Below are 57671 nucleotides of genomic sequence, written 5' to 3' on the forward strand. Positions count from 1 at the left end.
AGGGGCGGATGAGGGTGCGGGCGAAGCCTCGTGTGGCCAACATAGCAAGTGGCTACGCCCCGTACCCTCACCCCAACCCCTCTCCCGAGGGGAGAGGGGCTTGGATGCTTGCTAATTTCCCGTTGGCAAGTTTTCAAGCCACACGAAGCCAATTGCGTGTCCTCACGCGTCGCTTTTTCCGTCACGCATCGGCCGCAACAAACCCGCCGGTCTGCCGCGCCCATAGCCGGGCGTACAGGCCGCCGTGCGCGATCAGTTCCGCATGCGTGCCTGTCTCGACGATGCGCCCACCATCCATCACCACCAGGCGATCCATGCGCGCGATGGTGGAGAGCCGATGCGCGATCGCAATGACGGTCTTGTCACTCATCAACGCATCCAGGCTGTCCTGGATGGCCGCTTCCACTTCCGAATCCAGCGCCGAGGTAGCTTCGTCCAGGATCAGGATCGGCGCGTCTTTCAGCAGCACGCGTGCGATGGCGATGCGCTGGCGCTGGCCACCCGACAACTTGACCCCGCGTTCGCCCACATGTGCATCGAAACCGCGGCGGCCTTCGCCATCCACCAGCGTGTCGATAAAGCCATCCGCACGCGCCTTGTGCACTGCGTCCAGCAGTTGCGCTTCGGTGGCCTGCGGGCGGCCGTACAGCAGATTGTCGCGAATGGAACGGTGCAGCAGCGAGGTGTCCTGCGTGACCAGGCCGATCTGCCCGCGCAGGCTTTCCTGCGTGACCTGGGCGATGTCCTGGCCATCGATCAGGATGCGCCCCTGCTCCAGGTCGTACAGGCGCAGCAGCACGTTGACCAATGTCGACTTGCCTGCACCGGAGGGCCCCACCAGACCGATCTTTTCGCCGGCGCGCACCTGCAGATCGAGCCCGGCGATCACACCGCCGCGCTTGCCGTAATGGAAGTGGATCTGGTCGAAATGCACCGCGCCCTGCGTCACCTGCATCGGTAGCGCGGTGGGCTGGTCCTGCACCGTCAGTGGCTGGGCGATGGTCTGCATGCCGTCCTGCACGCTACCGATGTCTTCGAAAATGCCGTTCACCGTCCACATGATCCAGCCGGACATGTTGTGGATGCGGATCACCAGCCCGGTGGCCAGCGTAATGGCGCCCACGCTGATCTGGCCGCGGCTCCACAGCCACAACGCCAGCCCGCAGGTGCCCACGATCAGGAAGCCGTTGGCGACGGCGATGGCGGTGTCCATTGCGGTGGTCACGCGCGTTTGCAGGCGATGCTTGACCGCCAGCTCGTCGATCGCATCGCGCACGTAGGCCTCTTCGCGGCGCGCATGCGAAAACAGCTTGAGCGTGGCGATATTGGTGTAGCCATCCACGATGCGCCCGGTGGCCTTGGAGCGCGCGTCCGATGCCACCCACGCACGCGCCTTCATGCGCGGCACGAAGAACGCCATCAGCCCCACATACGCCACCAGCCAACACAGCAGCGGCACCATCAACCACGGGTCGGCCTGCGCGAACAACCACAGTGCGCTGCCGGTATAGACCACGATGTACCAGAGTGCATCGACCATCTGCACCGCCGATTCGCGCAGCGAGGTGCCCGTCTGCATCACGCGGTTGGCGATACGCCCGGCAAAATCGTTGTGGAAAAAGCCCAGGCTCTGGCGCACCACGTAGTTGTGCATCAGCCAGCGCGAACGGTTGCTGAGGCCAGGCACGATGGCCTGATTGACCAGCAGGTTATGCAGCCCCGTGAAGAACGGCCGCGCCACCAGCGTGATCGCCGCCATCCACACCAGCTCGCCAGCATGGCGACGGAAGAACTCCGGCCCCGGCTGCTCGGCCAGCATGTCGACGATGCGACCGAGGAAGTCGAACATCGCCACTTCCACCAGCGCCAGCAGCAGGCCGGCGATCAGCGTGGCCAGCAGGATCGGCCACAAAGGCCGCAGATAATGCAGGTAAAAGCGCCACACGCTGCGTGGCGGCATCTCCCGCTCGATGGGCGGGAAAATATCGATCAGGGACTCGAACCAGCGGAACATTGCGCAGACTTCGGAAAAACCGGGGCCTCAGGCTAGCCGATCGGGCGTCAAGCCGCAGTGGCGCTGCTCGATAAGCGCCGCCTGATCAGCCCGTACAACGCGTAAACGCCACCGTGGCGCGCGAAAAAATTTCCAGGTTCTCCTCAGATGCCGGGCGCACACGCCTCACTCGCGCACGCGCGCCAGCAAACGATTGACCTCTGCCAGATCGAAATGACCGGGCTCGAACCGCCCGCCCAACGTCGCCAGTTCCTGCACATGCTGCGGGTGGTCCGGGTCGGCGATGATCTGCACCAGCGTCTGATAGCCGTCAATGCCGTCACTGCGCTCTGGCGGGCAGGCATTGGCCCCGTCCACGCAGCGCGCCACACGCAGGCCGGCATCCGGCGGCAACAGCGCTTCCACCTGCACGCGATGCTGCCAGCCATGGCCGGCGCCGTAGAAATACTCGAAGCGTTCCAGTTCGCCCACTGCGCTTTCCAGGGTGACGCGGCCGGCATGTTTGAGCCGTGGACGCTCCGGCACATCCAGCCCGAATTCGCCATAACGCCCACCGCCCAGGTCGAACTCGTAGGGGTGCGCGCCATTCCAGCCCATCACCGGCTGCAATACGCGATGCAGCGTGGCCAGGCGCACCGCGCCCGACACCAGCAGGCGCCGCCAGATCAGCGGCGCACTGCCGGTCACTGCCACATGCAGTTGAAACACAGGTACAGGTGGCTGCACCGGCTGCTGTGTGGCTTTCTCTTTTGCTTTGCTCATCGTGTCGTGTTTGCTGCTGTCTGCCCCAAGTATGGCGTGCCGGGCCGACGAATGCAGGCGCGGTCTAGGCACCGCGCCGCACGCGCAGGCCGAACAGCAGGTCGTACAGGATCGGGATCAAGCCCAGCGTCACCAGCGTGCCCAACGCCAACCCACCGATCATGGTGATCGCCATCCCGGTCCACAGCGGGCCGGCGAACAGCATCAGCGGTACCAGGCCGACGATGCAGGTGAGCTTGGTCATGACGATCGGACGCAGACGTTTGACCGCGGCAGCAACCACTGCCTCGCGGCGTGGCAGGCCATCGGCAAGTTCGGCCTCGATGCGTTCCAACAGCAACACCGCGTTGTTGACGATGATGCCGGCCAGCGCCAGCAAGCCGAACGTCGCCATGAAGCCAAACGGATAGCCCGTGATCACCAGCGCCAGCGCCGCGCCGATCAACACGAATGGCACCGCCGACAGCACGATGAACAATTTGCGGAACGAGTTGAACTGCCACACGAACAGCAACAGGATCGCACCCAGCGCATGCGGCATGTAGTGCAGCAAGGCTTGATTGGCTTCGGCTGAATCCTCCAGTTCACCGCCAATCTCCACGCGGTAGCCTGGCGGCAACTTGAGCGCAGCGATGGGCGCCGCCAGCCGCTCGACGATCTCGGTCGCGGTCAATTGCGGATTGCGCGCAGTCACCGTGATGGCACGACTGAGGTTGCGCCGCTGGATCGCCGACGGCTCGCTGTCGCGCAGCACGGTGGCGATTGCCGCTAGCGGCACCGGCGCGCCGCCTGCTTGCGGATACACCAGCGTATCGGCCGGATTGCCGTTGGCGGCGCGCTCATGTGCGCTGCCACGTACGACCACCGGCACATCGGTGCCATCGTCGCGGATCAACGTGGCGTCCACGCCGCTGTAGCGCGCCTGCAATGCCCGCGCCACGTCTTCGCTGCTCACACCGGCGCGCCGCGCTTTGAGCTGGTCGACCTGCACCACATAGCGCGGAATGCGGGCTTGCCAATCGTCCTGCACATCCACGGTGCCCGGCACTGCCCGCAACGCCTTGGCAATGGCAGCCGCGCTGCTGCGCAACACGGCCTCGTCCGGGCCCACCACGCGGTACACTGCCATGCCGGCTTCGGTCGCGCCTAGCGAAAAGCGTTTGGGCTCGGCACGCAGCGCGGGGAAATGGCTGCGCACATGCGCGCGCACTCGTGCGATCACCGCATCGATGTCGGTGCCGGGCCGCACGCTGACCGTGAAGTACGCCTGGTTGGCGGCCGGCAGCGGCGGGTTCAGGCCCAACACGATGCGCGGCCCGCCATCGGCGACATAGCCGATGCTGTCCACCACTTCGGGGTTGGCGCGGCGGTCGCCCAACCAGCGGCTGAGGTCGCTCACCGTGCGCAGGGTTTCGCGTGCATCGCTGCCCGCTTGCAAGGTTACCGGCATCTGGAACTGCAGGCGATCAGACTTGGGCAGGAAATCGTACGGAATCGACACCAGCACGGTGATCGCCACCGCCAGCATCGCCGCCATGGCACCGATGAAGAGCGCCTTGTGCTGCAGCACACGTTCGATGACGCGCCGGTAGCCACGATAGAACTGCGATTCCGCTGCGTCGCTGTCCTTGGCGGCATGCACCTTGGCGAAATACATGCACAGCAGCGGCGTCACCGTGATGCTCAGCAACCACGACCCAAGCAGCGTCACGCCCAACACGGTGGCCAGCGAGCGCAGATATTCGTTGGTGCTGGTCTGGCCGAAAAAGAATGGCGAGAACGCCAGCACGATGACCAACGACGAGGTCAGCAATGGGGTTGCCAACGTCCGGCCTGCATCGATACAAGCCTGGCGACGTTCCTCGCCGGCCACCAGACGGCGCTCGATGTCTTCGGCAATGACGATGCCGTTGTCCACCAATAAGCCCAGCGCGAGAATAATGGCGGCAATCGAGACCGTCTGCAGCTCCACGTCCAGCACGCGCATGACGATCAGCGAGGCGAAGATGGTCAACGGCACGATCGCGCCGACGATCAAGCCGGTGCGCCAGCCCAGAAACAGCATCACCACCGCCATGACGATGACAATGGTCTCGCCCATGACGTGATGCATCTTGCCCATCTCACGCTCGACCACATCGGCCTGGAAGCTCACTACGTGCTGGGTAAAGCCGACAGGCAGTTGGCGCGCGGTGTCGTCGAGCTTGGCGCGCAGCGCCTTGCCGAAGTCGGCGATATTGCTGCCAGGTTGCATCGACACCGAGACCACCACCGCCGGCTGGCCCTGGTAAACGGCCGCGCTTTGCGGCGGGTCGGCCGGCATCACCTGCACCTGTGCCAACTCGCCCAGGGTTACCTCACGCGCGCCGCCGGCAGATGCGCCCGGCACTCTCAGCAGCACGCTGCGCAACTGTTCGGGCGTGCGAATTTCGCCGGTGGTGGCCACGGTCAGCGCCAATCCAGACACTGCCACTTGCCCACCGGAGCCCACCACATTCTGCGCGCGCAATTGCGCCATCACGCTGGACGGGGTCAGGCCGCTCGCCAGCAGGCGCGCGCGATCAAACGACAAGTACACGCGCTCATCCTGCAGGCCGAACAACTTCACCTGCTCCACGCCGGGCAAGCCATATAACTGCTCGCGCATGCGCCGCAGCGGGCCGCGCATTTCGCTCATCGAAAAGCCTGGCGCGGTGACTGCAATCGAGGCCACCGACACGCGCCCGAAGTCGTCGTCGACGAACGGACCAAGCGTACCGGCAGGCAATTGCGCACCGGCCTCTGCGGCCTTGGCGCGCACACGCTGCCAGAGCGCCGGCAAATCCTGCACATCGTCGTAGGCGGTCAACTGCACGATCGCGCTGCCCGGGCGCACCGTAGTGACGATGCGCTTGATACCTGCCAGCTCACGCAGCTGCTCTTCAACGGGGCGCGCCAGCAGGTTCTCCACCTGCGCGCTGGGCATGCCGGGATAGGCCACCGACACCAGCATGTCGCGCACGGTCACCGACGGCTCTTCCTGCGAGGGGAAGCCGAGGAACGCCACGATGCCGCCGATCAGAATCATCGCTGCCGCAAACAACGTCAGCCGGCTCGAACGCATCGCCATGTGTGTCAGCTTCATGGCGCGCGACCTCCGCTCAGCTGCGTCTGTGCCTGCAGTGGGGTCACCGGCTGGCCGCTGACCAGAAAGCCCACCCCGGCGCTGACCACCTGCTCGCCTGCACGCAGCCCGCGCAGAATCTGGACGCGCTCACCGACAATCGTCCCCAGGTCGACTGCACGTTCGATCACGGCCCGCTTTGCCGGCTGGTACACGAACACACTGGCCTGTTGCCGATTGAGCCGCGGCACGACCGCCGACAACGGCACGCTGGGCGTAGAAGCAGCGCGCGTAGGCAGGGTCAGCAGCACACTGTCGCCGCTGCGCAGTGCCGTCGTTGCGGCGACCGGCTCGAACAACGCCTGCACCGTTGCGGCATTGTCCACGCGGCTGGAAAGACTGCGCAGACGCAGCGCGACCGGCGCCGCGCCAGCATCAACTATGCGAGCGTGGACGGGTTGCCCGGGCACCAGGTCGGCGACGGCAGCTGTCGGCAGCGTGGCGACCAGTTGCACATGGCCCTGCCCTTCCACCTGCAGCACCGTCTGCCCCGCTGCCACATCCGCCTGCGGCTGTTGCAGGCGCGCCACCACGCTGCCATCGTACGGCGCGCGCAACTCGCCCAGACGCCTACCGCGGCGGGCCATGGCCAGATCGGCCCTGGCCACCTGCAGTTGTGCGGTAGCGGCATCAGCCGCCGCGCGCGCGGCCGTCAAGGTCGCATTGGAACTTGCACCATCATCGAACATCGCCTGTTGCTGGCGCGATTGCAGTTGCCGTTCGCCAGACTGCGCCAGCGCCGCACGCACATTTGCGTCGGCCTGCTGTTCGCGCAGGCGCAGCGGTTCATCGTCCAGGCGCGCCAGCACTTGCCCGCGCGTCACGCGGTCGCCCACATCCACCAATACCGCAGAAAGACGGCCCGCTCCTTCGAACGCCAACTCGGCGCGCTGTTCCTGGCGCACCAGCGCCGGCACCTGCAGGGGGCTGTCGCTGCCGGCGCCAAAGCGCTCCAGCTTCACCGCGCGCGGCGTCTCGGTGGCGGGCGCATCCGGCCCACTGCAGGCGGCCAATCCCAGCAGCAACGTGCCGCACACCAGGCCGCGATAAAACATCGTCATCATTCGATCCCCCGGTCTGTTCCGCTCAGCGGCTGTAGGTCAGTGCAAAGGTGCCGCCGACCACAGCGCGGCGTGCCACCAGCGGGCTGTCTTCGGCGTTGTCCAGGTAGCGCGTGCCGGTGACGCCCAGCGTGGTGGCCCAGTGGTCGCCCAGCGAATGCGTCCAACTGCCACCGACTGCGGCGGCGTAGACGCCGGATCCCGCGTTGAAAGCCTCAAAACGCGTACGCCCGGCCTGCGCATCGGTGACGCCGAAATAGGCCTGATTGAAGCGGCGGTCGCCGCCATGCACGTCCAGATCCAGAGTGACCGTGTCGCTGGCGCGATGCAGCAGGGTGAACTCCACTCCGGCGCGATAGCGGTTACGGCGCGCCGCATCCTTGAGCGCGAATTCCGCCTCCGCGTTGACGTTCATGTAGGGCGTCACTTGCTGCATCACCAGCGTGCGTGCGGTCACCGACCCAGGCACATCGCCCATGCCAGCCAGCAGGCGCGAGCCCGGCCGCCAGTTGCTGTCGCTTTGCAGCCGGCCCAGGTCGTAATACAGCGATTGCGAGATGTAGAAGCCAGACTTGCTCTGGTATTGCAGGCCAGCACCGCGCGCCGTATCGAAGAACAGCACACCGCGTTGCACCACCAGCACCGGGTTGGATTGCACGCGTGCGCGTTCGGCACCGGCATATTCTGGCGTGGCAACTGCTGCGGCGCCCGCAGTGATTTCAGTCCGCTCTCCCAGCAGGCGCGAGCTCCCGGTCAAGTCGGTTTGTGCATGCGCGATGCACGGAATGGCGCTCATGCACGCAAGGACGCCGGCGCGAACAGCATGGTTGCCACGCAGGCGATTGAAGGACAGTACATTCATCGAAAGTCTCCAGCAGACGTCAGGAAGAGGTAGGCAGGCGCACGCCGTAGAACGCCTGAAACAGGGCAATGCGGCTCAGCACGCGTTGACGTGCGGTGTCCAGGTAATCGAGTTCGGCTTGGGCGATGCGCGAGCGCTCGGCCAGCAGCGTGCTGCGGTCTTCCAGGCCGGCATCCACGCGCTTGTGCATGCGAGCAAGACGCAGTTGCTCGCGTTCGACCTGCTCGCGCGCGAGCGGCTCGGCCTGCGACAAGGTCGCGTGCGCGTCGAGCGCATTAGCGACCTCACGAAACGCAGACTCGATCGACTGCTCGTAGGCGACCACATCGGCGCGTTTACGCACCTGCGCCAGATCCAGATTGGCGCGATTACGGCCACCGTCGAACAACGGCAGATTCAGTTGCGGCATAAAGCTCCACAACCCGTGGCCTGCAGAAAACAAGCCGCTCAATCCGTCGCTGGCGGTGCCCACGCTGGTGCTCAAGGTGATCGACGGAAAAAACGCCGCACGCGCCGCGCCGATATCGGCATTGGCCGCGCGCAGTTCCAGCTCGGCTTGCTGGATATCCGGGCGTTGCAGCAAGAGTGACGAATCGAGTGCGCGCCATGCGCTCGCAGGCGCATCTGCGGCGATCAAACCCTGCAGATCGCCGGGTACCGGCGTGCTGTCATAGCCGGCCAGCAACCGCAGTGCACGCACCGCCGCAGCATGGTTATCGTTGCCCTGCAAGGCCGCCACATGGGCCTGATCGGCCTGACGGCGCTGCGCATCGCGCTCGTCGCGCGCAATCAGCCCCACCTGATATTGACGCTCGGCAATGGCCAGGAGCGCAGTGCTGTCGGCATCCAGCGATTGCAGTTGCTGCAGCGCCTGCGCAGCCGTGCGCTCGGCGGTGTAGGCACGCAGCACCTCGGCAATCAGGGCACCACGCGCTGCATCGCGGCCGTAGGTGCTGGCCAGGTAACGCTGCCGCGCAGCCTCGGACATCGCCTGCAGCTTGCCGAAGAAATCCACTTCGAAATTGCCGATTCCCGCGTTGGCAATCACCAGATCCTGCTGGTAACGCGCATCCAGCGCAGGATTGTCGAAATGTTGCCGTAGCTGCTGCGCGCCGACGGCGATCGTGGGCAGACGCGACGCCTGGGCGATGCCGTACTGTGCGCGCGCCTGCTCCACTTGCAGTGCAGCGCGGCGGAAATCGCCGTTGTGCGCCAAGGCACGTTCGACTAGGGGCCGCAGGTCGCGGTCTGGCGCGAAGGCCTGCAGGAATGCGCGCTCCTGCGCGTTCAAACTCACGGCAGCCGTGGCATTGGCGTCGGGCTGATCGGGCGCGGATGCAGGCTGTGGGCTGCCGAACGTGGCCGGCACGCTCACCACCGGCCGCTGATAGGTCGGCGTCAGCGAGCAACCAGCCGACAGCACAGCACTGGCGGCAACCAGGCAAACGCAAGGCCAACGGCGCGGAATAATTTGTGGAATCATGATGTCGGAGCACAGAGCCAATCTCGACCGACATCCTCGACCTGTAGCGTCCAGGTTGTTTTCGGGAATTATCCAGATTTGATCGAGACGACAGGGCAGCACGCCATGACAGGCAAAAAGGTTCTGCTGGTGGAAGACGACGCCGATAGCGCCAGCATTTTGGAGGCCTATCTCCGCCGCGATGGCTTCGATGTGGCAGTGGCCGGCGATGGTGAACGCGCCATCCAGCTGCATCGGCAATGGGCACCGGATCTGGTGCTGCTGGATGTGATGCTGCCCAAGCTCAGCGGCATCGAGGTGCTGTCGGCGATTCGCCGCGCCGGCGACACGCCGGTGATCATGGTCACCGCCATTGGCGATGAACCGGAGAAGCTCGGCGCACTGCGCTACGGCGCCGACGATTACGTGGTCAAGCCGTACAGCCCCAAGGAAGTGGTGGCGCGCGTGCATGCCGTACTGCGCCGAAGCGTGGCCGTGCGCGCGCCGGGCGAGCCCCTGCAGCACGGTCGGCTGAGCGTGGATCCGGCCGCCGTGGTTGCCAGCGTGCAAGGCGAGAACGGCGACAGCGTGGCGCTGGATCTGACACCGACCGAATTCAATCTGCTCGCGCTGTTGCTCAAGACGCCATTCAAGGCCTTTACGCGCAGCGAACTGCTCGACGCCTGCCTGCCCGACAGCGATGCGCTGGAACGGGTGGTGGATTCGCATATCCACAACCTGCGCCGCAAACTTGAAGTGCATGGCATCACCGGCGTCCTGGTCACCGTGCGCGCAGTGGGATACCGCTTTCAATGAATGCCCTGCGGCGATTTCATGCGTGGCGTAGCCAGGCGCCGCTGTGGTGGTGGGTGGGGCTGCGCATGAGCGCGCTGGCGGTGCTGACCATGATGGTCATCGCCTTCGGCATGTGGTGCTATTTCAATCTTCGCTATAGCCTGATCCTGAGCACCGTGCCGGCTGAGCCGCGCGCGGAAATCGCCCAGCTGATCGAGCAACCCAGGGCCAACCAGGCGCGCTTGTGGGAGCTGTTCCAGCGCTATTACGACATCGAAAATTTCCTGCCCGGGCTGGCCAATCCGGACTGGTGGATGCTGGGCGCCATGATGACCATCTCGGTCCCGGTCATCCTGTTCTGCGGCCTGCTCGCATCGCGGCCGCTGTCGCGGCAATTTTCGCAGGTGGCTTCCGCAGCGCACCGGGTCAGCGACGGCGACTTCGGCGCGCGCGCGCAGGTGGTGACTGGCGCACCGGACGAGCTCACCGCCTTGGCCGACGACTTCAACACCATGAGCGGCAGGCTGCAGCAGTACGAGCGCGAATTGCGCGACTCCAGCGCGATGCTCGCGCATGAATTGCGCACCCCGCTCAATGCCGCAATGGGGCGCGTGCAAGGCATGCTGGATGACGTCTTTCCGCGCGAACCCGAGCAACTTCGGCTGGTGCATCGCCAGCTGGAGCAGATCAATCGGCTGATCGGGGATTTGCACCTGGTATCGCTGGCGCGTGCCGGCCAACTGGTGCTGGAGCCGGAAAGCGTCGACCTGCACGAGCTCGTCGCCGAGCGCATCGAGTGGGCGGGGCCCGTGCTGCGCGAGGCGCAAATGGCCATCCACTACCCCAAGCATCCGCCCCTCCGCCTGCGTGCCGACCGGCATCGGCTGGGCCAGGTGTTGTCGATCCTGATCGACAACGCAGTGCGCTACGCCGCAGCCGGCAAGGTGCTGGAGATAGAGGTGCGCCGCGAAGGCTCCGGCGTGGAGCTCACCTTGGGCGACCGTGGCCCCGGGGTAGAGCCTGCGCAATTACCGCATCTGCTGGATCGCTTCTGGCGCGCCGACAGCTCGCGCGCCCGGCATTCCGGTGGCAGCGGCCTAGGCCTGGCGATCGCATCAGCCATCTGCCAGGCGCACGATGGCCGCCTGGTCGTCAGCAACCGCGCCGGCGGTGGCCTGCTGGCCAGCGTGCAGTTGCCGCTGAGGCGTTGACGCGCCCCCCAGCGCGCGCACCCCTGCAGTTGCCTGCCACAGCAGACAACTGCGCGCCCTCACCGCGATTGCAGGCTCGGCACCGCGTCGCTCACGTGGGCGTGGCGGCGCATGATCCAGTTGAACAGCGGCGTGGCCATCAAGGTGGACAGGATCGCCATCAGCACCAGCACCGAGAACAGGCCTTGTTCGATCACCCCGGCCTGCAGGCCGATGTTGATGATGATCAGCTCCATCAGGCCACGCGCGTTCATCAGCGAACCGATCGCCATCGCGTCGCGGTTGTTTTCGCCGGTGGCACGCGCTGCGGCCCAGCAGGCCACGCCCTTGCCGATGAACGAGGCCGCCAGGATCGCCACGCCGGCCAGCATGATCTGCGGCTGCATCAGCACGCTGAGCTGGGTCTTGAGCCCCGAGTAAGTGAAGAACAGCGGCAGCAGCAACACCACCACGAACGGCTGCATCATCGCGCGCAGCTTTTCGGTCAACGCCCCCTTGGGCAGGCAGGCGCCGAGCAGGAAGCCGCCGAACACCGCATGGATACCGATCGCATCCATCGCCCAGGCGCTGAGGCAGAACAGCATCAGGATGACCGCCAACACGCCGTTGCCGAGCGGCTGATCGGGCACCACGTAATCAGACAACCGGCGCAGCAGGTGGCGACCGACAAAGAGCATGAACAACGCATAGGCCACGCCACCACCGATGGCCAGATAGGCGCTGCCCCAGCTGCCGCCGAAGCTGGCCAGGACCACGGCAAGAATGCACCACGCCGCCGCATCGTCGAACGCACCTGCAGTGAGTGCCAGCGTGCCCAACGGGCTATTGGTGAGGCCGCGCTCGTGGATGATGCGTGCCAGCATCGGGAAGGCGGTGATGGCGATGGCGGCGCCCAGGAATAGCGAAGCCTCCATCAGTTTGGCCTTTTCGGAGAACAGGCCTTGCACGTTGATCAACCACGGGCACAGCGCGAACGCCAACGCAAACGGCACCGCGATACCGGCCAACGACACGCTCATGGCACTGCGATAGCGCGCCTTGAAGTGGTCGCCACGAAAGTCGGTGCCGACCAGGAACATGTACAGGCCCACGCCGAACTGCGCGAACACGTACAGCACGTCCATGGTCTGCTTGGGAAACAGCGCCGCCTGCAGATCCGGCAGCACCAGTCCGAACAGCGACGGCCCCAGCATCACGCCGGCAATCATCTCGCCCACCACCTGCGGCTGACCTATGCGCTTGGCCAGCAGACCCACCACGCGGCACGCCAGCAGGATCGCGGCGGCCTGCAAAAAGAAATACACCGACATTTGCGGAGTGGTCATGCGTGGACGGCGTCCCTGAGAGTTGCGCGGATCATAGCGAGCCAGGCCGGTGGGCGATAGCGCCGACGGGCTACGCGCGCAGATGACCTGCAAGCAGTTGCGTTCGTTACGCGACAGGCGGGCGCAACTGCGAGATCCCATTCCGGTGGCGGTCGATGGGCCGCCACCGGTCGTTCAAAGGCCGCGCTCCGTGGCGGCTGGTCAGCCACGCGACGCAGATTGAGTTCGGCCGAAATCAGGCGGCCGCGTGTCTGCTTGCGCCGCGGTCCGGCGCCCCGGCAGGGCCACCGGTGCGCGTCAGCTCACTCCGGCGCGACTGCCGCCGCTGCCACCGGCGTCAACACCAGATCCTGGAAATCGAAACTGAAATCGGTCAATGGCGATATGGCCTCCATGCGCATCTCACGCACCTTGCCGTCGGGGGTCAGCGCAAAGTTGACGAACGCATCGGCATTCAAGGAGCGGTCGTCCCAGCGCACGATGAAGCTGTCGTGCTGCCAATGCTCCAGCGTGCCCACCAGTTGCGCGGTCTTGGCGAACTGCAGGCGCAGCCGCTTACCCTCTTGGCGGATCACCACCTCGCCGTACCAGGGGTCGCGATAGGTCGCGGCGTACCCACTCAGCGGTAACGACGGCGCCGAGCGCTTGGCACGCGCCTGCTCATGGTGTTTCCAGCTGGTATCGGCTTCGGCATCTGCCTTTTCCACGGCCTTGGCGTAGGCGGCGGTCCAGTCGGTGGTGGGCAGCTGCGAGAACGCATCCAGCACCTGCAGCGTCACCGCGTTGAATGCCGCGCCCACTTCTTGATTGGTCAGCACCACCACGCCGAGTTTTTGCTCCGGCACCAGGGTCAGCCGCGACACCATGCCGGGCCAGCCGCCGGTATGCCACACCAGCCGATGGCCGCGGTAATCGCTGAGGCTCCAACCCTCGCCGTAGCCGGCAAAGTTGGGGCGCGCCGCGGCCAGCTCGGGCACCGCCGGCTCCGGCACACTGATCGGCGTGATCATCGACCACATCTCGCGCTGCCGCTTGGCACTGAACAAGGGGGTGCCATCGGCCAGCGTGCCGCCGGCCAGTTGCACGTTCATCCACAACGCCATGTCGTGCGCACTGGAATACACCCCGCCGGCGCCGGAATTGTTGGACCAGGTCAGCGGCGCCACCGTGCGCAGCTTGCTGAAGTCGTACTTGGCATGGCCAACGGCGGCAGCATCGCCGGGTTGCAGGTGATCGGCATTGAAGCGTGTGCCGGCCATGCCCACCGGCGTAAAAATGCGTTGCTGCAAAAACGCCGCATAGCTCTGCCCGGACACCTGCTCGATCACCTTCTGGGCGACCGCGTACAAGATGTTGTCGTAAGCATAGCGGTCGCGGAAGCCGCCCTTGAGCGGCACCTTGGCCAGCCGCTGCACCACTTCTTCGGTGGTGTAACTGGTGGTGGGCCAGTACAGCAGATCGCCTGCGCCCAGGCTCAAACCGCTGCGGTGCGCGAGCAGGTCGCGCACGCGCATTTCGTTGGTCACATATGGGTCGGACATGCGGAACCACGGCAGGTGCTCGATGACCTTGTCGTCCAGCGAGAGTTTGCCCTCATCGGCCAGGATCGACAGCGATGCGGCGGTGAAGGCCTTGGTGTTGGAAGCAATGGCGAACAGCGTATTGGCCTGCACCGGCGCCGGCTTGCCCAGCTCGCGCACACCGTAGCCGCGCTCCAGCACGATCTGACCATCCTTGACGATGGCTACGGCAATGCCGGGCACATCGAACTGCTTGCGCACCCGCTCCATCTGCGCGTCGAACTGCTGCATGCCGGCCGGCAATGCAGCCGTCTCAGCGGCCAAGGTGACACCACTCGCTGTCATGCCAGCCATCGCTCCCACCATCATCCAGGTCATCGGCTTGCTGTGCTGCTCTGTGCTCATCAATCAATGCTCCACGCCGGCGATTTCCAACGACAACGGCGTCGCTGCCACCACCACACCGTTCGCATCGGCATACAGCCAGTGCCCGGGGACGAACGCGACGCCGGCAAAATTCACCGGCACGTCCACATCGCCCAGGTCGCGGCGCTCGGTGCGGCGTGGGCACGCCGCCAACGCCAGCACGCCCAACGGCAAGCCCGCCAGGATCTCCACGTCGCGCACGCACCCGTGGATCAGCACGCCGGCCCAGCCATTGGCCACCGCCTGTGCGCCGATCTGGTCACCGAACAAAGCATGCCGCAAGGAGCCTTGCCCATCGACCACCAGCACGCGCCCGTCGCCAGGCGTGGAGGCCAGCTCGCGTATGCGCGAGTTGTCCTCGACACAGCGCACCGTGGCGATCGGTCCGGAAAAGGTGGTGCGCCCACCAAAGTGCCGAAACAGCGGCTCGGCAACCGCCACCTCGGGAAAGCGGTCGCAAAGATCGGGGGTGGTCCAGGTCATGACAACGCTCCGGCAAGGGGAGCCCGATGGTAGCCGGCTGCCAGCGACAGAGCATCCTCAGGCACTGGTTGCACGACGCAAGGTATCCGCTGTCGCCAGCGTCTTGCGGCGGCGTCGGTATCATCGGTCACTTGCAGCGATCGCAGTTCCGGTATATCGCGGCATCCCCCCTCGCCACTGCGGAGCCCGCCATGACCGATCTGTTCGCTGCAGCGCCCCTTGCCCTGGAAGGCATCCATGTCGGCATTGGCGGTTGGGTGTACGCACCGTGGCGCGCCGGCATGTTCTACCCCGAGGGTCTGGTGCAGCGCCGGGAGCTGGAATACGCCAGCCGCCATGTCACCGCCATCGAAATCAACGGCACGTACCACGGTGCGCAGAAACCGGCGACCTACGCGAAGTGGCGCGACGAGGTGCCACCGGGCTTTGTGTTCTCGGCCAAGGCGCCGCGGCGTATCACCCAATCACGCACGCTGGCTGGCACCGGCGCGCAGGTGGAGGACTTCATCGGTGGCATTGCCGAGCTGGGCGACACACTTGGGCCGCTGGTCTGGCAATTCGAGCAAGGCCATCGCCTGCAGCCCGACGACCTGGAGGAGTTCCTGTCGCTGTTGCCCAAGCGCGCCGGCAGCCGCGCGCTACGGCACGTGCTGGAGATCCGCGACCACGACGCCGTGGATGCCGCGCTCATCGCGCGGGTGCGCCAACATGGCGTGGCCACGGTGTTCACTGATTCTGACGAGCACCCTTCGTTTGCCGACCTTTCCACGGATTTTGTGTATGCGCGGCTGATGCGCAGCCAGGCACGCTTGCACACAGGTTATCCGGCACCGGCGCTGGCCCGCTGGGCCGAGCGCATCCAGGCCTGGCGCCGTGGCGAAGACCCGGCCGATCTTCCGCATGTCGGCGATGCACCGGCACTGGCCACTGCGCGCGAGGTGTTCGTGTTCTTCATCAGCGCCGCCAAGGAGCGCAACCCGGCTGCGGCGATGGCGCTGCTGCAGGCGCTGGGACGCTAGCGGCGCGCGACGCGCTGCAGTGCAGCTCAGGCGTTACGGGTGCGGTTGGTGTGCCAGCGGCCGGCCCGCTACACGCGCGGCAACGGCAACGGCCACTGTGCACGAGATGCTCTTCTCTTTCATCAGCCCGCCTGAGCAACGCAACCCGGAGGCGATGATGGTCCTTCTGCGCGCAATGGACCGCTTGCGGGGCGTGAGGCGCTGCGGTGCAGCTCAGGCATTACCGGTGCGCGGTCGCTGTACCAGCGGCCGGCCCGCTACACGCGCGGCAACGGCCACTGTGCGCGAGATGCGCTGGTCTTTCATCAGCTCGCCTGAGTAACGCAACTTGGCGGCGGTGATGGCCCTTCCGCAGGTAGTGGACCATTAGCGGAGCGCGAGGCACTACCGCGCAGGTCAGGCGCAACGGTTGCGTCCGGTGTGCCAGCGGCTGGCGCGCTACCGCTGTGGCGGCGGCTACACATGCGATAGCTCCAGAGAAACCCGATGACGCTTCTGCAGTACCGCGCACAACGACTTGGGGCCGAAGACACATGCCGCTACAGGCTTGGCCTTGACTCAGCCTGCGCCGCCTGTGGAGACAACCCGACGTCCGCTTTCGTAGTCCTGCGCGCACCGCTTTGGAGCCAACAACACGTAGGCCAGCCCAGCGGTTTCGGCGACAATGGCGCATGCCCATGACCGACCTGCGCAAAGCGCAACTGCAAATCCATTTCTGCGTGCTGCTCTGGGGCATCACCGCAATCCTCGGCAAGCTGATCACGCTGCAGGCGCTGCCGCTCGTGTGGTGGCGGATGCTGATCGTGGTGGTGGCGTTGTTGCTGCTGCCGCGCGTGTGGCGCGGGCTGCGCGCGATGTCGGCGCCGGTGATGCTGGGCTATTGCGGCATCGGCGTGCTGGTGGCGCTGCACTGGCTGACCTTCTACGGCGCGATCAAGTTGGCGAACGCTTCGGTGGCGGCCACCTGTATCGCATTGGCGCCGGTGTTCACCGCGGTGATCGAGCCCTGGGTGGCGCAGCGCCCGTTCCGGCCGCGCGAGCTGCTGTTCGGGCTGGCGGTGTTGCCGGGCGTGGCGCTGGTGGTCGGTGGCGTGCCCGATGGCATGCGTGCCGGCGTGGTGGTCGGCGCGGTCTCGGCGGTGTTCGTTGGCCTGTTCGGCTCGCTCAACAAACGCATGGTGGCGCACGCCGACCCGCTCACCGTCACCGCCCTGGAACTGGGTGCTGGCACGCTGGCCCTGACGGTGCTGGCGCCTGCCTTGCCATTGGTGCTGCCAGCCCTGCATGGCGACCTGCTGGTGCTGCCCAGCCTGCACGATGGCATGTTGCTGCTCGGCCTCGCCCTGGCCTGCACGCTGCTGCCGTTTGCCTTGGCGCTGGTCGCGCTGCGGCACCTCAGCGCCTACTCAGTGCAGCTGGTGACCAACCTGGAGCCGGTCTACGCGATCGTGCTGGCGATCGTGTTGCTGGGCGAACAACGCGAACTGACGCCGCTGTTTTACCTAGGCGTGGCGATCATCCTGGGCGCGGTCTTCCTGCATCCGGTGCTGGAGCGGCGCCGCAAGGTGGTACATCCCGAATTGCTCGGCACCGCCGAGGCGAAGAACATCGTCGATTGATCGGCCACGCCGAACGGCCATGGTTTTCGTAGGAGCGCGCTTGCGCGAGGGGCTTGACCGGGAACGCCCCATCGCGCGCAAGCGCGCTCCTACGGACACCGAATCTTCTCGGGGCGTTTACGCGGCCCTGGTCGTCGCATGCGACAGAATCAATGCGTACGCAGGCCATGCACTCGCTATGGCACCGCAATCTAAAGCATCGAACACCCAGCTGTTGTAGGAGCGCGCTTGCGCGCGAGGAGCTTGACCGGGAACGCCCCATCGCGCGCAAGCGCGCTCCTACGGGCACCAATCCTTCTGAGTGTCTGCGCCGCCAAGTCATCGCAGTACCAATTCGCACGACAGGCTCAGCACGCGCTGCGCACCAGCGTCCTGATGCGTCAGACACCCGGCTGTGGTAGGAGCGCGCTTGCGCGCGAGGGCTTTACCGGTAACGCACCATCGCGCGCAAGCGCGCTCCCACGATGAGCATTCCAGATGATGCATCGGGAAGCGTCCAAGCGACGATCAAACTGCGCCAAGCAGCAACCGCTCCAACACGCTGCCAAGCCACACTCACCAATCAGTACGCTGCGGCAATAACCCCTGCAATTCCTGGTCGGTGAGATTGCGCCACTGGCCGGGCTTGAGCGCGGCCAGCTTGATGTTGTCGATGCGCACGCGGCGCAGTTGGGTCACGCGGAAACCGAACGCCGCGGCCATCAGGCGGATCTGCCGGTTCAAGCCCTGCTCCAGCACGATGCGGAAGCCGAACTTGGCGATGCGCGCGGTACGGCACGGCAAGGTGGTTTCGTCATGCAGGCGCACGCCGCGGGCCATGCCACGCAGGAATTCGTCGGTGACCGGTTTGTTGACCGCGACCAGGTATTCCTTCTGATGCCGATTTTCCGCGCGCAGGATCTCGTTGACGATGTTGCCGTTGCTGGTCATCAGGATCAGCCCTTCGGAGTCCTTGTCCAGCCGGCCGATCGGGAAGATGCGCTGCTCGTGGCCCACGAACTCCACGATGTTGCCTTTCACCGAACTCTCGGTGGTGCTGGTGATGCCCACCGGCTTGTTGAGTGCGATGTACACGTGGCGCCGGGTACCAGGCTTTTTGGCCTCGCGCACGCGCAGGGGCTGGCCGTCCACCAGCACGGTGTCGTCTTCGCCGACCACCGCGCCGGTGCCGGCGATCACGCCATTGACGGTGACGCGGCGTTCGCCGATCAGGCGGTCCGCCTCGCGGCGGGAGCAGAAGCCGGTTTCGGCGATATGTTTGTTGAGTCGGGTCGTCATCGGCGGATTATCGGCGATTGCGGCGCCGCGCGGGCTATTGCGTGCGTCAGGGCCGCTCAGGAGGCAGCCAGGCTGGGCAGCGGCACATGCAGCAGGTCATCCAGCGGGCATGGCCTGTGCAGGCTAAACCCTTGCACCTGGCCGACCCCGGCTTCGCGCAGGCCGGCGATGTCGGCCTCCGATTCCACGCCCTCGGCCACCACCTCGATCCCCAGCGCCAGGCCTACCTGCGCGATCGAATGCACGGTGGCGCGGTCCACGGCGTCATGTGCGTAGTTGCGCACGAAGCCGCAGTCGATCTTGAGCACGTCCACCGTAAATTGCTTGAGATAACCGAACGAAGCCAGGCCGCTGCCGAAATCATCCAGCGCCACATGGCAGCCGCGCGCGCGCACGCTCTGCACGAACCGCTGCGCGTGCTCCAGATCGCCAATCACCGCGGTTTCGGTGATTTCCAGGCACAGCTTGGCCACCAGCGCCGGGTAGCGTTCGAACAAGGCGCAGACAAAATCCAGGAAGTCGCGTTGCGCGATCGACTGCGCGGACAGGTTCACATGGCACAGGTCCAGGCTCGCCACATGCGCTGGATTGGCCGACAGCTGCACACAAAGGGTTTCCAGCACGTGCGCATCCACCATGCGGCCCAGGCCGTAACGTTCCACCGCCGGCAGGAATTCGCCAGGGCTGAGCACGCGGCCGTCGCGCGTGCGCATGCGCACCAGCACTTCGTATTGCACACGCCCCGGGTCGCTGAGCACCTGGATCTTCTGCGCGTACAGCAGCAGCCGGTCTTCGGCGATGGCCTGTTGCACCGCGCTGATCCAGCCGCCGTCGTGGCGCCGCCGCGCCATCGCCAGATCGGTCTCGCCGAAACTGCGGATGCGGTTGCGGCCTTCTTCCTTGGCCGCATGGCAGGCCAGATCGGCCGCGGTCATCAGCAGGTTGACGTCGTCGGCCCCCTGGCGGATCTCCACCACGCCGAAACTGCAGCTGGGGGTCAGCGGCCGGCCGCCCTGGTGGCTCCACGGCTGGCCAAGCACGCCATGCATCCGCTCCAGCAGCGTGTGCGCATGCGCCAGGTCGGTGTTGGCCAGCAGGATCGCGAACTCGTCGCCGCCCAACCGCCCCAGCCAGTCGCCGGGGCGCAGCTGCATGGTGATCACGTCGGCGAAGTGGCACAGGAACTTGTCGCCCACCGCATGCCCGAAGGTGTCGTTGACCAGTTTGAAGTGATCCAGGTCCACGAAGCACAGCGCGTGGCACAGCTGCGGTGACTGCGGCGGGTCGATCAGGCGTTGCAGGCGGCGCTCGATCTCGCGGCGATTGATCAGCCCGGTGAGCGCGTCATGGCGCGCGTGATAGGCCACTTCGTCGGCCAGTTCGTGCGCCTGCGAGACATCCTCGATTACCGCCAGCACCAGGCTTGGCTCCTGCGGCCCCGGCTCCACCAGCGAGGCGCTCCAGCGCCCCCACAGCACCCCGCCATCGGAGCGCAGAAAGCGTAGCTCGCCGGCCTGCATCAGCCGCGGCCAGTCGATCAGCCCGCGGCTGTCCAGGACGATGTCGTCCGGGTGCATCACCTCGGCCAGCGTGCAGGCCTGCAAGGCCTCTGGCGGGTATTGCAGGATATTCGCCAGGGAGGCGTTGGCATCCAATACGCGCCCGCTCAGGTCGAACTTCACCATGCCCAGCGCGGCATGCTGAAAGGCGGTGCGGAAGCGGCCTTCGTGCGACATCAGGTAGTCGCGGGTGCGCCGGATCGCCAGCACGCAGGTGCTCAGCACCAGCAGCAAGGTGGCCAGGCTGCAGGTCACCATCACATCGTGCAGCATGCGCGCGCAGCGGGTCAGCAAGGTCAGGAACTGGGCGGCATCGCGCCGCATGCGGCCATCCAGCAGATGCAGTTCGGCACGCAAGGACTGCAGCGCGCGCGCGTCCGGCGTGCCGGTGGCCTGGGCGGAGGCCGCCCGGTCGGCCAGCAGGCTCAGATGCAGGATGTCGCCATCGGTGTGCTTCCACAGCGCAATTGCGCTGCCCAGGTACGGCAGGCGCTGCCCATACCGGTACAGGCGCACCATCTGCGGCATGTCTTCACGGGCATTGCGGCCGGCCGCCAGACCGGCATAGACCTCGGCCCAGTCGATCGGCGAGGCATCCACCGCCAACCGCGCCGCGCGATCGCCCAACGGCACTTCCAGTGCGCGGCAGGCCGCCTGCAGATCCGCCGGATCGGCGCTGCCGAGGTAGCGCTCCAGCCAGTACACCGATTCCTGCTGGGCCTTGGACCAGTGGCTCTCGCCAATGATCCAGCTGGTGGCACCGGCCTGGACCTCGATCACCAGTGCCGACAGCACCGCCATGCAGCCGGTCAGCACGATCAACAGCGCCAACGGCAGCGTGAGCCAGCCACGCACCGTCTGCATGGTCCCGCCGCCACCTGTGCCTCGTGCCGCCTGCGCTTTCGCCATCACCGTCCACCGCTGCCCAATGCGTTTCAGGCGCCCAGTGGGCGCCTGAAGGCAGTAACGGCAGCAATGGCAGAGTCTGTATGGCAGCGCCCGCTTGGCGGACGCCCCGCGCACAGGCACGCTCAGGCGCGCTTACTCGCTGCGCGGGCCACGCGGCTTGGGCGGGCCCTTGCGGTGCGGCGCGCCGGCGCGGTCCATCGGCCGGTTGGGCCGCCCCGCCGGCTTGGGACCACGCGGGAACTTGGGCTTGGCCGCCGCCGCGGCGGCCGCCTCGCCCTCTTCCAGCTTGCGCATGTTGAGCTGCTGGCCCGACACCCAGACCTTCTTCAGGTGCGTCAGCAGTTCGCGCGGCATGTCGGCCGGCAGGTCCAGGATCGAGTAATCGTCCTGGATGTCGATGCGGCCGATGTAGCGGCTTTCCAGGCCGGCTTCGTTGGCGATGGCGCCGACGATGTTGGCCGGCTTCACGCCATGGGTGTGGCCCACTTCGATGCGGTAGCTCTCCATGCCGAACTCCGGCTCGCCGCGCGGTGCGCTCGGCTCGCGGCGCGGACGCTCGGCGCCGGCGTCTTCACCATAGGCCGGGCGGTCCGGACGCGGCGGACGTGCACCACGCTCGCCATCGGGCGCACGCGGGCCACGCTCGAACTTGGGCTCGAAGCGCGGGCGCTCGCCACGGTCGGCGCGGTCGTTGCGCTCACGCGGTGCGAAGTCTTCGCGTGCGCCACGCACCGGCGGAGTCAGCAGGAACGGGGCATCGCCCTGCAGCAACTTGGCCATTGCCGCGGCGATGTCGATCGCCGGCACGTTGTTCTCGCTCTCGTAGCGCTGCAGCAGATCGCGATACATCTCGATCTGACCGCCGGCCAGGGTCTCGGTGATGCGGGTCATGAAACGCGCCACGCGGGTGTCGTTGACCGCGTCCACGCTCGGCAGCTGCATCTCTTCGATCGGCTGACGGGTGGCGCGCTCGATCGCGCGCAGCATGCCCTTCTCGCGCGGGGTGACGAACAGGATCGCGTCGCCGTTGCGGCCGGCACGGCCGGTGCGGCCGATGCGGTGCACATAGCTTTCGGTGTCGTACGGAATGTCGTAGTTCAGCACGTGGCTGACGCGTTCCACGTCCAGGCCGCGCGCGGCCACGTCGGTGGCGACCAGGATGTCGAGCTTGCCGTCCTTGAGCTGGGCAATGGTCTTCTCACGGGCGGCCTGCTGCATGTCGCCATTGATGGCGGCCGCGGCCAGACCGCGCGCCTGCAGCTTCTGCGCCAGCTCTTCGGTGGCGGCCTTGGTGCGCGCGAAAATGATCATGCCGTCGAACGGCTCGACTTCCAGGATGCGGGTCAGCGCGTCCAGCTTGTGCAGGCCGCTCACCCACCAGTAGCGCTGGCGGATATTGGCCGAGGTGGTGGTCTTGGCCGCGATGGTGACTTCGGCCGGGTCCTTCAGATAGGTCTGCGCAATGCGGCGGATCGCCGGCGGCATGGTCGCGGAGAACAGCGCCACCTGGCGCTTTTCCGGCAGCTTCTTCAGCACCGCTTCGACGTCGTCGATGAAGCCCATGCGCAGCATTTCGTCGGCTTCGTCCAGCACCAGCGTCTTCAGCTGCGACAGGTCCAGGGTGCCGCGGTCCAGGTGATCGATCACCCGGCCCGGGGTGCCCACCACCACGTGCACGCCGCGCTTGAGCGCGCTGAGCTGCTGGGCATACGGCTGGCCGCCGTACACCGGCAGCACGCGAAAACCGGGGATGGCTTCGGCATATTTCTGGAAGGCTTCGGCCACCTGGATGGCAAGTTCGCGCGTCGGCGCCAGCACCAGCGCCTGCGGCTTGACCTGGTTCAGGTCGGCATTGGACAGCACCGGCAGCGCGAACGCGGCGGTCTTGCCGGTACCGGTCTGGGCCTGGCCGAGCACGTCGCGACCGGCCAGCAGCGCCGGGATGGTGGCGGCCTGGATCGGCGAGGGGGTCTCGTAGCCGACGGCGGCAACCGCCTTCATCACAGCATCTGAGAGGCCGAGGTCTGCAAACAGCAGCGGCGCGGAAGATTCTTGGGTCATGGGTAACTCCGGAGGCGCCGCACGGAGCCGGCAGGCGCAAAGCAGCATAGTGTGCGCCCAGAAGGCCCCTGCTGTCGAAGGTTCGTGACAGTTTGTTCAGGTTGTGAGGATTTTCACCTCCCGGCGAATCATCCAGACATGCCCTCCTCGCCCACCCACGCCGCCGTTCCCATGCCCCAGCACACAGACCTGCACGCCCGCTTCAATGCCCTGCTGCAGCAGCACCGCGGCATCGTGCTCAAGGTCGCGGCGAGCTATTGCCGGGATCCGGATGACCGCGCCGATCTGGCCCAGGACATCGCCACACACCTGTGGCGGGCTTTCCCCAGCTACGACCCGCACCGCCGTTTTTCCACCTGGATGTACCGCATCGCGTTGAACGTGGCGATCAGCGACTTGCGCAGCCGCCGGCATGCCCCTGGCGAGGTGATCGATGTGGGCACGCTGGTCGACAGCATTGCCGACCCGCATGCCCGCGACCCGGCGCGCGAACACCAGCTCACCGCGCTCTACACCTTCATCGCGCAGCTGCCACGCCTGGAGCGCGCCTTGATGCTGCTCTACCTGGACGACCACAGCTACCGCGAGATCGCCGATGTGCTGGGCATCAGCGAAACCAACGTGGCCACGAAGCTCAGCCGCCTGAAAGCGCACATCCGCGCCGAACTGTGACCTTTCCCCTTGCGCAACCGGAGTAACCCCATGGAACTGGATGACATGAAACATGCCTGGCAGACGCTGGAACAGCGCTTGGATCAGCAGGCTGCACAGACCGGGCAACTGCTTGGTGTTGTGCATGAAGAGACGGCACGCAGCAGCCTGCGCCCGCTCTGGGCGGCGCAGACCGCGCAATTGCTGTGCGCGCTGGCACTGGCCATTGTGAGCGCACGCAGCTGGATTCCCCACGCGGATCAGCCCGTGGCGGTCATTGGCGGCGTGCTGCTGCAGGCCTGGTGCGTGGCATTGGCGATCTCCGCGATGGTGCAGCTGCAGCTGCTGACACAACTGAATGTCGCAGGGCCGCTGCTGCGCACGCAACACGCGCTCGCCAGGTTGCGGCGCTGGCGCATGCGCGTGGCGCCGTGGCTGGGCGTGGCGTTCTGGGTGCTGTGGGTCGCAGTGGCCGACGCGCTCTGGCGCGCCCTCACCGGCCAAACCCTGCCGACCGATTGGCTGGTGCTCAACCTGCTGGTCGGCGTGGCCGGCGGCATCGGCACCTGGCTCGGCTTTCGGCGGCTACAACGCGCACAACATCCCTGGCTGGAACGCATTGACCGCGCGCACGCCGGCACCGGCGTCATCCGCGCCGAACGCATGCTGGAAGAGATCGCACGCTTCCAGCGCGACTAGGGTGCGACGGGCGACCTGCACGACGCACTATGCAGCGCCCACGCGCCGCGACCTGTAGCCCTTTAATTGATCAAGCGACCTCGCGCACAGAACGCCTCGTAGACCCACGTCATTGCGCAGTGGTGTTGCCAGTCGCTCCAGGCGGATAATCGCTCCCCTCCCTGTCACCGAGCACACCATGCAATTTCTGGAATTCGACCTGGACGGCGAGTACATCGAGCTCAACCAGCTACTCAAGCTGGCCGGCATCGCCGACAGCGGTGGCCAGGGCAAGGCGATCGTCGCCAGTGGCGCGGTCAGCGTCGATGGTGTGCAGGAGCTGCGCAAGACCGCCAAGATCCGGCCGGGCCAACTGGTGCAGTTGGATGACGTGGAGATCCGGGTGCTGGCGATGGACCCCGATGCGGAGCCGGCAGAATGAAGGTGGTGCAGGTCAGCTGGCGCAATATCGCGCCCTCGGCAGAAGATCCGGACCACGATGTCTATATTTTTTCGATCGATGCCGATTCGGCGACGCCGTTCTGGTTCGAACAGTCGATTCGTGGCGGCCACGCCGAGCGTGGCGGTTGCAGCATGCTGGCCTTGCACGAGCTGGAAGGCTGGCCTGGCGGCTGGCGCGCAGATGTGACCAAAGCCGGCTGCGCCTGGGTGATTCCACTGCTGGAAGCAGCCTTGCGCAGCGGCGATGCGCCCACCGCGATCAATGCGATCCTTGCACGTGTGAACGCGCCCGCCTGACTGCAGTGCGGCTGATGCAAGCCGGCCTGATCGCAGGCCGCGCAATTGCCGCGCCGGCATTCCCGACTCAGCGGATGATGTCCTGCAACACCACGCATCGGACGCCGTTGCAAGGCGACGCAAAACGATGACAGCGCAACGCTGCACGCGTTGCTTGCCGCTGCCGCTTCACCGCCTCAAACGCTCCGCTGGGTCAGATGCGCTGCAATCGCCTGCTTGAACGGCGCCACCGCATTGGCCGCACGCAAGGCGCCACGTCGCAGCAAGCGGGCCGGTGCACGATCGTCGGTGTACAGCGCGGCCAGTGCATTGGTTGCTTCATACAGCGGGCGCGTCGCCAGCCGATGCGCGCGCGCATATCCCTGCACGACCGCTGCGGCACCGATATCGCCACCGCGCGCGGCCGCGGCCAGCACGCGCTCGGCCAGACGCGCCTGGCTTTGCAACCCGAAGTTGAAGCCGTGCGCGGTGACCGGGTGCATGCCCACCGCCGCATCGCCGATCAACGCCGCACGCTCGCCGGCAAACTGCTGTGCATAGGTTGCGATCAACGGATACGCATGGCGGCTGCCGTCCTGCTGCATCGGGCCGAGCCGGTGTTCGAAGGCGTCCGTCACCGCCGCGCCGAACGCGCGCGCGTCCATCGCCAGCAAGGCCTCGACCTGGCGTGGCGGCAAAGTCAGCACGGCGCCAGCGCGGTTGCCCTGCAGCGGCAGCAAGGCCAGCGTCTTGCCATAGCCAAACCACTCCCAGGCGGCATGGTGGTGCGGCACTGCATGGCGCATGCGGCACACCAGCATGGTCTTGCCGAAATCGCGCAGCTGCGCGCCGATGCCAAGCAACCGCCGCGTGCTGGAAAACCGGCTGTCGGCTGCAACCAGCAGCCGCGCCGACAGCCGCGCCCCATCGGCGAGCTCCACACACACACGCGTGGGCGTGTGCTGTAGCGCGCGCACGCGATGGCCACAGCGGATCTCAAGCCCCGGCTGCGCCTGCACGGCCCGCCAGGCCGCGCGACGAATCAGATGATTGGACACCAGCCAGCCCAGGTCGCCGGCCTGCCGCGCGGCGGATGCGAAAGTCAGCGCAAACGGCGAATGGCCATCCATCACCCGCGCATCGCGCAGTGGCGAGATCGCATCGGGCGAAAAGTGCTGCCAGAGGCCACCTGTTTCCAGCAAGGCGCGCGATGCATGCGTCAGCGCGATCTCGCGTCCATCGAAGGCCGGATCGGCGAGGTGTTCACGCGATTGCTGGTCGATCAACGTGACCGATAACCCGCTGCCGGCCAGCGTCCGTGCAAACGCCAGGCCAACCGGCCCGGCACCGATCACCGCGATATCCACCGTTTGCATGCTGCGCTCCGCGTACTGCGAGATGCACAGTCTACGAGCGGCCGTATCGGGCTGGCTTGATCAGGATCAACCAGCGCACCGTGCCGCAGGGCGCGGCACGGCGATCGCGCATTACCAGCCCAGCAGCGCGCGCACCAGCTTGACGATGCCCCAGAACGACACCACCCAGATCGCGCTGCGCAGGTACGGAATGCCCAGCGCATACACCGGCACGTAGGCGACCCGCGCCCACAGATACAGCTGCACGCCCAGCGCGGTTTCGGCATTGGTGCGGCCGGCCACGGTGACCGCCAGCACTGCCGCGGCGAAAATTGCGAAGGTCTCCAGAAAATTGCGGAACGCACGGTCCAGCCGTGCGGCCACGCCGGTCAGCGGCTTGGTTTCGCCATCGCGGGCGCTGGCGTTCCACTTGGTGCCGCGCTGGGCGGTCATGCTGGTCGATGCCGCCAGCAGCTGCACCAGGCCGAGCACCATGGCCCAGCCCAGCATCTGCAGTTCGATGCTCAGTTGCATGCGTTGCTCCGCTCAAAGGCCACGATCACTTGGCCGACGCCCGCAGGCTGTACCCGGCCAATCGCCAGGTCTTGTCTTCGTCCAGGCGGAACGACACCAGCTCGCGTACCGGCTGCGGCGCCTTGGCAAACCGGGTCGGGAAACTGACGTTGATGTACAGACCTTCTGGCACCTGGGCCCCCGGGCCGTACTTCACCCGCGTCACCGCGCCCTGCCCGCGCCCGACCACCGGCCCAAGCTGCGTGCGCTGGCTGCCGATCTGGCCGACGAACTGCTCGCGCGTCACCGCCTTCTTGGCCACGCTGGAGGCACCGTCCCACAACGGCCCGACCTGGGTGCCGTCCACCATCTGCGCGACCCGCAGCGCGGCCTGGGTCATTTCGGTGTTCTGCTTGGTCAACTGCGCCTGCTGTGCGGCGTTGGGTGCGGTCGCAGCGGGTGCTGCTGCCGGGCGTGCAGTAGGCGCGGTGGCGGAAGGCGCTGCGGCCGGGCGTGCAGTCGGGGCCGGTTGTTGTGCGAAGACCACGGAAGGCGCCACGGCCAGCGCGGCGAGCAGACAGGAACGAAGCATGTGCAAGGACCTTGTACGGAACGTCGGGGAATGAGGGCGCCGTCACAGTGCGTGCGGCGGGAGCAGTCTAGGCCGGCGCTCGCACAAGGCAAGCGCTGGCGGGGTGTTGCCGTCAGACGTCGCCGGGGGGCACCGAAGCCACCGTGCGTGGGCGCCACAGCCGCCAGCTGATCCATAACGCGCGGGCCACAGCAGCAATGATCGCCACCAGGCTCAACCACACTGCCAGCGTGGCCGGCCACTGCACGCGGTTGGCGGCGGCGATGACGCGCAACAGCTCGGCAATGCCGAAGCCGGCCAACACCAGCAGCCCGGAGGGCAGGTAGGCCAGCGCAATTCCTTTGGATTTCCCAAGCATGTTGCCCCCCGGCTCCGATCACATGCGGCGACGATAGGCAGCCGGCAGTGCGGTACGCGTGAAGCTCAGCCTTCGGCCTGACCGGCGGCGGGCGCCTGCGCCTGCGCCTGCGCAGGATCGGACGCCGCCTCCTGTGCGGGTGTGGCCTCCGGCGCGGCATCGCGCGCGCTGGCGGGCGCTGCGCTGGCCGGTGCCGGTGCCGGTGCCGCGTCCGCCGGGGGCGTGGCGGCGGGCAGCGCGGCCGCGTCGGTTTCGGCCAGCGGGCTTTCTTCGGGGCAGGCGGCATCGGGGAAGCCGAAGCGCTGCTTCAGCGCCAGGCCGCAGGCGTTGACCGCATCCAGCTCGGCGCCCTCGCCTTTGCACTTCTGGTCGAACGCCATCAGAAATGCATCCTTGCGCCGCACGAACGCATCGCCGCACTTGCGCATCTGCCGGATGCGTTCCAGATCATCCTGCACGGCGTTGGTGCCATCGAGGCCGTACTCGCGCAGCTCCTCCATCGTCAGCAGCCGCAGGCTGCGATTGGGCACGGTCATCATCAGATCGGCCACCGCCACCGCCACGCCGTTGCGCTCCAGGTAGTCCTTGACGTTGCCATAGACCTCGCGCAATTCACGATTGAGTTCGGCGCGCGAGGTGGCCTTGGAGCTGATCCGCATCATGCGGTGGATGCCCACCTTGCCCGCCACCAGGCGGTTGTCGCCGGCCGCCAGCACGAACACGCAGGCGCTGTGGCAAATGGAGCCTTCGCGCACCCAGATGGTCCAGTTGGATTCGCCGATCACATCGCCGGCGCGGATCGCCGCCTCCACCTGCCCGCCGCTGGAATCCAGATCCAGGATGCGGTGCGGCAGGCGCAGCTGCTCGGCCACCGTGGCCAGGCGCCACACCATGTCCGCAAAGCCGGCATTGATCTTGCCCACGTAGCGCACCCGCAGCAGGCCGGTCTCGCGGCAGGGCGCCAGGGCCGCTTCCACGCTCGCGCGGTCCAGCGCCGGCAGCACCGTGCCATCGCCGGCCTCGCGGCTGTAATCGGTGGCGCAGCTGATCCAGGCCTGCCCCAGTTCCAGCGCAGCGGGCGGCCAGCCGGCCTCGCCGGGTTGCGCGCGCGGCCGCGGTGGTGGCGCCACCGGCTCGGGCGTATCCACCGACACCATGTGGTCGCCGTCGGCCGCCTGTGCGCCACTGCTCTGCTGCCCCACCTCGGCATCGGCGGAGGTCGCACCGTTGCGATCACAGGCGACCAGCGCAAGCGCGCACAACAGGGACAGGCAAAGCGATTTGAGCATCGGCGAGCAGGCAACGCGTGGCGGAAAGTCAGGCCAAGTCTATGGCTGAATGCGGCCAGCAGTTGAACCCTGCCATGAACACGGCGGCCCTTCCGCAACCATGTCCGAAAACGGCCAGCCGCATGCACAGGCAACGCATAGACTGGCGCCCATGCACACCGCCATGCCCGACCGGACCCACTGCGACCGCGCGCGACTGGCGCGCGATGCGCGCTTTGATGGGCTGTTTTTCACCGCGGTGCGCAGTACCGGCATCTACTGCCGGCCGGTGTGCCCGGCGCCGCCGCCCAAACCGTCCAATATCAGCTACTACCCCACCGCTGCGGCGGCCACCGCGGCTGGTTATCGCCCGTGCCTGCGCTGCCGGCCGGAGCTGTCACCGCAGGCGCAGCAGCACCTGGGTGAAGAGAGCGTGCAACGGGCACTGGCGATGCTGGCCGAGGGCGTGCTGCAGGAGCAGCCGGTGCAGGCCCTGGCAGATGCGGTGGGCGTGAGCGCGCGGCAGTTGCAGCGCCAGTTCGTACAGCAACTCGGTGCCACCCCGCTGCAGGTGCATGGCACGCGCCGGCTGCTGCTGGCCAAGCAACTGCTCACCGAAACCGCTCTGCCGGTTACCGAGGTGGCGCTCGCGGCTGGGTTCAACAGCCTGCGGCGTTTCAATGCGGCGTTCCTGCAAGGCTGCGGCATGCCGCCGTCGGCGCTGCGCAAGCAACGCAGCGACGTGCCCGGCGGCGACCTGTGTCTGCGACTGGGCTACCGCCCGCCATTGGATTTGCCGGCGATGCTCACGTTCCTGCAGCGCCGCGCCATTCCCGGCATCGAGCAAGTGGATGCCGATGGATACCGGCGCGTGATTGGCGCGCCTGGCCAGGCCACGTTGATCCATGTCAGCGCTGCACCAACGCGCGACGAACTACTGCTGCGGATCGACGCCACCGACCCGCGCCAGATCCCGCAGATCGTGCGACGCGTGCGCCGGCTGTTCGATCTGGATGCGGACCTGCAGGCCGTCCATGCCACGCTGGCATCCGAACCGCTCCTGGCTGGGGCGATCGCGCGCCGCCCCGGCCTGCGGGTGCCCGGTGGCTGGGACGGATTCGAAGTCGCGGTGCGCGCGGTGTTGGGCCAGCAGATCAGCGTGGCCGGCGCGGCCACCCTGGCGGCGCGGCTGGTGGACCGGTATGGCGGCCATCTCCCCGACATGCCGCCCGGGCTGGATCGCAGTTTCCCCACGCCCGCACAGACGGCCGACGCGCCGCTGGAACAGCTTGGGCTGCCACGCGCACGCGCAGCCACGTTGCGCGCACTGGCATCGGCCTGCGCCCAAGGCCGGCTGCATTTCGGCGCGGGCCAGCGCCTGCCCGACTTTGTCGCCGCCTGCACCGCGCTGCCCGGCATCGGGCCGTGGACCGCGCACTACATCGCCATGCGCGCGTTGTCGCATCCCGATGCGTTTCCGGCAGGAGATCTGATCCTGCAACAGGTGCTCGGTGCCCCCGAGCGCCTGAGCGAACGTGCCACCGAAGCGCGCTCGCAGGCATGGCGGCCCTGGCGCGCCTACGCCGTGCTGCACCTGTGGCATCTTGCCGTCGACCGAAAGGACACCCGCTCATGAGCACGCTGCACTACGACACCTTCCCCTCGCCGATCGGTGCGCTGACCGTGGCGGCCGACACCACCGGCGTGCGCCACATCCTGTTCGCACAGAACCGCCATGACGCCCCCGGGCGCGCACTCTGGCAGCACGGACCCGACGCGCCGCTGGTGCAGGCTGCACGCGAGCAGCTGCTGGATTATCTGTATGGCGGGCGGCGCAGCTTCGACCTGCCACTGGCCCCGGCCGGCACGCCGTTCCAGTTGCAGGTCTGGCACACACTGGCCCGCATTCCGTTCGGTGAAACCTGGAGTTACGCGCAACTGGCGCAGGCAGTGGGCCGGCCGGCTGCCAGCCGGGCGGTGGGCGCCGCCAACGGCCGCAACCCGCTGCCGATCGTGCTGCCCTGTCACCGCGTCATCGGTGCCAGTGGCGCACTGACCGGATTCGGTGGCGGGCTGCCGACCAAACAGGCCTTGCTGCAGCTGGAAGGCTGGTCGCCGCGCCAGATCGCACGTGCCGAAGACCTGTTTTCCGATCAACGTGCAGCGCAACTGCCCTGACTTCGCGACGTCATCGCTGCACCGTAAACTGGCGGCATGATCGATCGACGTCTTGTGCTTGCCGCGATGGCCACCGCGCTGCTCGCGGCCTGCTCCACCCAGCCCGGCGTACGTGACGCCTCACCGCAGCCCAGCGCATCGTCGCCACTATCGGCCGCCGCAGCACCCGACGACGCGCCGCACACGCTGCTGCTGATCTCCATCGATGGCCTGCGCGCGGACATGCTCGACCGCGGCATCACCCCGGCCCTGTCGGAACTCGCACGCGACGGCGTGCGGGCGCAGTGGATGACGCCCTCATATCCCTCGCTTACCTTCCCCAACCATTACACGCTGGTCACCGGCCTGCGCCCGGATCACCACGGCATCGTGCACAACAGCATGCGCGACCCGGCCCTGGGCGGCTTCTGGCTGAGCAAGCAGGACGCAGTGAGCGATGCACGTTGGTGGGGCGGCGAGCCGCTGTGGGTGGGCGCGGAAAACGCCGGCCTGCATGCGGCCACCTGGTCGTGGCCGGGCAGCGAGGCGGCGATCCAGGGCGTGCGCCCCACGCAGTGGCGGCATTACGAAGAAGGCGTCAGTCTGGAAGCGCGGGTGGACACCGTGCGCGGCTGGCTCGCGCCCTCGGGCACACAGCACAACACGCTGGTGACGCTGTATTTCGAACACGTGGACGAAGCCGGCCACGATCACGGGCCGGAGTCGCAGGAATACGCCAATAGCGTGCGCGCCGTGGATGCGGCGATCGGCCGCTTGCTGGCCGGCATGCAGCGCGACGGCACCCGCGCGCGCACCAACATCATCGTGGTCTCCGACCATGGCATGGCCGAGGTGCCACCCGGGCACGCGCTCAGCGTGGAAGCCATGGCGCCGCCCACGCTCGCCACGGCCACCACCGACGGCCAGGTGATCGGTTTCGAGCCGCTGCCTGGGCAAACGGCACGCGCGGAAGCGCAGTTGCTCGGTGCGCACGCGCAGTACGACTGCTGGCGCAAGGGCGAATTGCCGGCGCGCTGGCACTACGGCAGCCACCCGCGCGTCGCCCCGATCGTGTGCCAGATGCACGAAGGCTGGGACGCGCTGTTCCCGGCCAAGCTGACCAAGCGCCCGCGGGAGGGCATGCGCGGCTCGCACGGGTTCGACCCGGCGCTGCCGTCGATGCGTGCGGTATTCCTGGCGCAGGGCCCGGACATCGCGCGCGGCAAGCAGCTGCCAGGCTTCGACAATGTCGACGTCTACCCGCTGATGACCCACCTGCTCGGCATCCCGGCCGCGCCCAATGACGGCAACCCGCAGCGCCTGCTGCCAGCGCTGCGTACGCCACCACCCGGCACGCCCTGAGCCATCGCTGCGGCCCGCGCGCGCCGCAGCGGTGCGACAATAGGGCGATGTCTGCTCCCGATCCTTCCCCCCGGCGGCTGCGGCCGCTGTTGTCCAGCGAAGGCTGGCGTCGTCGTGTCGCTCTGTGGGGCGGCGCCATTGCGGTCGCGCTCGTGGCCATCGTGTTCGCCAAAGCCAGCGACGCGGCCTTCCACCTGTTCCAGCGCATCACTGCCCACTCCATCTGGTGGGCGCTGCTGCTCACCCCGGGCATCTTCGCGCTGCTGGCCTGGCTCACCTCCGGTGCGTTGCGGCCCACCCGTGGCAGCGGCATCCCGCAGGTGATCGCCGCGCTGGAACACCCGGACCCGGCCTTTCGCGAAACCAATCTCTCGCTACGCGTGTCGGTGGGCAAACTGGCACTCACCACCTTGTCGCTGCTGGGTGGTGCGTCAGTGGGCCGCGAAGGCCCCACGGTGCATGTGGGCGCCAGCCTGATGCATGTGTTCGGGCGCTGGTTCGGCTTCCGCGAGCCACGTGAGCTGTCGCACTTCCTGCTGGCCGGCGGTGCAGCCGGCATCGCTGCTGCGTTCAACACGCCGCTGGCCGGGGTGGTGTTTGCGATCGAGGAATTGAGCGGGCGCTTCGAGCACCGTTTCTCCGGCACCTTGCTCACCGCGGTGATCGTGGGCGGCGTGGTCTCGCTGGGCCTGCTCGGCAACTACACGTATTTCGGCAAGGTGGCCGTGGCCTTGCCGCTGGGCAAGGCGTGGCTGGCGATCCTGTTGTGCGGCAGCGTGGCCGGGCTGCTCGGTGGCCTGTTCGCACGCATGGTGCTGGCCAGTGTGTCCGGCCGGCCGCGCTGGCTGGCGGCACTGCGGCAACGGCACCCAGTGCTGCTGGCCGCGCTGTGCGGGGTCGCGCTGGTGGGACTGGCGCTGGTGTTCGGGCAAGGTGCGTTCGGCACCGGCTACGAGCAGGCGCGCAGCCTGGTGCAAGGGCACGCGATGGTCGGCCATGAGTTCGGGCTGATGAAGCTGGTGGCCAATCTGGTGTCGTACGTGGCCGGCATCCCGGGCGGGTTGTTTTCGCCGGCGTTGGCGGTAGGCGCCGGGCTGGGGCATAACCTGTCGGTGTTGATGCCCAGCGTGGACCCGCGCACCTTCGTGCTGCTGGGCATGTGCGCGTATCTCACCGGCGTGACCCAGGCCCCGCTGACCTCGGCGGTGATCTCGCTAGAACTCACCGACACCAGCCAGATGCTGCTGCCGATCCTGGCCACGGTGCTGCTCGCACGCGCGGTCTCCGGGCTGGTCTGCAAGACGCCGATCTATCGCGGCCTGGCCGAACAGTTGCTGGTGCCGGCCGCAGGCACGCCCGCGCCTACGCCTCCAACACCGCCGCCGCCAAGCGCGCACTGATTGCTGACGGTGCGCCGCAGCCTGGCAGGCTGCGGCGCATTCGACCCACGGGCACTGCCGCAGAAGACGACAGTTGCGCATCGGTGGCAGACGCTCTGCTGCTGCGCGCACCCGAACAGCACGCATAAAAAAACGCGGCGCAAGCGCCGCGTTTCTGGTTGCGAAGCGGGCTGGGATCAGCCGGCCTTGGCAACGCTCTTCTTGGCCACGGCCTTCTTGGCCGGCGCCTTGACTACGCCCTTCTTGGCAACCGGGGCAGCTGCACCCACGACAACCTTGCTCACCGCGTGCGAACGCGAATTGCCGTAGCTGGAATTGTAGCGCTTGCCCTTGGCGGTCTTGCGGTCACCCTTACCCATTTCGTCGACTCCTGAATGTGAATACAAATCCCCGCGCTGGCACGGGGTCTGGCGAGGTTTACGCCGGCGGCGCCCTCGCGCAAGGCCGGCAAGCCTATCACGTCGCTCTCAGTGCGCGCAGCTTGCGTCGTGGACGTGGCCATGACCGTGGTTCAGACGCAGGTTGACCAGGTGCGCAATTCCCACCAGCGCGCCGCCCAGGGTCATCACTACCGCGTGCGGCACTACCGAGTGGTGCAACGGGTCGTACAGCAGGCCCAGCCACAACAATCCCAGGCCCGGCAGCAGCAGCGCCAGCGCGTGCAACGCCTTGTGGCGGCGATATCCCAGCACCAGGCTAAACAGCCCGAGCAGGGTCACGAACACCACGATGGCCAGCTCCACCCCGTCGCCGAGCCAGAACGACAGACCCAGCGACGGCGCCAGGGCCAGCACCAGCGGCAGCACTGCGCAGTGCACTGCACACAGCAATGAGCCGGTGGCACCGAAGCGATCGAGCAGATGGCGAAGCGTTGGCAGGGGCATGACTTTCAGCAGGGGCTCGCGGCGACGTGGAATAATATAACATCTTCCTCGTTCCAGCCCCGCACCAGTCCATCACGCAGGTGCGGTGTGTGCCGTCGGCGCAGCAGGCAAGCTGCGCCATTCCACTGATACAAAGTAACAACCATAGAGTCCGGTCAGCCATGTCCCCCAGCCTTTCTTCCCCGCTCCGCCGCTCCACCCTCACGCTGGCCCTGGCCAGTGTGCTGATGCCCGCCCTGGCCATGGCCGACGACACCCCGGTGCCTGCCGACCCGCAGACCCCGCCCAGTTCCGATACCCGGCATGACGCGACGCCGTCCAGCGGCCGCCATATCAAGGACCTGGACAAGGTGGTGGTCACCGCCAGCCCGCTGCGCGATGCCGCCGGCGAGCTGAGCCGCCCAGTCGAAGTGCTGGCCGGCGAGCGTCTGGACGAAGTGCGCGCCTCCAGCCTGGGCGAGACGGTGGCCAGCCTGCCTGGCGTGCAGAGTTCCAACTTCGGCCCCGGCGTGGGCCGGCCGATCATCCGCGGCCTGGACGGCCCGCGCGTGGCGGTGCTGCGCGATGGCCTCTCCACGCAGGACGTCTCCACCGTCAGCCAGGACCACTCGCCGGCGATCGAGCCGTTTCTGGCCAACCAGATCGAAGTGCTCAAGGGGCCCTCCACCCTGCTGTACGGCTCCGGTGCGATCGGCGGCGTGGTCAACGTGGTCGACGGCCGCATTGCCGAGACGCCGGTGGATGGCTTCAGCGGGCGCGCCGAAGTGCGCTTCGACGGCGGCGACAAGGATGGCAACACCGATATGTTCCGCGTCGATGCCGGTAACGGCAGCGGGCTGTCGATCCACGCCGACGGCGTGTACCGCAACCAGAACGACTACGACACCCCGCAAGGGCGCCAGGCCAATTCGTTCCTCGACTCCAAGGTGGGCTCCATCGGCGCCTCGCTGTCCGGCGACTGGGGCTTTGTCGGCCTGTCTGCCTCGCGGTTCCGCGACAACTACGGCAATCCGGGCGAGCCGGGCGATTTGTCGATCGGCGAGCGCGGCGTTTCGCTGAAACTGCAGCAGGACCGCTACGACCTCAAGGGCGGGCTGACCGATCCGTGGGGCGATGGCAGCGCGCTGCGTTACAGCTTCGGCCATACCGACTACGCGCACACCGAATTCGAAGGCGCCGAAGTCGGCACCGTGTTCACCAAGCGCGCCAACGAAGGCCGTGTGGAAGCATCCTTCACCTTCGGCGGCGGCTGGCAGACCGCGTTCGGCCTGCAGGGCAGCGACACCACCTTCCAGGCGGTGGGCGAAGAATCCTTCGTGCCCAAGACCGATACCCGTTCGCTCGGCCTGTTCGGCGTGGCCCGCAACAGCTGGGACCGCGTGACCGCCGAGGTAGGCGCGCGCGTGGACAAGGTGAAGTACACCACCGACGTCGGCGTGGACCGCGACTTCACCCCGACCAGTTTCTCGGCCAGCGCCGGCTTCCGCTTCAACGAGCAGTGGCGCCTGACCGCCAACCTCGACCACGCCGAACGCGCGCCGGCCGAGGAAGAACTGTTCGCCAACGGGCCGCATATCGCCACGCTGGCCTTCGAAATCGGCGACGCCGATCTCAAGACCGAAAAGGCCAACCAGGCCGAGCTGGGTCTGAATTTCCAGAACGATTGGGTGGATGCCAAGATCGCGGCGTACTACAACCGCTACAACGACTTCGTCTATATCGTCGATACCGGCGGCCAGTGGTTCAACGAAGAAGACAACGACTTCCTGCCGATCCGCCAGTGGACGCAGGCCGACGCCATCTTCCACGGCTTTGAAGGCGAAGCCACCTTCCACCTGGCCAACAACGACACCGGCGCATGGGACCTGCGCGTGTTCGGCGACACCGTGCAGGCGCGCCTGAAGGACGGCGGCAACCTGCCGCGTATCGCACCGGGCCGCGTGGGCGCGGAAATGCGCTGGAACGCCGATGCATGGCGCGCGTCGCTGGGCGCGATCCGCACCATGAAGCAGGACAAGGTGGCGGTGAACGAAACCGCCACCGACGGCTACACGATGGTGGACGCGCATCTGGCCTACCACGTGGATCGCGGCGCCAACGCGTGGGAAGTGTTTCTGGATGGCAACAACCTCACCAACCAGGATGCGCGCGTGCACACCTCCTTCCTCAAGGACGACGTGATGTTGCCCGGCCGCAACGCCTCCTTCGGCGTGCGCCTGTTCTTCTGACGGCGCTCTCTCTCCCGCCGTCACAAGCGAGGCCGCCTTCGGGCGGCCTCTTCTTTTTTGAAGAGTGCATTCGCGTTGCGCCATTCCAATTGGTAGTGGTGGTGCATCGGCCGAGCGCACTACGTCGCTTGCCAGACTGCGGGCGCAAAGACCGATGCACCGCTCCGCCGACAGCTTGCAGAGCAGTGCTCTGCAGCAGCGTGACATTCCTGGGCAGATGCTGCGATTGATCATCACATGACGCAGGCGGCGGTTCACACGCGCCGGAGCCAGGTGGCGCGTAACCGATCCCCTCAAGCATGCCATTTGCGACTAGGTGCATATGCACCCAGAATGTGGCAACCTCGTGGAGACATCGCATGCTCAGCCTCTCCCACTGCACCTGCTTCCATCTGCGCCGCGCGGCGCGCCGGGTCTCGCAGTTGTATGACCACGCGCTGGCGCCGGTCGGGCTAAGCCTCAATGAGTATTCGATCCTGCGCCGGCTGGAGGTGGCCCAGTCGCTGGGTACGTTGGCCAGCACGCTGGGCATGGACCGCACCACCCTCACCCGCAACCTCAAACCGCTGCTGGCAGCGGGCTGGATTACGAGCCAGCGCGGCGAGGATGCCCGGCAAAAATGGGTACGCCTGAGCCGCAGCGGCCGTGGACTGCTGGTGCGCGCACGCCCGCATTGGCACGCGGCGCAGGTGCAGCTGGAGACGCTGTTCGGCGCAGCCCCCACCGCGCAGTTGCATGCAACGCTGACGCGTCTGGATGCCGTGCTGGAGACACACGCATGAGCACGTCTGCGGCGCCACGCGCGCGTGCGCACTGGGGTTTGCTGGCCACCGCCTCGGCGATGCTGATGCTGACCATGGGCGCGCGCCAGACCACCGGATTGTTCGTGGAGCCGATCCATCGTCAGACCGGCATCGGGATCGCGTCGATCAGTTTTGCGCTGGCGATCGGGCAATTGGTCTGGGGTGCGGTGCAACCGGTGTTCGGTGCGATCGCAGACCAGCGCGGGCCGCTCCCAGTGCTGATGTTCGGCGGCTTGCTGTTGGCAGCGGGATTGGGCCTGGCGCCGTGGTGGACCAGCGAATGGGGTTTGATCGTGTCGCTCGGCGTGCTGGCGGCAGCCGGTGCCGGCGCGGGCAGTTTTTCGGTGCTGATCGGCGCCACTGCGCACCGCATCGCGCCGGAGCGGCGCTCGTTCGCGGCCGGGCTGATCAACGCAGGCGGCTCGCTTGGCCAGTTCGTGTTTGCGCCGCTGGTCCAGCTCACGATCGGCGCGGCCGGCTGGGCCAAGGCGATGACCGGGCTGGCACTGGTGTCGCTGCTGACCCTGCCGCTGGCCTGGCCGCTGCGGCGCGTGCCATCTGCAACCGGTGCGCACACGGCCTCGGTTGCCGGGGAGATCAGCTTGCGTGCGCAGTTGCAGCTGGCGCTGCGCGATCGCAGCTATTGGTGCCTGCATCTGGGCTTTTTCACCTGTGGCGTGCACATCGCTTTCCTGGTCACGCACCTTCCTGGCGAGGTGGCGCTGTGTGGTTTGCCGGCCAGCGTGTCGGCGGTGTCGATCGCGTTGATCGGCCTGTTCAACGTGGCCGGCAGCCTCACGATCGGCAAGCTGGGCGAGCGCGTCCGCATGAAGTGGTTGCTCACCGCGATGTATGCCAGCCGCGCGGTGATGATCGGCCTGTACCTGATTGCGCCGCCTACACCACTAACGTTCTATCTGTTCGCCGCGGGATTGGGATTCACCTGGCTGGCCACGGTGCCGCCCACCGCCGGCTTGATCGGCAAGCTGTTTGGCCCGCGCTATCTGGGCACCTTGTTCGGACTGATGCTGCTGTCGCACCAGCTCGGCGGCTTCTTCGGCGCGTGGCTGGGCGGCCTGGCGCTGGAACACTCCGGCAACTACCTGTGGATGTGGTACGGCGACATCGTGCTGGCCGTTGCAGCGGCGTTGGTGAACCTGCCGATCCGTGAAGCAGTGCCCGTGCGCCGCGTTGCGGTGGCGTAAGGCGGGCGGTGGCAGTGGCAAAGCGGTGGCTGGCGCCATCTGGGCAAGACGCCGGATGCGAGGCCCATCGAAGCGATGGCTTACATCGCTGATTGCTCCAGGCACGCCTCACTCCGCCGCATGCCCGCGCGGTTTGACCTTGCCGCGGAACACGTAAAAGCCATAACTGCTGTAGGCCAGCGTGCACGGCACCAGCACCGCGAACGCCAACAGCATCACGCCCTGGCTTGCTGGGGGCGATGCCGCCTGTGCAAGGGTGATGTCTGGCGGCAGCACCATCGGATACACGATGGCCAGCACACCGGCGTATGTGGCCACGACCACGCCCAGCACCGCAAACAACGGCAGGAATGCGTGGCGGCTGCGCATCAGCAGATACATCGCCGCCATCAGGCCGAGCACCGATGTCCCGAGCGGCACATTGATGTGGGCATCGCCCAGCCGCTGCGCGTAGCTCGGCGTCAGCCGTGCAAGCCAGACCACGCCCAGCGTGAGCAGCGCGACCAATACGATGCCGAGCACACGCGCCTGGTGCCGTGCACGCTGTTGCAGCTGCCCCTCGCTGCGCCACACCAACCAGCACGCCCCCAGCAGCAGGTAGCCCGCCACCAGCGCGACGCCGCAGAACAGCGGGAACGGCTGCAGCCATTCCCGGCCGTTGCCGGCGTATTGCCCGGCACGGTGCGCCACGCCGGCCAGATACGTGCCCGCCACCACGCCCTGGCAAAAGGTGGCCAGCAGCGATGCCAGCAGGAACACCACATCCAGCACGCGGCGGCGCCGATCAGAGCCGAGCTGGTCGCGGTATTCGAGTGCGACGCCGCGACAGATCAGCGCCAGCAGCATGACAACCAGCGGCACATAGGTCGCACTGAGAAAAATGGCGTATGCGCTGGGAAACATCGCCAACAGGCTGCCGCCGCCGAGCACCAGCCAGGTTTCGTTGCCGTCCCACACCGGCAGGATCGAATAGGCCATCAGGTGCCGATCCGCATCGCTGCGATTGGCCGCGAACAACATGCCCACGCCCAGATCGGTGCCATCCAGCACCACATAGGTGACCACGGTGAAGGCCAGCGCGGCGGCCGACAGGTGTTGTATGAGTTCAACGGAGAGATGCACAAACACGCTCCACGAAATGCATCAGTTGCCGGTCTGATCGGCCAGGCCCGGCGATGGCCCGCGTTCGCGCGCGTGCGGCGGCCGACGCAGCACGCGCAGCAACAGGAACAGGCCGAGCCCGAAGACCAGCGGGTACAGCACCAGAATCGCCACGCTGGAGCTGGCAACCATCGGCAGCGACAGTGGCGAGGTGCTGTGCGCGGTGCGCAGCAGCCCATACACGGTGAAAGGTTGCCGGCCGACCTCGGTCACCACCCAGCCGCACAGCATGGCCAGCATGCCCGATGGCGCCATGACCACCACCACCCGTTGCAACCAGCGCGCCTCGTATAGGCGCCCGCGCGCGCGCAGCACCAGGCTGAGCATGCCCACCGCAATCAGCAACAGGCCCAGCCCGACCATGGCCCGGAAGGCGAAGAACACAATGGGCACCGGTGGCAGATTGCTGCGGGGAAATTCGCGCAGGCCGGCAATGGTGCCGGTCCAGTTGTGGCGCAAGTACAGCGAGCCCAGGTGCGGGATGGCCAGCTCATGGCGATTGCGCTGCGCCTGCAGATCGGGAATGGCGAACAGCCGTAGCGGTTCGCCCTCGCCTGCCGGCGGCCGCTGCCAACTGCCTTCGATCGCGGCGAGTTTTTGCGGTTGATGTTCCAGCGTATTGCGCCCATGCAGGTCGCCGGCCAGCAACTGCAGGGGCGCGACAATGGCGATCACCCACAGGCCCATCGAAAACATCAGCCGCGCGCCCGGATTGCGGGTATCGCGCAACACATGCCATGCGCCCACCGCTGCGATGATCGCTGCAGTGGCCAGGAACGCAGCCAGGCTCATATGCAGCATGCGCCAGGGAAACGACGGGTTGAAGATGATGCGCAGCCAGTCCACCGGCAGGAAGTTGCCGTCGGCAGCGCGTGCGAATCCGGCCGGCGTGTGCAACCACGAGTTGGCGGACAGGATCCAGAACGCGCTCACCAACGAGCCCAGTGCCACCATGCAGGTGGCAAAGAAATGCACACGGCGGCCGACCTTCTTCATGCCGAACAACATGATGCCCAGGAACCCGGCCTCCAGGAAAAACGCCACCAGCACTTCGAAGAACATCAACGGGCCGATCACTGCACCGGCCGCGCCGGACAAGCGGCCCCAGTGCAAGCCGAACACGAACTCCATCGGGATACCGGTCACCGCGCCAGCGGCAGTGGTGAGCGCAAAGAGCTTCAACCAGTAGTTGTACACGTCCATGTACACACGCCTTCGCGTGCGCAGCCACAGCGCTTCCAGCACCATCAGGAAGTTCGCCAACCCCATGGTGAAGGCGGCCAGCACGATATGCATGCCGATGGTGAAGGCGAACTGGCCGCGCACCAGTAGCAATGCGTGTTCGGAAGCCTGCATGGCGCCTTTACTCAGCTCTCGCTGGGCTTGCCGCTGAAGGCGGAGATCGGCTTGTCGACCTGCTTGTCCAGGCCGGCGGCGAAGGCTTTCAGGCCATCGAGCACTGGCGTGATCGCATTCCACAAAGCCTCGTCCTGCAGCAGCCGATACGCACCGCGCAGGCCGGGCGCCTCGCCCTGGGCTGCAGTCTGCGCACGGCTGCGCGCGATCTGGTCCAGCGCGTCCTTGCCGGCAAACACCACCTTGTAGAACTGGCTGGGCGGAATGCGCGACACCGCCATCGCCAGGATCGAGACGTTCTGCAGGGCATTGAGTGGCCCTGGCTGGTTGATGCCATCGACCAGCACCTTGGCCAGCTTGTCCTGCGCGCCGACCAGGTCGTTGGCCAGGCGCAGTATCCCGCGCTGGTGCAGGGTCTCGAGCAGGCGGTCGAGTTCTTCGCGCGCGGTGGGCCCGATCGGTGTGGGCTTGACGTCGTAGTCCAGGGGTTCGGCCATCAGAATCTCTCCGGGTGCGGTGCGCGGGCCGGCGGCGCGACATAGTCTTCGCGTGCCCATTTCTGCTGTACCGGCACGCCATCGTTGGGCGTGCGCTGCCCGTGGCGGAAGTTATGCGCAGGCAGCGGCGGTTTGCCGGTGCGGCCCAGCGGCTCCATGCGCACTGCCAACTCTTTGTAGGCCGGCGTGTTGACGTCGGGGTCGTGATGCTCGCCGGTGAGCAGATTGATGCCGGGCTTGCCCTGGTGGATGGGCAGGAACAGCGTGTTGCCGACAACGCGATTGGTGATCACCACCGGTACCTCCAGCGAGCCACGCCGCGAACTGAGCTTGACCCAATCGCCTTCGTGCAAGCCGCGCTCGGCCGCCAGCTGCGGGCTGACTTCGACAAACCAGTTCGGTGCCAGCGACCACAGCCGCGGCCCGCGGCCGGTCTGATTCATGCCCTGGAACTGTTCGAGCATGCGGCCGTTGTCCAGCATCAGATCGAACTGCGCATCGGCCTCTTCACCCGGGCGTTTCCATTGCAGCGGATGCAGGCGCGCCTTGCCGTCGTCGGTGTGGAAGCGCTCGGTGTAGAGCAGCGGCGTATCGCGGCCATCGTCCTGCATCGGCCAGAGCAGAGAGCGCCAGCCTTCCAGCCGCTGGTAGTTCACGCCCTTGAACAGCGTGGCGATGCGGGCCACCTCGTCCATGATCTGGCTGGGATGGGTGTAGCCCCAATCGTGGCCCATGCGCGCGGCGAGTTCAGTGAGGATCTGCCAATCCGGACGGCTCTGGCCGAGCGGTGGAAATACCTCATGGAAGCGTTGAATACGGCGTTCGGTGTTGACGAAGGTGCCGTCCTTTTCGACGCTGGGGCATGCCGGCAACACCACATCCGCAAATTCGGCAGTGCGGCTGAAAAACAGGTCCTGCACCACCATGAAGTCCAGCTTGGAGAAGCCGCGGTGCACATTGCGCGCATCGGCATCGGAAAACGCGGTTTCCTCGCCGATCACGTACATGGCGCGGATCTCGCCCTTGTCGGCCTGTTGCACCATCATGAAGTTGTCCGAGCCCACCTCCAACGACAACTGCTCGGCCGGTACGTGCCAGGCCTGCGCCCACTTGTTGCGTACGGCCGGGTCAGAAACGCTTTCATAGCCGGGGTACATGTTCTTCAGGCAGCCGAAGTCGCTGGCGCCTTGCACATTGTTGTGGCCGCGCATCGGGTAGCCACCGGTGCCGGGGCGGCCGTAGTTGCCGGTAACCAACAACAGGTTGGAGAGTGCGGTGCTGGTATCGGCGCCGTGCGTGTGCTGGGTGATGCCCATGGCCCAGACGATGCAGACCGAGCGCGCACGGCCAATCATCTCGCCCGCCTCCACCAACTGCTCGCGGCTCAGGCCGGTGATCTGCGCCGCATAGTCCAGCGTGAACGGCTCCAGCGACTGGCGGTATTCGTCCACTTGATTGACGCGCTGTGCAAGGAACTGCGTATCCGCGTAGCCGTTATCGAACATGTAGCGCGACAGCGCCGACGCCCACACGATATCGGTGCTGGGCACGGGGCGCAGGAACAGGTCCGCGCGCTCGGCCATCTCGTGCTTGCGCGGATCCACCACGATGAGCTTCTGCCCATGCAGCTTGCGCGCCGCCTTGAGCTTGGAGGCGATCACCGGGTGGTTCTCGGCCAGGTTGCTGCCGACGATCACCACCAGTTCGGCCTGCTGCAGATCGGCGATGGTGCCGGCGTCGCCGCCGTAGCCGACGGTACGGAACAAACCCTCGGTGGCCGGGTTCTGGCAATAGCGCGAGGAGTTGTCGACGCTGTTGGTGCCGATGATCAGGCGGGCGATCTTCTGAGTGAGGTAGGCCTCTTCGTTGCTGGCCTTGCTGGAGCCGATGAAGCCGATGCTCTGCGCGCCGTGGAGGTCGCGGATCTCCAGCAGCCGGCGCGCCACCAGTGCCAAGGCCTCGTCCCAACTTGCCTCGCGAAAGCGGCCGTGCTCGCGGATCAACGGCGTGGTGAGCCGCTTGGGGTCGTTGACGAAATCCCACGCAAACTTGCCTTTGACGCAGGTGGAAATGCCATTGGCGGGTGCGTCTACCACCGGTTGCACCTTGAGCAGGTGGCGGTCGCGCGTCCACATCTCGAACGAACACCCCACCCCACAATAGGTGCACACGGTCTTGGTGCGTTTGGTCTCCGGCTGCCGCCAGTGCATGTCCAGCACCGACACACCGGTGATCGGCGGTGCGCCGATGGTGTTTTCCAGCGTCTTGACCATATCGATCATCGGCCGCTTCAACTCTTGCGGCAATGCGGTCAGCGGCCCGGCATCCGGCTGCATGGTCTTTTCCAGCAACGCATTGCACGGGCACACCGTCACGCAGTGGCCGCAACTGACACAGCTGGACTCGTTGATGGGCTTGCCGCCGTCCCACAACACGCGGGGGTGCTCCATCGAAAAATCGATGGACAAGGTCTCGTTGACCTCGACCTTCTGGCAGGCCTCTACGCAACGGCCGCACAGGATGCATTGGTCCGGATCGTAGGTGTAGAACGGATTGCTGTGATCCTTTTCGTACGGCTTACGCTGGAACGCGTAACGCTGGATCGGCATCTTCATGTCGGCGAACGTGTTGTGCAGCGTGCAATCGCCGGTGTTGTGCTCGCATAACGTGCAGTAGAGCTCGTGCTTGGCCAGCACGCGGTCCATGCCTTCGTGGCGCGCGGCATGGGCGCGCTCGACCGTGCTGGACACTTCCAGCCCATCGTGGCTGCGCAGCGTGCAGCCACGCACCAATTCGCCGCCCACTTCGACCCAACACACATCGCAGGTCTGCGGTGCGCCCAACGCGGGGTGATAACAGATGTGGGACAGGTCGATGCCGTGCCCGCTCAGAAACTCGATCAGCGGAATATCCGCCTGGCCGTGCAGCGTCTTGCCGTCGTAGACCACGGTGCAGTGACTGCCGTGTTGCATCAGGTGCCCTTGTCTGCGGCAGACAGCGCCGTGTTGGCACGCCATACCTGCCGGGGGGTGGCAGGTCGCGCAACACTGCGCGCCTGTGCGACAGCAATGCCGCACGCCTCACGCTAAGCACGCGCTTGCAAAACATGTGTGAATGCATTGCACACGCTGCGTTGATCTTTCGGTGCCAACGCATGCGGTATTCGCGTGCATCGAGGCGCTTGACGCGGCGCACAACAGCTTTTGTCGGCGACTCCGTTAGAACAGCAACGCAGCATGCGTTGGCATGTTGCAGGCGCCAGTTCCGTCATGTGCGGCTGGTCACCTTTCAGGCGGCATGCCGGCCCCCGCCGCATTGCCCGCCTCTTTGCTGCCACCCAGGAGAGCACCCATGACCTCATCCATGCCCCGCTACGCACTGTCGCTTGCGATCGGCGCCCTGCTTGCACCGCTAGCACACGCGCAAACCGCATCCCCGGACGCAGGCAAGCAAGACGCCACCACGCTGGACGCGGTGATTGTCAGCGGCACGGCCCGCTTCAAGGGCCTGGCCAAGCGCGATGCGAGTTTTTCGATCACCACCGCCAGCCCCGAACAGATTCAGCAAGCGGTGCCGCAAAGCACGGCGGATCTGTTGAAGATCGTGCCGGGCGTGTGGGCCGAGCCCAGCGGTGGCGGCACCGGTGCGAACATCTTCGTGCGCGGCATGCCCTCCGAAGGCGACGCGCCGTTCGTGACCATGCAGCTGGACGGCTCGCCCCTATTTCCGCCGCCGACCTTATCGTTCCTGGAAAACTCCACGCTCTTTCGTGTCGATGACACAGTCGAGCGGATGGAGGTGCTGCGCGGCGGCTCCAGCCCGATCTTCTCCAACGGCCAGCCCGGCCTCACCGTCAATTTCATTCAGAAAAAAGGCCAGGACGAACCCGAAGGCAGCGTGCGCCTGACCGGCGGCAACAATGCGCTGCGTCGCATCGATGTGTTCAACAGCGGGCCGATGGGCAACGGCTGGTACTACAGCATCGGCGGTTTCTTCCGTGAAACCGATGGCGTGCGCGACCCACAGTTTTCCGCCGACAAGGGTGGCCAGTTCAGTGCCACCTTGAGCAAGCGCTGGGACAGCGGCGAGCTGTCGTTCTATGCACGCCACACCGACGACAACAACGCCTTCTACACCGCGATTCCGCTGCTCTCGCGCAACAATGGCAATGACTTGTCCAGCTTCCCAGGTTTGAACGCACAGACCGGCACCCTGCTCGGCCGCGACTTCCGCAATGTGGATCTGCTGGTCGGCCCGAACGGCGAAACCATCCAGCGCGATCTGGCCGACGGGCGCGGCGTCAATATCGATGTATTCGGTGGCGAATTGAACTGGGATGCGGGCGGCTGGACGGTTGCTGATCGCTTCAACGTGATGGCGGGCACCGCGCCCACCTATGCCCTGTTCACCGGCGATGCACCGCAGCGGCTGGGCGACTTCATTGCCGGCTACGGCACCACCGGCAGTGGCAGATTCACCAACGGCGGCGGCGCGGTCGACCCCAACCAGCAAGTGCTGGAAGCCGGCTGGTGGTCGGTGGACAAACGTTTGAACTCCTTCACCAACGATCTGCGCCTGAGCAGGGAGTTGTTCGCCGGCAACACGCTCACCGTGGGCGCGTACTACGCCAAGTATTCCTCCGCAGACACCTGGTACCTGGGCAACACCATGTTGCTCACCGCGCAGAACAACGCGCGCCGCATCGATGTGGACCTGGCAGACGGGCGCCAGGCCACGCGTCAAGGATTTACCAGCACCGCGTTCCTCAATCTGCGCGCCAACTACGACGGCGAGAACATCGCCGCCTTTGTTGCCGACGAATGGGAACTCAGCGAGCGCCTGCGCCTGGACCTGGGTGCACGCTACGAGCGCCAGAGCGTCACCGGTGACGTGCACGACACCGCCACCGTGGACCTGGATGGCAACCCGGCCACTGTGTACGACAACGCCACCTCGCTGGCGTTGGCCAGCACCCGCCGCATCGACCAGGACGATGAAGCCTTCTCGTGGACGGCCGGCCTGAACTTCAGACTCAACGACAACAACAGCCTGTTCGCGCGCGCCAACTCCGGGGTCAAGTTTCCCGGCTTCGACAATCTGCGCGATGGCCAGACCCGCGTGCAGGACGTGGACCAGTACGAGCTCGGGCTGAAGTCCGGCGCCAGCAATTACGACCTATATCTCACCGCGTTCTACAACACCTTCAAGAATTCGCCGTTCCAGGCGTTTCTGGCCAATGGCGAGAATTTCACCGCGGTGGGCGACTCGCGCGCACGCGGCCTGGAAGTGGAAGTCGCCATCCGCCCGTTCGGCGGCTTCGAGCTGGCGGGCACCGGCGTGTGGCTGGATGCGAAATACCGCAACTACCGCGAATTTACCGGCAACCAGGTGATGCGTCAGCCCAAGCGCCAGTTCCGCGCGACGCCCAGCTATTACTGGATGCTGCCGTTCGGCGACCTCAAGGTATTCGCCACCTATTCCTACATCGGTGATCGCTTCGCAGACCTGGCCAATCGCCAGCGCCTGCCGTCCTACGACATGGTGGACATCGGCGCCAACCTGCACGTGGGCGACCACTGGGAAGTCACGGCCAGCGGCAGCAATGTGACCGACACCCTGGGCTTGACCGAAGGCAATGTGCGTGTACCTGGCGCTGCGACCGGCGGCGTGTTCATGGGCCGCCCGATTGCCGGGCGCCAGTACCAGATGTCGGTGGCGTATCGCTGGTAGGCAACCGACGGTCGCGTTACGCGCGTCAGCCCAAAGCTGTCGCGCGATGAGTGCGTAGGCGCATACGAGGCCTCTATAAGTGCCTTGCGAAACACAGGCGCTAGGCACGCCTGTGTTTTGCCTGCTGGTGAGGTGTGCCGTCGTCGCGCCAATTCCACACCGCCACTTGCTACACCAGCACACAGCGCTCGAAATGCGAATTAAAACCGCGCATCGCCATTGCTTGTACTTATCGCAACCGCACAAAGCAGCGCGCACCAAGGCGATTTAACGCCTGCAAACTTCGCATTGGCGACGTAACCCGACGTGACTGACATAAAGTGCGTGGCCGGTCACGCGCGATGCCACATGTGCACGCCTTGCAGCCAAGGTCTGACCCACTTTTAATCAAGGTGCTGCCGGTGCCTTCGCATCGCCAGCGTCGGCTGCGCAACTGCGCACAGGGGAGCCGATCGAGGACCAGCCGCATCCATCGTCAAACACGCGGATGCGTTTTTCCGGCTCTTTCGGGACACATGGACATGATGCCTGTCGCTGCCTTCCTGCCTTCGCCCTATTCCAACAAACCCCACCGAATGCCCGGCGTGCAGCCAGCACGCCCCCGCGCCGCATAGGCGCGGCTGCTGCCGCATGCGGTAAGCACCGCAACCCCATGCCATAGACACAGGTTCCACAGCAGCAGGCCTGACGGCCCGCCTGCGCGATGGAGTTTGCGCTGGCCGAGTTTGATCGGTCGGACGGGTGCCTGTGCCACTTCGACTGTGTCACCCCTCCACTGGAGTCAAACCGAATGCAACTACATCGCAGGCGATACCTTGCGCTGGTGATCAGCGCGTTGGTGATCGGAACTCCCCCCATGCTGGCCACGGCCGCACAGCCGGCAAGCACTGCACGTGCCAGCGCCGCAGGCGACCCGCTGTATCGCTACCAATGGCATCTCTCCAACCAGGGGCAGCCGGTGATTGGCGACAGCCGTCCCGTGCCCGGCGTCGACATGGATGTAGATCTCCTGCATGCACTGGGCATTCGCGGCCGCGGCGTGCGCGTGGGCGTGGTGGATGACGGCCTGGAGATTGGCCACGAAGATCTCGCAGGCAACATCATCCCGAATGGGTCGCACAATTTCGGCAATGGCTCGCACGATCCCACGCCCAGTGACCCGGGCTTTGGTCACGGCACTTCGGTGGCGGGCATCATCGCTGCGGTTGGCTGGAATGGCCGTGGCGGTCGCGGCGTTGCACCCGAGGCCTTGCTGGCCGGATTCGATTTCCTGGGCAGCGATTCTGCCGGAAGTTATGCCGAGGTCCGCTATTCCTGGGGTGATGGGCCGGAGGCGCGCAATCTCGATGTCTTCAATAACAGCTGGGGCTCGGCGCCGGACTTCTACCCCGACGTTTCATTGGAAGAGCGTCAGTCCTGGGAAGCGCTGATGCGCTCGACACGCGGCGGGCTGGGCGGCATCTACATCAAGTCGGCCGGCAACAGCTTCAGGCGTGTTCGCGCCCGCGACGCCGAAGGCAGGATCGTCAATCTCTGCAGCGACCTGTCACGCACGTTGAATGTCGGTTGCCTGCTCACCAACGTGGACCCACTCAGCAATATGCCCGCCACCGTCGTCGTCGCCAGCGTGGACGCCACCGGCAAGCGGGCCTCGTACTCGTCATCCGGTTCGGCGTTGTGGATCTCCGGTCTGGGCGGTGAGTTCGGCTACCAGCGCAAGTTCTATCCCAATGCGGCCCAGGTTTTCGCGCCTGAAACCGCGCCCTTCGCCTACGATCCGGCCATCGTCACCACCGATCTCAGCGGTTGCAACGCGGGTGACAACGTGGATGGCACCACGGTGGAAAACGCACTGACCGGCAGCACGTCAAGGATCGACGCGTCGTGCAACTACAGCGCACTGATGAACGGCACATCTGCGGCGGCGCCAACCGTCTCCGGTGTTGCAGCGCTCATCCTCGGTGCCAACCCCAGCCTGACTGCGCGCGATGTCAAATACATCCTGGCCAAGACCGCGCGCCAGATCGATCCCTGGCAGCCCGCATCGGTCTACCAGGGCAGCGTGATCGACCCTGGCTGGATCACCAACGCCGCCGGACATCATTTCAGCAACTGGTATGGCTTCGGCCTGGCCGACGGCGCCGCAGCCGTCTATGAAGCGACCTACTTCAAGCCGCTGCCGCCAGTGCGCGATACGCAATGGGTTGCCTCCACCGCAGCTGCAAGCCAGATCGGTGGACCGGCGCGACCGGCCAAGCAACGCATCCGCATCACCCGGGCAATGAAGGTGGAAGCGGTGCAACTGTCGTTGGCCACCACCCACCGCACGCCGGCCAATCTACGCGTGGTGCTGGAGTCGCCGAGCGGCACGCGAAGCTACGTGATGACGCCGTTCTCGCTGCTGGATGCCGATGCCTACGCACAGACCGGCTTCTACATCGACCTCACGTCCAGCAATGCGTTTCTGGATGAGAGAGCGCAAGGCGTGCGGACGCTGGAGATCACCGACATGAGCGAGCCGACCACCACGGCGGCGTTACAGAACTTCAAACTTCGTATCCTGGGGCACTGACATGAAGACCACGCTTGTTCTCTCTGCACTTCTCGTTTCCTTCGGTGCGTGCGGCATCACGCAGGCCGCGCAGTTCATGGACGCGCAGGCGCTAGGTGCCGCGGCAACCGGCGAACGTTTTACCTCTGGTCCGGACACCTACCGCATGCTGCCAGGAACGGTGGTGCTTGACCCACTACCGGCCGAGTTTGCAGATGGCGCGGCATCGCCGGCTGCGAGAAATCGTGCCACTCCCGTTGCGGCGCGGCCCACTGGAACGGTGGCCGCGCGGATCGGCCCTTATGCGGTGGTCCTGGACACGCCGGCCGGCGCTGCGCGCAGCGGGTCGCGATCAGCCTCCGGCACGGAGCGACCACTCGCCGCAGCAGTGAACGAGCGCAACGGGCGCGTGGTGCTGGTGAGGTCACAGCTGAAACTCGCCGGCACCACACAAGCTAATGCCACCTCGCTGGCGCGCAACTCCGGGGGCACCATCGTCTATACATCGACCGTGGATAACAGCGCGGTAATCGCCTATCCCTCGGTAGAAAAGGCACAACAGGCGCTGGCTCGCCTGCAGGCCAACAGTGGCGGCGCGCAGCTCTCGCTCGTGGTGGCGCAATCGATCATGCAACCGATGTGAGTGCAGGCTGGCTGCCGGCTGATGCTGGCGGCCAGCCTTTCGGGCGCACAGGCTGCGCTGCTAGATCCGGCCCGCCTGACAGGTGCGACGCGCGATGTCAGCGGCCGTGTGTAGCACGCGCGGCCACGGACAACACCACCTGTCAACGCCATTCCGCTTCCGTTTGGAGATCATTGCAATGACCCTATTTGGTAGACGACATCTTGCGATATCAATCAGTACAACGCTAATCGCTTTGGCAGCTTTTGCAGCACACGCAGCCCCACCTGGTAACACGGCCAGCGGCGTGGCAGGCGATCCACTACTGCGTTACCAGTGGCACGTGTTGAACCAGGGCCAGGCGGTTATCGGCGACAGCCGCCCGGTTGCAGGAGTGGACATGGATGTGGACATCCTCCACGCGCTAGGTATCCGCGGCAAACACGTGCGCATCGGCGTGGTGGATAGCGGTCTGGAGATCAGGCATGAAGACCTGGCGGCGAATGTCATCCCGAACGGCTCGTACAATTTCATGGATGGCTCGACTGATCCCACTCCCTCAGGGCCGGGCTACGATCACGGCACGCAGGTCGCAGGTATCGTCGCCGCGGTTGGTTGGAACGGGCGCGGCGGGCGCGGTATTGCACCCGAGGCCTCGCTTGCGGGGTTTGCGTTTGGCGAAGCATCTTCGGTGACAGACGCGGGCATTCGTTACGCCTGGGGAGATGGGCCGCAGTCCAGTGTCCTGGACGTGTTCAACTTTTCAATGGTGAACGTCACCCCGTTTTATCAGGACTTCCCGCTGCAAGACCAGCAATCGTGGGATGCATTGATGCAGTCCACCCGCAGTGGGCGCGGTGCGATTTATGTCAAATCGGCTGGCAACAGCTTTCTCAATTTGCGCGGACGCGACCAGGACGGAAATGTGATCGATGCCTGCGGCGACGCTGCGCGCGCCAACGGTGTCGGTTGCGGCCTGGCAAACCAGGACACCTTCAATAATCTGTTCGGCACGATCGCAGTCGCGAGCGTGAACGCGGTGGGCAAACGCGCCGCGTATTCGTCGCCTGGATCGGCGTTATGGATTTCCGGGCTTGGCGGGTTGATCGGCTACCAGCACGCGTTCTATCCCAACGCGGCTGAAGACATGGGCGCTACGGCGGCCCCATTTGTTTACGACCCCGCCATTGTCACGACCGATCTGAGCGGATGCACGGCGGGGTCGAACGCAGACCATGATGGGCCGGCCGAAAACGCGCTTGATACCAGCGCCTCGACGATCGACCCCGCATGTAACTACACCGCCACGTTCAGCGGCACCTCGGCCGCCGCCCCCACCGTGGCAGGGGTTGCTGCCCTGGTGCTCGGAGTCAACCCGGCGCTGAGCGCGCGTGACGTCAAGTACATCCTGGCAACCACCGCACGCCAGGTCGACCCGTGGCAGCCTCGCGCGGTGTATCAGGGCAGCGTGATCGACCCAGGGTGGATCACCAATGCGGCCGGGCATCATTTCAGCAACTGGTACGGCTTCGGCCTGGCCGATGGCGCCGCAGCCGTCTACAAGGCAACCAACTTCACGCCATTGCCTCCGCTGCGGGACACACAGTGGGTTGCCTCCACGGTTGCAGCGAGCAAGATCGGCGGCCCTGCACAGCCGGCGAAGCAGCGCATGCGCATCACGCAGGCCATGAAGGTGGAAGCAGTGCAACTGTCGCTTGCCACCACCCATCGCACGCCGGCCAATCTGCGCGTGGTACTGGAGTCGCCCAGTGGGACACGCAGCTATGTCATGACGCCATTCTCTGCGCTGGATGCAAGCGCGTATACCACGACCGGGTTCTATATCGACCTGACCTCCAGCAACGCGTTTCTCGACGAGAAGGCACAAGGCGTCTGGACACTGGAGGTCACCGACATGACCGAGCCGAGTACCACTGCATCGCTGCAGAATTTCAAGCTTCGCATTCTCGGGCACTGACAGAACACCATGCTCCTGGTGGCACCTGCTTTATCTGCCGTGTGCGGCCTCGCCAGTGCGGCGCATTGCGTGGCCATCGTGCGCTGACGCGGCCAGGGCCGGCGAGCGCATCACCTCTGTCTCACCTGCTGACCGTCTGCCTTTATAGGACTCAAGATGAAATCGACCTCACAGCGATTGACGCTGCCGTCTGCTGTCGTGCTTGCACTTTCGCTCATTGCAGGAACCGGCACTGTCAGCGCGCAACCGCCCGGTGACCACTTGGCAACGCCCACACCTGCCACGGCCAGTGACCCGCTGTTCCGCTACCAATGGCATCTGCTCAATCAAGGCCAACCGGTGTTCGGCGATGGCAGACCAGTGCCCGGCGTGGATCTGGACGTGGACATCCTGCACACGCTTGGCATCCGGGGTGCCGGTGTCAACGTAGCGGTGATCGATAACGGCCTGGAGATTGCGCACCCGGACCTGGTCGACAACATCCTGCCCAACGGTTCGCACAACTTTTTGGATGGGTCCAACGACCCCACTCCGCGCGCGGATGACATCGATGGGGATCATGGCACCGCGGTGGCAGGCATCATCGCTGCGCGAGGCTGGAACGGAATCGGCGGGCGCGGCATTGCACCGGAAGCGAAACTGGCCGGTTTCAACGCCGGCGACACCACCGATGGCAGTACCCAGTACGTCAACAACCGTTACGCGTGGGGAGACGGCCCAGAGGCACGCGCGATGGATGTGTTCAACAACAGCTTCGGCATCTCTGCTGCCTACTATCAATTCAGTGATCTTGACGAACAACGCTCCCTGGAAAAGCTGATGCAGGCCCAGCGCGGAGGCAAGGGCGGCATCTACGTCAAATCGTCGGGCAACGACTTCAATACGCTGACCGAGGTGGATGCACAGGGCAAGCTGATCGACCGCTGTAGCGACCAGACCCGGCAACTGGGCGTCGCCTGCAGTAGCGCCAATATCGACAACATCAACAGCCTGACGACCATGATTGTGGTCGGCGCAGTCAACGCCAACGGCGTGCGCGCCAGCTACGCATCGCCCGGTTCTGCGTTGTGGGTCTCGGGGCTTTCGGGCGAGTTCGGCTTCCAGCGCCGGTTCGATGCGCACCCGGAGACCTTCAAGGAGCTGTACGGAATCCTGCATGCGCAGGGACCGCAGCCGTTCTATTCGCCAGCGATTGTCACCACCGATTTGAGCGGCTGCACCGCTGGCAACAATCGCAACCGCACACGTGCGCCACAAAACGCCCTGGATACCAGCAGCTCCAAGATCGATGCATCGTGCAATTACACCGCACGCATGAACGGCACCTCTGCCTCCGCGCCCACCGTCGCCGGCGTTGCGGCCTTGATGCTAGGCGCCAACCCGCAACTGACCTTGCGCGACGTCAAATACATCCTGGCGACCACCGCCGTGCAGGTCGATCCCAACCAACCGAAGGTGCTCTACAACGGCAACGTGATCGAGCCCGGCTGGATCACCAACGCAGCCGGTCACCGTTTCAGCAACTGGTACGGATTCGGCCTGGTGGACGCGGCTGCGGCAGTGGAACGTGCCGTGCAGTTCACCTCGTTGCCTGCGATGCAAGACACCGAGTGGCAGGTGTACGCCGGGAACAGCAGCACCATTGGCGGTGCCGGGTCGCCCGCGCGATTGGCGATCGACGTCGGCCAGCAGTTCAAGGTGGAGGGCGTGCAACTGTACTTCTTGAGCACGCACAAGGATCCCCGCAACCTGCGCGCGGTCCTGGTTTCGCCCAGCGGCACCCGCAGCACCCTGATGACACCATTTTCCACGCTCGACAAAAGTGATGAGGGGCTGGTGGTGTTCCTGACCTCAAGCAATGCCTTCCTGGACGAGCCCTCGGCCGGGCGCTGGACGCTGGAGGTCGACGACATGCTCGCCGACAAGGGCAAGGAACAACTGGAGGAATTCGAAATGCGCGTGGTGGGTCACTGACATGAAGACATCCTTACTCACGCTGTTCGTTGTCGTTGCAGCCGGCGTCTGCGCTCCCGCATCGGCGCAGCTGGTCGACAGCAAACGCCTGCATGCTGCGGCGACTGGGCCGATCATCGCTGCAGGACGTAGCAGCTTCCGGCTGATCCCCGGCGCAGTGGTCAGGCTGGCCGACGGCGCGCCTGCAACGACCGCCGCACGCGCGGTGTCTGCGTCGCAAACCACCACTGACGCCCCGGTTGCACGCTTCGACCGCTACGCGATCTATCTCGATGCCGGCACGGCCGCACGCACGGCCGCCGTGGTTCCGACCGCGCAAGCCCCGCGTGTGGCCGCAGCGCTCGAAACCCGCAGCGGCCAACTGATCTTGCTGGGCGCCTCAATCAAGTTGTTCGATACCACGCCTGCGGTCGCGCGTGCCTTGGCAACACGCACGGGCGGCACGCTGGTCTATGCATCGGCCATCGATAGCAGCGCGATGATCCGCTACGACTCGGTGGCCAGCGCATTGGACAACTGCACACAGTTGCAGGGCAGCACAGGCGTGGGAGCGATCACGCCTGAAGTGATCCCGCGCGCGGCACGTCCGTTGTGATGCTGCGGCGCTGATGCGCGCCACGCTGTCGCCATCAGGCGGCAGCGTGGCTAATGGCCGGGCCCACTGCTACACCGGCAGCGGGCTGCGCTCTGCAAACTGCCCCCGCCAATACGGGTAGTACGGATACGGCGGCTCCACCGCACTCACCGCATCCAGGCGCGCGCGATGCTCGGGTGTCAATGTCCACCCCACCGCACCCAGGTTCTGCCGCAGCTGTGTTTCGTCGCGCGCGCCGATCAGCACCGTGCTCACCGTAGGCCGTTGCAGCAACCAGTTGATGGCGATCTGCGGCACGCTGCGCCCGGTGTCTTCGGCGATGGCGTCCAGCACGTCAACGATGTCGAACAGGCGTGCGTCGCTGATCGCCGGGCCGGCGGCGGCGGTGGCGTGCAGGCGGCTGCTGTCCGGCAACGGTTGGCCGCGCCGCAGTTTGCCGGTCAGGCGGCCCCACCCCAGCGGGCTCCACACCACCGCACCCACGCCCTGGTCGATGCCCAGCGGCATCAGTTCCCATTCGTAGTCGCGGCCAGCCAGCGAGTAATAGGTCTGGTTGGCAACGAAGCGGCTCCAGCCATGTTGCTCCGCCACCGCCAACGACTTCATCAACTGCCAGCCGGCGTAGTTCGACGCGCCCAGATACCGCACCTTTCCGGCGCGTATCAGATGGTCCAGCGTGGACAGGGTTTCTTCCATCGGCGTCATCGCATCGAATGCATGCAGCTGTAGCAGGTCGATGTAGTCGGTACGCAGGCGGCGCAGCGAGGCATCCACCGCACGCAGCAGGCGAAAGCGCGAGGCACCGGCATCGTTGGGCCCATCGCCCAGGCGCAAGCCGGTCTTGGTCGACAGGATCACCTGATCGCGGCGCCCCTGCAGCGCCTGGCCGAGGATCTCCTCGGAAGCACCATCCGAATACACGTCGGCGGTGTCGAACAGATTCACACCCACCTCCAGGCACAGATCGATCATGCGCTGCGCCTGCGCCACACCGGTATCGCCCCACGCCGAAAACAGCGGGCCCTTACCGCCAAACGTGCCTGCGCCGAATCCCAACACGGGCACCTTGAAACCGGAACGACCGAGAAAACGCGTTTCCATGCAGCACCTCCGTTAATGGATGTTTCAGCGCCCTTGTACGCAGCCGGCCGGCAGCGCGGCCTGGCGGCGCTGCAGCTGCACGCTCCATAGCGCAATGCCCAAGCCGAGCGCTGTGAGTGCCGCCGCCACCCACGGCGTGGCGACCAGGCCGGCACCGGAGGCGATCACCACCCCGCCCAGCCAGGCGCCGAGCGCATTGCCCAGATTGAAGGCGGCGATATTCAAGCTGGAGGCCAGGTTCTGCCCGGCGCCGCGGGCATGCTCGAGCACGCGCAATTGCAGCGGCGCCACCGTGGCAAACGCTGCCACGCCGAGCAGGCCGACAAAGGCGATCATGGCCGGCTTGCTGTGCAGCACCAGGCCCATGGCGCCCAGCACCACCACC

General features: G+C 66.1%; 46 protein-coding genes (1 of these 46 running past the window's edge). 21 read left to right on the forward strand and 25 right to left on the reverse strand.

What is annotated here, in order from left to right; all coding sequences use genetic code 11:
- Window positions 1–181: 181 nt before the first annotated feature.
- From QRM60_RS18415 to QRM60_RS18440, 6 genes are all read right to left on the reverse strand, one after another.
- Window positions 182–2014 (reverse strand): ABC transporter ATP-binding protein, encoded by a 1833-nt coding sequence (locus QRM60_RS18415; protein WP_285446796.1) that lies wholly within the window; start codon window positions 2012–2014, stop codon window positions 182–184.
- Window positions 2015–2179: 165 nt separating this feature from the next.
- Window positions 2180–2776, reverse strand: coding sequence for a plasmid pRiA4b ORF-3 family protein (locus QRM60_RS18420; protein ID WP_285446797.1), 597 nt, complete (start codon window positions 2774–2776; stop codon window positions 2180–2182).
- A gap of 64 nt (window positions 2777–2840) precedes the next feature.
- On the reverse strand, window positions 2841–5900 hold the full coding sequence (locus tag QRM60_RS18425) for an efflux RND transporter permease subunit (RefSeq protein ID WP_285446798.1): 3060 nt from the start codon (window positions 5898–5900) through the stop codon (window positions 2841–2843).
- A complete protein-coding gene (locus QRM60_RS18430) occupies window positions 5897–7003 on the reverse strand; it encodes an efflux RND transporter periplasmic adaptor subunit (protein WP_285446799.1) in 1107 nt (368 codons plus the stop codon). Before QRM60_RS18430 ends, QRM60_RS18425 begins: the two co-directional genes overlap by 4 nt.
- 22 nt (window positions 7004–7025) lie before the next feature.
- Window positions 7026–7862, reverse strand: coding sequence for a MipA/OmpV family protein (locus QRM60_RS18435; RefSeq protein ID WP_285446800.1), 837 nt, complete (start codon window positions 7860–7862; stop codon window positions 7026–7028).
- Window positions 7863–7881: 19 nt separating this feature from the next.
- Window positions 7882–9345, reverse strand: a complete 1464-nt coding sequence (locus QRM60_RS18440) for an efflux transporter outer membrane subunit (protein ID WP_228436875.1) — start codon at window positions 9343–9345, stop codon at window positions 7882–7884.
- Window positions 9346–9450: 105 nt separating this feature from the next.
- Between QRM60_RS18440 and QRM60_RS18445 the strand changes: the two genes are divergently transcribed.
- Window positions 9451–10140 carry a response regulator gene (locus tag QRM60_RS18445; RefSeq protein ID WP_103700023.1) on the forward strand — a complete coding sequence of 230 codons (690 nt, stop codon included), beginning with the start codon at window positions 9451–9453 and terminating at the stop codon, window positions 10138–10140.
- Window positions 10137–11330 (forward strand): ATP-binding protein, encoded by a 1194-nt coding sequence (locus QRM60_RS18450; protein WP_115001041.1) that lies wholly within the window; start codon window positions 10137–10139, stop codon window positions 11328–11330. Before QRM60_RS18445 ends, QRM60_RS18450 begins: the two co-directional genes overlap by 4 nt.
- Before the next feature lie 59 nt (window positions 11331–11389).
- Here QRM60_RS18450 and QRM60_RS18455 read toward each other — a convergent pair whose 3' ends face one another.
- From QRM60_RS18455 to rraA, 3 genes are all read right to left on the reverse strand, one after another.
- Complete coding sequence (locus tag QRM60_RS18455) at window positions 11390–12655, reverse strand: cation:proton antiporter (protein WP_115001043.1); 1266 nt, start codon at window positions 12653–12655, stop codon at window positions 11390–11392.
- Window positions 12656–12957: 302 nt separating this feature from the next.
- On the reverse strand, window positions 12958–14529 hold the full coding sequence (locus QRM60_RS18460) for a serine hydrolase (protein ID WP_228436939.1): 1572 nt from the start codon (window positions 14527–14529) through the stop codon (window positions 12958–12960).
- 54 nt (window positions 14530–14583) lie between these two features.
- A complete protein-coding gene (rraA, locus tag QRM60_RS18465; RefSeq protein WP_115005949.1) occupies window positions 14584–15084 on the reverse strand; it encodes a ribonuclease E activity regulator RraA in 501 nt (166 codons plus the stop codon).
- A 191-nt stretch (window positions 15085–15275) separates the two neighbouring features.
- On the opposite strand from rraA, the gene QRM60_RS18470 reads away from it, so the two are divergent.
- Window positions 15276–16103 carry a DUF72 domain-containing protein gene (locus QRM60_RS18470; protein ID WP_285446801.1) on the forward strand — a complete coding sequence of 276 codons (828 nt, stop codon included), beginning with the start codon at window positions 15276–15278 and terminating at the stop codon, window positions 16101–16103.
- A 671-nt stretch (window positions 16104–16774) separates the two neighbouring features.
- Window positions 16775–17722: a DMT family transporter gene (locus QRM60_RS18475; RefSeq protein ID WP_012437880.1), complete on the forward strand. Its 948-nt coding sequence runs from the start codon at window positions 16775–16777 to the stop codon at window positions 17720–17722.
- A gap of 555 nt (window positions 17723–18277) precedes the next feature.
- Here the strand turns inward: QRM60_RS18475 and QRM60_RS18480 are convergent.
- The 3 genes from QRM60_RS18480 to QRM60_RS18490 form a co-directional block, all read right to left on the reverse strand.
- A complete protein-coding gene (locus QRM60_RS18480; protein ID WP_011037770.1) occupies window positions 18278–19000 on the reverse strand; it encodes a pseudouridine synthase in 723 nt (240 codons plus the stop codon).
- A 56-nt stretch (window positions 19001–19056) separates the two neighbouring features.
- A complete protein-coding gene (locus QRM60_RS18485; protein ID WP_285446802.1) occupies window positions 19057–21468 on the reverse strand; it encodes an EAL domain-containing protein in 2412 nt (803 codons plus the stop codon).
- 132 nt (window positions 21469–21600) lie between these two features.
- Entirely contained in the window at window positions 21601–23529 is a 1929-nt protein-coding gene (locus QRM60_RS18490) for a DEAD/DEAH box helicase (RefSeq protein ID WP_076036703.1), read from the reverse strand.
- A gap of 171 nt (window positions 23530–23700) precedes the next feature.
- Here QRM60_RS18490 and QRM60_RS18495 point away from each other — a divergent pair, with 171 nt between their 5' ends.
- The 4 genes from QRM60_RS18495 to QRM60_RS18510 all read left to right on the forward strand — a co-directional run bounded on the left by QRM60_RS18495 (window position 23701) and on the right by QRM60_RS18510 (window position 25617).
- A complete protein-coding gene (locus QRM60_RS18495) occupies window positions 23701–24201 on the forward strand; it encodes a sigma-70 family RNA polymerase sigma factor (RefSeq protein WP_285446803.1) in 501 nt (166 codons plus the stop codon).
- 30 nt (window positions 24202–24231) lie between these two features.
- The gene (locus QRM60_RS18500) at window positions 24232–24879 is read left to right on the forward strand and encodes a hypothetical protein (RefSeq protein ID WP_285446804.1); all 648 of its coding nucleotides are present in this window, start codon (window positions 24232–24234) and stop codon (window positions 24877–24879) included.
- Between the two features lie 178 nt (window positions 24880–25057).
- Window positions 25058–25300 (forward strand): RNA-binding S4 domain-containing protein, encoded by a 243-nt coding sequence (locus QRM60_RS18505; RefSeq protein ID WP_228419070.1) that lies wholly within the window; start codon window positions 25058–25060, stop codon window positions 25298–25300.
- Entirely contained in the window at window positions 25297–25617 is a 321-nt protein-coding gene (locus QRM60_RS18510) for a hypothetical protein (RefSeq protein WP_050912143.1), read from the forward strand. The genes QRM60_RS18505 and QRM60_RS18510 overlap by 4 nt, the downstream gene beginning before the upstream one ends.
- Window positions 25618–25793: 176 nt before the next feature.
- Here QRM60_RS18510 and ubiM read toward each other — a convergent pair whose 3' ends face one another.
- The 5 genes from ubiM to QRM60_RS18535 all read right to left on the reverse strand — a co-directional run bounded on the left by ubiM (window position 25794) and on the right by QRM60_RS18535 (window position 29703).
- Window positions 25794–26972, reverse strand: coding sequence for a 5-demethoxyubiquinol-8 5-hydroxylase UbiM (ubiM, locus tag QRM60_RS18515; protein ID WP_115556398.1), 1179 nt, complete (start codon window positions 26970–26972; stop codon window positions 25794–25796).
- 111 nt (window positions 26973–27083) lie between these two features.
- Window positions 27084–27485, reverse strand: a complete 402-nt coding sequence (locus QRM60_RS18520; RefSeq protein WP_011037778.1) for an MAPEG family protein — start codon at window positions 27483–27485, stop codon at window positions 27084–27086.
- A 25-nt stretch (window positions 27486–27510) separates the two neighbouring features.
- Window positions 27511–28056: a DUF4019 domain-containing protein gene (locus QRM60_RS18525; protein ID WP_115556399.1), complete on the reverse strand. Its 546-nt coding sequence runs from the start codon at window positions 28054–28056 to the stop codon at window positions 27511–27513.
- 112 nt (window positions 28057–28168) lie between these two features.
- Window positions 28169–28414: a hypothetical protein gene (locus QRM60_RS18530; RefSeq protein ID WP_115556400.1), complete on the reverse strand. Its 246-nt coding sequence runs from the start codon at window positions 28412–28414 to the stop codon at window positions 28169–28171.
- 65 nt (window positions 28415–28479) lie between these two features.
- Window positions 28480–29703 (reverse strand): hypothetical protein, encoded by a 1224-nt coding sequence (locus QRM60_RS18535; protein ID WP_285446805.1) that lies wholly within the window; start codon window positions 29701–29703, stop codon window positions 28480–28482.
- Between the two features lie 151 nt (window positions 29704–29854).
- Between QRM60_RS18535 and QRM60_RS18540 the strand changes: the two genes are divergently transcribed.
- Genes QRM60_RS18540 through QRM60_RS18555 form a run of 4 tightly spaced genes read left to right on the forward strand, consistent with a single transcriptional unit; the run spans window position 29855 to window position 34601 of the window.
- Complete coding sequence (locus QRM60_RS18540; protein WP_285446806.1) at window positions 29855–31318, forward strand: AlkA N-terminal domain-containing protein; 1464 nt, start codon at window positions 29855–29857, stop codon at window positions 31316–31318.
- Entirely contained in the window at window positions 31315–31860 is a 546-nt protein-coding gene (locus QRM60_RS18545) for a methylated-DNA--[protein]-cysteine S-methyltransferase (RefSeq protein ID WP_285446807.1), read from the forward strand. Before QRM60_RS18540 ends, QRM60_RS18545 begins: the two co-directional genes overlap by 4 nt.
- 36 nt (window positions 31861–31896) lie before the next feature.
- Window positions 31897–33201: an ectonucleotide pyrophosphatase/phosphodiesterase gene (locus QRM60_RS18550; RefSeq protein WP_228419059.1), complete on the forward strand. Its 1305-nt coding sequence runs from the start codon at window positions 31897–31899 to the stop codon at window positions 33199–33201.
- Window positions 33202–33248: 47 nt separating this feature from the next.
- Entirely contained in the window at window positions 33249–34601 is a 1353-nt protein-coding gene (locus tag QRM60_RS18555) for a chloride channel protein (protein WP_228436894.1), read from the forward strand.
- 176 nt (window positions 34602–34777) lie between these two features.
- Here QRM60_RS18555 and QRM60_RS18560 read toward each other — a convergent pair whose 3' ends face one another.
- Together QRM60_RS18560 and QRM60_RS18565 are read right to left on the reverse strand one after the other, a co-directional pair.
- Window positions 34778–34960 (reverse strand): 30S ribosomal protein THX, encoded by a 183-nt coding sequence (locus QRM60_RS18560; protein ID WP_011037786.1) that lies wholly within the window; start codon window positions 34958–34960, stop codon window positions 34778–34780.
- A 108-nt stretch (window positions 34961–35068) separates the two neighbouring features.
- Window positions 35069–35485 carry a MerC domain-containing protein gene (locus QRM60_RS18565; RefSeq protein WP_011037787.1) on the reverse strand — a complete coding sequence of 139 codons (417 nt, stop codon included), beginning with the start codon at window positions 35483–35485 and terminating at the stop codon, window positions 35069–35071.
- 161 nt (window positions 35486–35646) lie between these two features.
- Between QRM60_RS18565 and QRM60_RS18570 the strand changes: the two genes are divergently transcribed.
- The 3 genes from QRM60_RS18570 (at window position 35647) to QRM60_RS18580 (ending at window position 39721) form a co-directional block, all read left to right on the forward strand.
- Window positions 35647–37713: a TonB-dependent receptor gene (locus QRM60_RS18570; RefSeq protein WP_228419055.1), complete on the forward strand. Its 2067-nt coding sequence runs from the start codon at window positions 35647–35649 to the stop codon at window positions 37711–37713.
- Between the two features lie 359 nt (window positions 37714–38072).
- The gene (locus QRM60_RS18575) at window positions 38073–38495 is read left to right on the forward strand and encodes a MarR family transcriptional regulator (protein ID WP_228419053.1); all 423 of its coding nucleotides are present in this window, start codon (window positions 38073–38075) and stop codon (window positions 38493–38495) included.
- A complete protein-coding gene (locus QRM60_RS18580) occupies window positions 38492–39721 on the forward strand; it encodes an MFS transporter (protein ID WP_228419051.1) in 1230 nt (409 codons plus the stop codon). Before QRM60_RS18575 ends, QRM60_RS18580 begins: the two co-directional genes overlap by 4 nt.
- A 108-nt stretch (window positions 39722–39829) precedes the next feature.
- Here the strand turns inward: QRM60_RS18580 and cydB are convergent, their stop codons facing one another.
- Genes cydB through fdhF form a run of 4 tightly spaced genes read right to left on the reverse strand, consistent with a single transcriptional unit; the run spans window position 39830 to window position 45707 of the window.
- Complete coding sequence (gene cydB / locus QRM60_RS18585; protein WP_285446808.1) at window positions 39830–40843, reverse strand: cytochrome d ubiquinol oxidase subunit II; 1014 nt, start codon at window positions 40841–40843, stop codon at window positions 39830–39832.
- 21 nt (window positions 40844–40864) lie between these two features.
- On the reverse strand, window positions 40865–42238 hold the full coding sequence (locus tag QRM60_RS18590; RefSeq protein WP_285446809.1) for a cytochrome ubiquinol oxidase subunit I: 1374 nt from the start codon (window positions 42236–42238) through the stop codon (window positions 40865–40867).
- 11 nt (window positions 42239–42249) lie between these two features.
- Window positions 42250–42735, reverse strand: a complete 486-nt coding sequence (locus tag QRM60_RS18595; RefSeq protein ID WP_285446810.1) for a DUF1641 domain-containing protein — start codon at window positions 42733–42735, stop codon at window positions 42250–42252.
- Complete coding sequence (gene fdhF, locus QRM60_RS18600; RefSeq protein ID WP_285446811.1) at window positions 42735–45707, reverse strand: formate dehydrogenase subunit alpha; 2973 nt, start codon at window positions 45705–45707, stop codon at window positions 42735–42737. Before fdhF ends, QRM60_RS18595 begins: the two co-directional genes overlap by 1 nt.
- A 379-nt stretch (window positions 45708–46086) precedes the next feature.
- Between fdhF and QRM60_RS18605 the strand changes: the two genes are divergently transcribed.
- The 6 genes from QRM60_RS18605 to QRM60_RS18630 all read left to right on the forward strand — a co-directional run bounded on the left by QRM60_RS18605 (window position 46087) and on the right by QRM60_RS18630 (window position 56185).
- Window positions 46087–48465, forward strand: coding sequence for a TonB-dependent receptor (locus QRM60_RS18605; protein WP_285446812.1), 2379 nt, complete (start codon window positions 46087–46089; stop codon window positions 48463–48465).
- 856 nt (window positions 48466–49321) lie between these two features.
- Window positions 49322–51037: a S8 family peptidase gene (locus QRM60_RS18610; RefSeq protein ID WP_285446813.1), complete on the forward strand. Its 1716-nt coding sequence runs from the start codon at window positions 49322–49324 to the stop codon at window positions 51035–51037.
- 1 nt (window position 51038) lies between these two features.
- A complete protein-coding gene (locus tag QRM60_RS18615; protein ID WP_285446814.1) occupies window positions 51039–51659 on the forward strand; it encodes a hypothetical protein in 621 nt (206 codons plus the stop codon).
- A 178-nt stretch (window positions 51660–51837) separates the two neighbouring features.
- Window positions 51838–53616, forward strand: a complete 1779-nt coding sequence (locus QRM60_RS18620) for a S8 family peptidase (RefSeq protein ID WP_285446815.1) — start codon at window positions 51838–51840, stop codon at window positions 53614–53616.
- 156 nt (window positions 53617–53772) lie between these two features.
- The gene (locus QRM60_RS18625; RefSeq protein ID WP_285446816.1) at window positions 53773–55590 is read left to right on the forward strand and encodes a S8 family serine peptidase; all 1818 of its coding nucleotides are present in this window, start codon (window positions 53773–53775) and stop codon (window positions 55588–55590) included.
- 1 nt (window position 55591) lies between these two features.
- Window positions 55592–56185, forward strand: coding sequence for a hypothetical protein (locus QRM60_RS18630; protein WP_228419035.1), 594 nt, complete (start codon window positions 55592–55594; stop codon window positions 56183–56185).
- Window positions 56186–56254: 69 nt separating this feature from the next.
- Here QRM60_RS18630 and QRM60_RS18635 read toward each other — a convergent pair whose 3' ends face one another.
- The gene (locus QRM60_RS18635; RefSeq protein ID WP_285446817.1) at window positions 56255–57286 is read right to left on the reverse strand and encodes an aldo/keto reductase; all 1032 of its coding nucleotides are present in this window, start codon (window positions 57284–57286) and stop codon (window positions 56255–56257) included.
- Window positions 57287–57310: 24 nt separating this feature from the next.
- Window positions 57311–57671, reverse strand: the 3' end of a protein-coding gene (locus QRM60_RS18640; protein ID WP_042598212.1) for an MFS transporter. The gene runs 848 nt beyond the window's last position; 361 of the gene's 1209 nt are visible here — the last part of the coding sequence; its start codon lies beyond the right edge, outside the window — the gene reads right to left on this strand; it ends in the stop codon at window positions 57311–57313.

The sequence above is a fragment of the Xanthomonas sp. fls2-241-TYG-148 genome (assembly GCF_030208815.1).
Classification (GTDB): domain Bacteria; phylum Pseudomonadota; class Gammaproteobacteria; order Xanthomonadales; family Xanthomonadaceae; genus Xanthomonas; species Xanthomonas campestris.

Bases quoted from the DNA above. Each gene is read 5' to 3' on its own strand.
- QRM60_RS18415 (WP_285446796.1), bottom strand. From the start codon at position 2,014: ATGTTCCGCTGGTTCGAGTCCCTGATCGATATTTTCCCGCCCATCGAG.
- QRM60_RS18420 (WP_285446797.1), bottom strand. From the start codon at position 2,776: ATGAGCAAAGCAAAAGAGAAAGCCACACAGCAGCCGGTGCAGCCACCT.
- QRM60_RS18425 (WP_285446798.1), bottom strand. From the start codon at position 5,900: ATGAAGCTGACACACATGGCGATGCGTTCGAGCCGGCTGACGTTGTTT.
- QRM60_RS18430 (WP_285446799.1), bottom strand. From the start codon at position 7,003: ATGATGACGATGTTTTATCGCGGCCTGGTGTGCGGCACGTTGCTGCTG.
- QRM60_RS18435 (WP_285446800.1), bottom strand. From the start codon at position 7,862: ATGAATGTACTGTCCTTCAATCGCCTGCGTGGCAACCATGCTGTTCGC.
- QRM60_RS18440 (WP_228436875.1), bottom strand. From the start codon at position 9,345: ATGATTCCACAAATTATTCCGCGCCGTTGGCCTTGCGTTTGCCTGGTT.
- QRM60_RS18445 (WP_103700023.1), top strand. From the start codon at position 9,451: ATGACAGGCAAAAAGGTTCTGCTGGTGGAAGACGACGCCGATAGCGCC.
- QRM60_RS18450 (WP_115001041.1), top strand. From the start codon at position 10,137: ATGAATGCCCTGCGGCGATTTCATGCGTGGCGTAGCCAGGCGCCGCTG.
- QRM60_RS18455 (WP_115001043.1), bottom strand. From the start codon at position 12,655: ATGACCACTCCGCAAATGTCGGTGTATTTCTTTTTGCAGGCCGCCGCG.
- QRM60_RS18460 (WP_228436939.1), bottom strand. From the start codon at position 14,529: ATGGCTGGCATGACAGCGAGTGGTGTCACCTTGGCCGCTGAGACGGCT.
- rraA (WP_115005949.1), bottom strand. From the start codon at position 15,084: ATGACCTGGACCACCCCCGATCTTTGCGACCGCTTTCCCGAGGTGGCG.
- QRM60_RS18470 (WP_285446801.1), top strand. From the start codon at position 15,276: ATGACCGATCTGTTCGCTGCAGCGCCCCTTGCCCTGGAAGGCATCCAT.
- QRM60_RS18475 (WP_012437880.1), top strand. From the start codon at position 16,775: ATGCCCATGACCGACCTGCGCAAAGCGCAACTGCAAATCCATTTCTGC.
- QRM60_RS18480 (WP_011037770.1), bottom strand. From the start codon at position 19,000: ATGACGACCCGACTCAACAAACATATCGCCGAAACCGGCTTCTGCTCC.
- QRM60_RS18485 (WP_285446802.1), bottom strand. From the start codon at position 21,468: ATGGCGAAAGCGCAGGCGGCACGAGGCACAGGTGGCGGCGGGACCATG.
- QRM60_RS18490 (WP_076036703.1), bottom strand. From the start codon at position 23,529: ATGACCCAAGAATCTTCCGCGCCGCTGCTGTTTGCAGACCTCGGCCTC.
- QRM60_RS18495 (WP_285446803.1), top strand. From the start codon at position 23,701: ATGCCCCAGCACACAGACCTGCACGCCCGCTTCAATGCCCTGCTGCAG.
- QRM60_RS18500 (WP_285446804.1), top strand. From the start codon at position 24,232: ATGGAACTGGATGACATGAAACATGCCTGGCAGACGCTGGAACAGCGC.
- QRM60_RS18505 (WP_228419070.1), top strand. From the start codon at position 25,058: ATGCAATTTCTGGAATTCGACCTGGACGGCGAGTACATCGAGCTCAAC.
- QRM60_RS18510 (WP_050912143.1), top strand. From the start codon at position 25,297: ATGAAGGTGGTGCAGGTCAGCTGGCGCAATATCGCGCCCTCGGCAGAA.
- ubiM (WP_115556398.1), bottom strand. From the start codon at position 26,972: ATGCAAACGGTGGATATCGCGGTGATCGGTGCCGGGCCGGTTGGCCTG.
- QRM60_RS18520 (WP_011037778.1), bottom strand. From the start codon at position 27,485: ATGCAACTGAGCATCGAACTGCAGATGCTGGGCTGGGCCATGGTGCTC.
- QRM60_RS18525 (WP_115556399.1), bottom strand. From the start codon at position 28,056: ATGCTTCGTTCCTGTCTGCTCGCCGCGCTGGCCGTGGCGCCTTCCGTG.
- QRM60_RS18530 (WP_115556400.1), bottom strand. From the start codon at position 28,414: ATGCTTGGGAAATCCAAAGGAATTGCGCTGGCCTACCTGCCCTCCGGG.
- QRM60_RS18535 (WP_285446805.1), bottom strand. From the start codon at position 29,703: ATGCTCAAATCGCTTTGCCTGTCCCTGTTGTGCGCGCTTGCGCTGGTC.
- QRM60_RS18540 (WP_285446806.1), top strand. From the start codon at position 29,855: ATGCACACCGCCATGCCCGACCGGACCCACTGCGACCGCGCGCGACTG.
- QRM60_RS18545 (WP_285446807.1), top strand. From the start codon at position 31,315: ATGAGCACGCTGCACTACGACACCTTCCCCTCGCCGATCGGTGCGCTG.
- QRM60_RS18550 (WP_228419059.1), top strand. From the start codon at position 31,897: ATGATCGATCGACGTCTTGTGCTTGCCGCGATGGCCACCGCGCTGCTC.
- QRM60_RS18555 (WP_228436894.1), top strand. From the start codon at position 33,249: ATGTCTGCTCCCGATCCTTCCCCCCGGCGGCTGCGGCCGCTGTTGTCC.
- QRM60_RS18560 (WP_011037786.1), bottom strand. From the start codon at position 34,960: ATGGGTAAGGGTGACCGCAAGACCGCCAAGGGCAAGCGCTACAATTCC.
- QRM60_RS18565 (WP_011037787.1), bottom strand. From the start codon at position 35,485: ATGCCCCTGCCAACGCTTCGCCATCTGCTCGATCGCTTCGGTGCCACC.
- QRM60_RS18570 (WP_228419055.1), top strand. From the start codon at position 35,647: ATGTCCCCCAGCCTTTCTTCCCCGCTCCGCCGCTCCACCCTCACGCTG.
- QRM60_RS18575 (WP_228419053.1), top strand. From the start codon at position 38,073: ATGCTCAGCCTCTCCCACTGCACCTGCTTCCATCTGCGCCGCGCGGCG.
- QRM60_RS18580 (WP_228419051.1), top strand. From the start codon at position 38,492: ATGAGCACGTCTGCGGCGCCACGCGCGCGTGCGCACTGGGGTTTGCTG.
- QRM60_RS18590 (WP_285446809.1), bottom strand. From the start codon at position 42,238: ATGCAGGCTTCCGAACACGCATTGCTACTGGTGCGCGGCCAGTTCGCC.
- QRM60_RS18595 (WP_285446810.1), bottom strand. From the start codon at position 42,735: ATGGCCGAACCCCTGGACTACGACGTCAAGCCCACACCGATCGGGCCC.
- fdhF (WP_285446811.1), bottom strand. From the start codon at position 45,707: ATGCAACACGGCAGTCACTGCACCGTGGTCTACGACGGCAAGACGCTG.
- QRM60_RS18605 (WP_285446812.1), top strand. From the start codon at position 46,087: ATGACCTCATCCATGCCCCGCTACGCACTGTCGCTTGCGATCGGCGCC.
- QRM60_RS18610 (WP_285446813.1), top strand. From the start codon at position 49,322: ATGCTGGCCACGGCCGCACAGCCGGCAAGCACTGCACGTGCCAGCGCC.
- QRM60_RS18615 (WP_285446814.1), top strand. From the start codon at position 51,039: ATGAAGACCACGCTTGTTCTCTCTGCACTTCTCGTTTCCTTCGGTGCG.
- QRM60_RS18620 (WP_285446815.1), top strand. From the start codon at position 51,838: ATGACCCTATTTGGTAGACGACATCTTGCGATATCAATCAGTACAACG.
- QRM60_RS18625 (WP_285446816.1), top strand. From the start codon at position 53,773: ATGAAATCGACCTCACAGCGATTGACGCTGCCGTCTGCTGTCGTGCTT.
- QRM60_RS18630 (WP_228419035.1), top strand. From the start codon at position 55,592: ATGAAGACATCCTTACTCACGCTGTTCGTTGTCGTTGCAGCCGGCGTC.
- QRM60_RS18635 (WP_285446817.1), bottom strand. From the start codon at position 57,286: ATGGAAACGCGTTTTCTCGGTCGTTCCGGTTTCAAGGTGCCCGTGTTG.